50 protein-coding genes (1 of these 50 running past the window's edge) are annotated in these 57,671 nt (G+C 49.4%); 15 read left to right on the top strand and 35 right to left on the bottom strand.

Annotation, left to right across the window (positions count from 1 at the left end):
• The 5 genes from FPG75_RS16450 to FPG75_RS16430 form a co-directional block, all read right to left on the bottom strand.
• Positions 1–228, bottom strand: the 5' portion of a protein-coding gene (locus tag FPG75_RS16450) for a chorismate mutase (protein ID WP_236652814.1). It extends 882 nt beyond the left edge of the window; the window shows 228 of its 1,110 coding nt (coding positions 1–228); the start codon lies at positions 226–228; its stop codon lies off the left edge, out of view.
• A gap of 32 nt (positions 229–260) precedes the next feature.
• Positions 261–1,103: a prephenate dehydrogenase gene (locus FPG75_RS16445; protein ID WP_143307943.1), complete on the bottom strand. Its 843-nt coding sequence runs from the start codon at positions 1,101–1,103 to the stop codon at positions 261–263.
• A gap of 4 nt (positions 1,104–1,107) precedes the next feature.
• The gene (locus FPG75_RS16440) at positions 1,108–2,274 is read right to left on the bottom strand and encodes a pyridoxal phosphate-dependent aminotransferase (protein ID WP_143307942.1); all 1,167 of its coding nucleotides are present in this window, start codon (positions 2,272–2,274) and stop codon (positions 1,108–1,110) included.
• Positions 2,275–2,283: 9 nt separating this feature from the next.
• On the bottom strand, positions 2,284–3,108 hold the full coding sequence (locus FPG75_RS16435) for a prephenate dehydratase (protein ID WP_143307941.1): 825 nt from the start codon (positions 3,106–3,108) through the stop codon (positions 2,284–2,286).
• 561 nt (positions 3,109–3,669) lie between these two features.
• A complete protein-coding gene (locus FPG75_RS16430) occupies positions 3,670–3,912 on the bottom strand; it encodes a hypothetical protein (RefSeq protein ID WP_143307940.1) in 243 nt (80 codons plus the stop codon).
• A 132-nt stretch (positions 3,913–4,044) separates the two neighbouring features.
• On the opposite strand from FPG75_RS16430, the gene FPG75_RS16425 reads away from it, so the two are divergent.
• Positions 4,045–4,620 (top strand): RNA polymerase sigma factor, encoded by a 576-nt coding sequence (locus tag FPG75_RS16425; protein ID WP_143307939.1) that lies wholly within the window; start codon positions 4,045–4,047, stop codon positions 4,618–4,620.
• 9 nt (positions 4,621–4,629) lie between these two features.
• Positions 4,630–5,724 carry a S1C family serine protease gene (locus FPG75_RS16420; protein WP_143307938.1) on the top strand — a complete coding sequence of 365 codons (1,095 nt, stop codon included), beginning with the start codon at positions 4,630–4,632 and terminating at the stop codon, positions 5,722–5,724.
• Between the two features lie 106 nt (positions 5,725–5,830).
• Here FPG75_RS16420 and FPG75_RS16415 read toward each other — a convergent pair whose 3' ends face one another.
• The 7 genes from FPG75_RS16415 to FPG75_RS16385 form a co-directional block, all read right to left on the bottom strand.
• On the bottom strand, positions 5,831–6,550 hold the full coding sequence (locus FPG75_RS16415) for a carboxypeptidase-like regulatory domain-containing protein (protein ID WP_143307937.1): 720 nt from the start codon (positions 6,548–6,550) through the stop codon (positions 5,831–5,833).
• Between the two features lie 97 nt (positions 6,551–6,647).
• Positions 6,648–6,797 (bottom strand): lmo0937 family membrane protein, encoded by a 150-nt coding sequence (locus FPG75_RS16410; RefSeq protein ID WP_143307936.1) that lies wholly within the window; start codon positions 6,795–6,797, stop codon positions 6,648–6,650.
• Between the two features lie 59 nt (positions 6,798–6,856).
• On the bottom strand, positions 6,857–7,807 hold the full coding sequence (locus FPG75_RS16405; protein WP_143307935.1) for an aldose 1-epimerase: 951 nt from the start codon (positions 7,805–7,807) through the stop codon (positions 6,857–6,859).
• Positions 7,808–7,878: 71 nt separating this feature from the next.
• A complete protein-coding gene (gene xylA, locus FPG75_RS16400) occupies positions 7,879–9,207 on the bottom strand; it encodes a xylose isomerase (protein ID WP_143307934.1) in 1,329 nt (442 codons plus the stop codon).
• 39 nt (positions 9,208–9,246) lie between these two features.
• On the bottom strand, positions 9,247–10,725 hold the full coding sequence (locus tag FPG75_RS16395; protein ID WP_143307933.1) for a xylulokinase: 1,479 nt from the start codon (positions 10,723–10,725) through the stop codon (positions 9,247–9,249).
• 15 nt (positions 10,726–10,740) lie between these two features.
• Positions 10,741–12,420: a sodium/sugar symporter gene (locus tag FPG75_RS16390; protein WP_143307932.1), complete on the bottom strand. Its 1,680-nt coding sequence runs from the start codon at positions 12,418–12,420 to the stop codon at positions 10,741–10,743.
• A 189-nt stretch (positions 12,421–12,609) separates the two neighbouring features.
• Positions 12,610–13,746: an NAD(P)/FAD-dependent oxidoreductase gene (locus FPG75_RS16385; protein WP_143307931.1), complete on the bottom strand. Its 1,137-nt coding sequence runs from the start codon at positions 13,744–13,746 to the stop codon at positions 12,610–12,612.
• Positions 13,747–13,852: 106 nt separating this feature from the next.
• On the opposite strand from FPG75_RS16385, the gene FPG75_RS16380 reads away from it, so the two are divergent.
• Complete coding sequence (locus FPG75_RS16380) at positions 13,853–14,902, top strand: NAD(P)-dependent alcohol dehydrogenase (RefSeq protein WP_143307930.1); 1,050 nt, start codon at positions 13,853–13,855, stop codon at positions 14,900–14,902.
• A gap of 211 nt (positions 14,903–15,113) precedes the next feature.
• Entirely contained in the window at positions 15,114–15,407 is a 294-nt protein-coding gene (locus FPG75_RS16375; RefSeq protein ID WP_143307929.1) for a hypothetical protein, read from the top strand.
• Between the two features lie 169 nt (positions 15,408–15,576).
• Here FPG75_RS16375 and ilvA read toward each other — a convergent pair whose 3' ends face one another.
• From ilvA to FPG75_RS16335, 8 genes are all read right to left on the bottom strand, one after another.
• Complete coding sequence (gene ilvA, locus FPG75_RS16370) at positions 15,577–16,836, bottom strand: threonine ammonia-lyase IlvA (protein WP_143307928.1); 1,260 nt, start codon at positions 16,834–16,836, stop codon at positions 15,577–15,579.
• Positions 16,837–16,947: 111 nt separating this feature from the next.
• Positions 16,948–17,991 carry a ketol-acid reductoisomerase gene (ilvC, locus tag FPG75_RS16365; protein ID WP_143307927.1) on the bottom strand — a complete coding sequence of 348 codons (1,044 nt, stop codon included), beginning with the start codon at positions 17,989–17,991 and terminating at the stop codon, positions 16,948–16,950.
• Positions 17,992–18,038: 47 nt separating this feature from the next.
• Positions 18,039–18,578: an acetolactate synthase small subunit gene (gene ilvN / locus FPG75_RS16360; RefSeq protein WP_143307926.1), complete on the bottom strand. Its 540-nt coding sequence runs from the start codon at positions 18,576–18,578 to the stop codon at positions 18,039–18,041.
• A 49-nt stretch (positions 18,579–18,627) separates the two neighbouring features.
• Positions 18,628–20,376, bottom strand: coding sequence for a biosynthetic-type acetolactate synthase large subunit (gene ilvB, locus FPG75_RS16355; RefSeq protein ID WP_317130745.1), 1,749 nt, complete (start codon positions 20,374–20,376; stop codon positions 18,628–18,630).
• Complete coding sequence (gene ilvD, locus FPG75_RS16350; RefSeq protein WP_143307925.1) at positions 20,342–22,021, bottom strand: dihydroxy-acid dehydratase; 1,680 nt, start codon at positions 22,019–22,021, stop codon at positions 20,342–20,344. The genes ilvB and ilvD overlap by 35 nt, the downstream gene beginning before the upstream one ends.
• Positions 22,022–22,263: 242 nt before the next feature.
• Positions 22,264–23,166: a branched-chain amino acid transaminase gene (locus FPG75_RS16345; protein ID WP_143307924.1), complete on the bottom strand. Its 903-nt coding sequence runs from the start codon at positions 23,164–23,166 to the stop codon at positions 22,264–22,266.
• A gap of 582 nt (positions 23,167–23,748) precedes the next feature.
• Positions 23,749–24,831 carry a phosphotransferase enzyme family protein gene (locus tag FPG75_RS16340; RefSeq protein WP_161596825.1) on the bottom strand — a complete coding sequence of 361 codons (1,083 nt, stop codon included), beginning with the start codon at positions 24,829–24,831 and terminating at the stop codon, positions 23,749–23,751.
• Positions 24,831–25,733, bottom strand: coding sequence for a sugar phosphate nucleotidyltransferase (locus FPG75_RS16335; RefSeq protein ID WP_143307922.1), 903 nt, complete (start codon positions 25,731–25,733; stop codon positions 24,831–24,833). Before FPG75_RS16335 ends, FPG75_RS16340 begins: the two co-directional genes overlap by 1 nt.
• 131 nt (positions 25,734–25,864) lie before the next feature.
• Between FPG75_RS16335 and FPG75_RS16330 the strand changes: the two genes are divergently transcribed.
• The 3 genes from FPG75_RS16330 (at position 25,865) to FPG75_RS16320 (ending at position 28,943) form a co-directional block, all read left to right on the top strand.
• A complete protein-coding gene (locus FPG75_RS16330) occupies positions 25,865–27,205 on the top strand; it encodes an alpha-L-fucosidase (RefSeq protein ID WP_143307921.1) in 1,341 nt (446 codons plus the stop codon).
• A 61-nt stretch (positions 27,206–27,266) separates the two neighbouring features.
• On the top strand, positions 27,267–28,154 hold the full coding sequence (locus FPG75_RS16325) for a 1-aminocyclopropane-1-carboxylate deaminase/D-cysteine desulfhydrase (protein WP_201749693.1): 888 nt from the start codon (positions 27,267–27,269) through the stop codon (positions 28,152–28,154).
• Positions 28,155–28,217: 63 nt separating this feature from the next.
• Entirely contained in the window at positions 28,218–28,943 is a 726-nt protein-coding gene (locus tag FPG75_RS16320) for a hypothetical protein (protein ID WP_143307920.1), read from the top strand.
• On the opposite strand, the gene lipB is transcribed toward FPG75_RS16320, so the two are convergent.
• The gene (gene lipB / locus FPG75_RS16315; RefSeq protein ID WP_143307919.1) at positions 28,927–29,628 is read right to left on the bottom strand and encodes a lipoyl(octanoyl) transferase LipB; all 702 of its coding nucleotides are present in this window, start codon (positions 29,626–29,628) and stop codon (positions 28,927–28,929) included. The genes FPG75_RS16320 and lipB overlap by 17 nt on opposite strands.
• Before the next feature lie 40 nt (positions 29,629–29,668).
• Between lipB and FPG75_RS16310 the strand changes: the two genes are divergently transcribed.
• Together FPG75_RS16310 and FPG75_RS16305 are read left to right on the top strand one after the other, a co-directional pair.
• Positions 29,669–30,733, top strand: a complete 1,065-nt coding sequence (locus FPG75_RS16310; protein WP_143307918.1) for an RluA family pseudouridine synthase — start codon at positions 29,669–29,671, stop codon at positions 30,731–30,733.
• A 98-nt stretch (positions 30,734–30,831) separates the two neighbouring features.
• Entirely contained in the window at positions 30,832–32,472 is a 1,641-nt protein-coding gene (locus FPG75_RS16305) for a gliding motility-associated C-terminal domain-containing protein (RefSeq protein ID WP_143307917.1), read from the top strand.
• 216 nt (positions 32,473–32,688) lie between these two features.
• On the opposite strand, the gene FPG75_RS16300 is transcribed toward FPG75_RS16305, so the two are convergent.
• From FPG75_RS16300 to FPG75_RS16255, 10 genes are all read right to left on the bottom strand, one after another.
• On the bottom strand, positions 32,689–33,630 hold the full coding sequence (locus FPG75_RS16300; RefSeq protein ID WP_143307916.1) for a hypothetical protein: 942 nt from the start codon (positions 33,628–33,630) through the stop codon (positions 32,689–32,691).
• 115 nt (positions 33,631–33,745) lie between these two features.
• A complete protein-coding gene (locus FPG75_RS16295) occupies positions 33,746–34,306 on the bottom strand; it encodes an anti-sigma factor (RefSeq protein ID WP_143307915.1) in 561 nt (186 codons plus the stop codon).
• 15 nt (positions 34,307–34,321) lie between these two features.
• Positions 34,322–34,597: a hypothetical protein gene (locus FPG75_RS16290; RefSeq protein WP_143307914.1), complete on the bottom strand. Its 276-nt coding sequence runs from the start codon at positions 34,595–34,597 to the stop codon at positions 34,322–34,324.
• Positions 34,598–34,612: 15 nt separating this feature from the next.
• Complete coding sequence (locus FPG75_RS16285; protein WP_143307913.1) at positions 34,613–35,146, bottom strand: RNA polymerase sigma factor; 534 nt, start codon at positions 35,144–35,146, stop codon at positions 34,613–34,615.
• Positions 35,147–35,370: 224 nt separating this feature from the next.
• Positions 35,371–36,246 carry an anti-sigma factor gene (locus FPG75_RS16280; RefSeq protein WP_143307912.1) on the bottom strand — a complete coding sequence of 292 codons (876 nt, stop codon included), beginning with the start codon at positions 36,244–36,246 and terminating at the stop codon, positions 35,371–35,373.
• Between the two features lie 3 nt (positions 36,247–36,249).
• The gene (locus tag FPG75_RS16275) at positions 36,250–36,723 is read right to left on the bottom strand and encodes an RNA polymerase sigma factor (protein ID WP_236652813.1); all 474 of its coding nucleotides are present in this window, start codon (positions 36,721–36,723) and stop codon (positions 36,250–36,252) included.
• 145 nt (positions 36,724–36,868) lie between these two features.
• Positions 36,869–37,447: a peptide deformylase gene (gene def, locus FPG75_RS16270; RefSeq protein ID WP_143307910.1), complete on the bottom strand. Its 579-nt coding sequence runs from the start codon at positions 37,445–37,447 to the stop codon at positions 36,869–36,871.
• 96 nt (positions 37,448–37,543) lie between these two features.
• Entirely contained in the window at positions 37,544–37,954 is a 411-nt protein-coding gene (gene ruvX / locus FPG75_RS16265) for a Holliday junction resolvase RuvX (RefSeq protein WP_143307909.1), read from the bottom strand.
• 39 nt (positions 37,955–37,993) lie between these two features.
• Positions 37,994–38,860 carry a UbiA-like polyprenyltransferase gene (locus FPG75_RS16260; protein ID WP_143307908.1) on the bottom strand — a complete coding sequence of 289 codons (867 nt, stop codon included), beginning with the start codon at positions 38,858–38,860 and terminating at the stop codon, positions 37,994–37,996.
• Positions 38,861–38,875: 15 nt separating this feature from the next.
• Positions 38,876–39,409 carry an RNA methyltransferase gene (locus FPG75_RS16255; protein WP_236652812.1) on the bottom strand — a complete coding sequence of 178 codons (534 nt, stop codon included), beginning with the start codon at positions 39,407–39,409 and terminating at the stop codon, positions 38,876–38,878.
• 79 nt (positions 39,410–39,488) lie between these two features.
• Between FPG75_RS16255 and mutS the strand changes: the two genes are divergently transcribed.
• Entirely contained in the window at positions 39,489–42,065 is a 2,577-nt protein-coding gene (gene mutS, locus FPG75_RS16250) for a DNA mismatch repair protein MutS (protein ID WP_236652811.1), read from the top strand.
• A gap of 63 nt (positions 42,066–42,128) precedes the next feature.
• Here the strand turns inward: mutS and FPG75_RS16245 are convergent, their stop codons facing one another.
• The 4 genes from FPG75_RS16245 to FPG75_RS16230 form a co-directional block, all read right to left on the bottom strand.
• The gene (locus tag FPG75_RS16245) at positions 42,129–43,829 is read right to left on the bottom strand and encodes a SusD/RagB family nutrient-binding outer membrane lipoprotein (protein ID WP_161596824.1); all 1,701 of its coding nucleotides are present in this window, start codon (positions 43,827–43,829) and stop codon (positions 42,129–42,131) included.
• 31 nt (positions 43,830–43,860) lie between these two features.
• Positions 43,861–47,115, bottom strand: coding sequence for a SusC/RagA family TonB-linked outer membrane protein (locus tag FPG75_RS16240; protein WP_143307905.1), 3,255 nt, complete (start codon positions 47,113–47,115; stop codon positions 43,861–43,863).
• A gap of 469 nt (positions 47,116–47,584) precedes the next feature.
• Positions 47,585–48,100 (bottom strand): hypothetical protein, encoded by a 516-nt coding sequence (locus tag FPG75_RS16235; RefSeq protein ID WP_143307904.1) that lies wholly within the window; start codon positions 48,098–48,100, stop codon positions 47,585–47,587.
• Positions 48,101–48,262: 162 nt separating this feature from the next.
• The gene (locus tag FPG75_RS16230; protein WP_143307903.1) at positions 48,263–49,291 is read right to left on the bottom strand and encodes a LacI family DNA-binding transcriptional regulator; all 1,029 of its coding nucleotides are present in this window, start codon (positions 49,289–49,291) and stop codon (positions 48,263–48,265) included.
• 306 nt (positions 49,292–49,597) lie between these two features.
• Here FPG75_RS16230 and FPG75_RS16225 point away from each other — a divergent pair, with 306 nt between their 5' ends.
• The 5 genes from FPG75_RS16225 to FPG75_RS16205 all read left to right on the top strand — a co-directional run bounded on the left by FPG75_RS16225 (position 49,598) and on the right by FPG75_RS16205 (position 57,299).
• On the top strand, positions 49,598–50,476 hold the full coding sequence (locus FPG75_RS16225; protein ID WP_143307902.1) for an AraC family transcriptional regulator: 879 nt from the start codon (positions 49,598–49,600) through the stop codon (positions 50,474–50,476).
• An 84-nt stretch (positions 50,477–50,560) separates the two neighbouring features.
• Positions 50,561–51,154, top strand: a complete 594-nt coding sequence (locus FPG75_RS16220) for an RNA polymerase sigma factor (protein ID WP_143307901.1) — start codon at positions 50,561–50,563, stop codon at positions 51,152–51,154.
• A gap of 57 nt (positions 51,155–51,211) precedes the next feature.
• Complete coding sequence (locus FPG75_RS16215; RefSeq protein WP_143307900.1) at positions 51,212–52,219, top strand: FecR family protein; 1,008 nt, start codon at positions 51,212–51,214, stop codon at positions 52,217–52,219.
• 5 nt (positions 52,220–52,224) lie between these two features.
• Positions 52,225–55,710 carry a SusC/RagA family TonB-linked outer membrane protein gene (locus FPG75_RS16210; protein WP_143307899.1) on the top strand — a complete coding sequence of 1,162 codons (3,486 nt, stop codon included), beginning with the start codon at positions 52,225–52,227 and terminating at the stop codon, positions 55,708–55,710.
• A gap of 11 nt (positions 55,711–55,721) precedes the next feature.
• Positions 55,722–57,299: a RagB/SusD family nutrient uptake outer membrane protein gene (locus FPG75_RS16205; protein ID WP_143307898.1), complete on the top strand. Its 1,578-nt coding sequence runs from the start codon at positions 55,722–55,724 to the stop codon at positions 57,297–57,299.
• Positions 57,300–57,671: the final 372 nt, after the last annotated feature.

The following is a 57,671-nucleotide window of genomic DNA, read 5'->3' as shown; positions in this document are numbered from 1 at the left end:
TTTGGTACCGATACCTTCGAAAGAACCCGGACGGGTACGGGGTTTCCAGATACCGGCGCGTAATACGTCTACCTTACCTGTTTTCTGTAATGCCAGCGCGGTGGCCAGTACTTGCTCCTCTGTTTCTGCACTGCAGGGACCGGAGATGATCAGCGGCTTCTTATCTGAAGAAGGATCTGAGAATTTTGTGTTTGCAAGAATTTGCTCCATTGTAGTATGCTGTTCCATAGTATTAAGTTAACGAGATTTATCAAGATTGTTTATTTCAGGATCTTCCTGATTTTATTGGATTTTTGAATCAATTTGTAAAAGGTGTCGTAATCTTCTTCTTCCAACAATGTTTTCATCTGTTGTAGCTGGTTGATATGCTCGTCCAATACGTCCAGCACATTGTTGCGGTTGTGTTTGAAGATGGGCACCCACATATCGGGCGAACTTTTTGCCAGGCGCACGGTAGATTCAAAACCACCGCTGGCCAGCTCAAAGATGCGTCCCTGCTCTTTTTCCTTCTTGAGCACGGTGAGCGCCAGCGCGAAGGAGGTAATGTGGGAGATATGAGATACGTAGGCGGTGTGCAGGTCATGCTCTTCTGCATTCATGTACACGGTGCGCATCTGCAATTGGTCTACCACGTTCTCCACCATTTCCAGCGCGTCTTCGTCGCTGTTCTTCACATCGCACAGCACCATGGTTTTGTGGGTGAAGAGATTCCGGATAGCCGCATCGGGGCCGGAATACTCGGTGCCGGCCATCGGGTGGGCGGCCACAAAGCGGCCCCTGTTGGGATGACCGGCAACGAGTTGTAATATTTTTTGTTTGGTAGAACCAACGTCCATGATCACCTGGCCGGGGCGTACCTGATCCATCAGCCGGGGCAGCACTTGTAAAACGGCATCCACAGGGATGGCCAGTATCACAAGGTCGGCACGTTGCATGGCCTCATCGATCGTAGCTGCTTCGTCTATGATATGCAGTTCCAGTGCGCGTTTCAGGTGTTCTTCCTGTTGGTCTACTCCTATCACGCGATCTACTGCGCCTTTCTCTTTCAGGCTGATAGCCATGGATCCGCCGATCAATCCTGTTCCTATGATGGTTGCGATCATCCTGTTATTGATTAATTGATGATTGTATACGGTCTATTGCCTCCTGGAAAACTTTTTCGTCCTGGCAGAGGCTCACCCTGATATAGCCGTTACCGTTACTGCCGAAGATGCCGCCCGGTGTGATGAACACGCGTGCTTTATGCAATACGGCGTCGCTCAGCGTATATCCGTCTGCGTTAGTATCCGGTATTTTCGCCCAAACGAACATGCCTACCTGGTTTTTGTCGTAGTTGCATCCCAGCAGATCAAGCAGCTGGAATACTTTTTCACGGCGGCCTTTGTAGATGTTATTCAGTTGGTCGTACCAGTCTTTACCCAGCTCCAAAGCCTTTACAGCGGCCATTTGCAGGGGCTGGAACATACCGGAGTCCATATTGCTTTTGAAGCGCAACACTTCCGCGATCCATTCTGCTTTGCCGCAGAGCATCCCTATGCGCCAGCCCGCCATATTGGAGGATTTGCTGAGGGAGTTGAGTTCAAGCACCACCTCTTTGGCTCCTTCCACTTGCAGCAGGCTTTCCGGCTGGTCGTTGAGGATGAAGCTGTAAGGATTATCATGGCAGATGAGAATGTTATGTTGTTTCGCGAAAGCGATGAGGTCTTTAGCGAAGGCTTTATTCACTTTAGCGCCGGTAGGCATATGCGGGTAGTTTACCCACATGAGCTTCACGCGGCTCAGGTCTTTTTTGGCCAATGCATCGAGATCGGGCAGCCAGCCATTGGCAGCATGCAGGTCGTAATCCACTACAGTGGCGCCGCTGAGATGTACCGCCGAACGATAGGTAGGGTAGCCCGGGTTCGGGATCAGCGCCTCATCGCCTTGTTGCAGGTAGGTCATGCAGATGTGCATGATACCTTCCTTGGAGCCGATGAGTGGCAGCACTTCTGTATCAGGGTTGAGTGTTACCTGGTAGTAGCGCTCGTACCAGCCGGCGATGGCTTTACGCAATGCCGGGATACCTTTGTAGCCCTGGTACGCATGGGTATTGGGCAGGGAGGCCTGTTCGTTCAGCACCTTCACCACATCGGGATGTGGCGGCAGGTCAGGGCTTCCGATGCCGAGGTTGATCACCCGGGTGCCCTGCTGGTTCATCTCATCTATCTCTCTCAGCTTTTTGGAGAAATAGTATTCTTCTGTGCCTTGTAGTCTGTTAGCAACCTTTATCTGCATAGCTCCTGATTAATGTGTTTTACCTTTTTTATAAATACCCAGCACTTTCAGGTGTTCGGTTAATGGTTCAATTTTCGTGAGCGCTTTCTGGAAATGGTCCAGGTTATCAAATTCCATATCGGCGTGGAAGTAGTAGTTCCATTCTTTCGCCGGGATGGGAAATGATTGCAGTTTCGACAGGTTGATGCCGGCATCTGCAATTTTGGTGAGCACTTTAGCCAGGCTGCCGCGTTCGTGGCTGGTCTGGAAATATACGGAGGCTTTGTTGGCATCAGGCGCGGTGGCAACGCCATTGCGGGATACGGCCAGGAAGCGGGTATAGTTGTTTTTGTTGGTGTGGATATTGGGCGCGATGATATCCAGTTCAAATATTTCAGCGGCGAGCTTACCAGCGATGGCAGCGGTGGATTTGAGTTTCTTCTGTCTTACATGGCGGGCGCTGAGGGCGGTATCTTCTGTTTCCACAAGTTTGATATGCGGGTATTTCTCCAGGAAGTCCATACACTGTAAGAGCGCCATGGGATGGGAATGTACTTCCCGGATATCTTCCATGGTTTGGCCGGGCAGCACCACGAGGTGCTGGTTGATTTGCAGGTATACTTCGCCGGTAACATGCAGGCCGGAGTTCTTGATCAGGCTGTAGTTCGGGAGAATGCTGCCGGCGATGGAGTTTTCTATGGCCATAATACCGGCATCAACATCGGGCTGTTGTTTCACTTTCCTGACCAGCTCGGCGAAGGAGGCACAGGATTCTATTTCGACCTGTTTACCGAAATATTCCCGGGCTGCCACCTGGTGAAAACATCCTTCAAACCCCTGTATCGCAATTTTCATGTGTATGTGATTGATTTTATTTATTTATAGTTGCTGTAGCAACTAGCTACCGGAAACAGAAAGGGCCCCGCCTGCGGGACCCTTTGCTGGAAAAACTTTGATATGTAAAGTTTGATTATTGCAAATGAGTCCCTGGCTTCTCCGCATAGAAGAAGTAGGCGTAGTAATAAAAAAAGTAATTGTTGTGAATGCTGGTCATATGATACATTTCTTGAATCAAAAAGGCCTCCCGTTTTCGCGGGAGGCCTTTTTGAAGTTTCTTTTTATATTTTGTTACTTGCAAACGACCTCCCTATTCCTGGTACCAGAAATAATAAAAGCCAAAAAAACCAAAAGTCGCTTGCGGTATCATGTTTATCTGTTATTGCTTTGAATGTAGAACAAAAATACGGCACGATTTTAATTATCCAATACCCAATATCGAAAAATATACTTTTTTCAATAAATAAGTACTATCGTTGAAAATAATTCAAAAAACAAGCAAAAGCGAGGTGAAGAGACAATAAAAAACCGCCCCGGGGTTGCCGAGGCGGTTATTTATAAATGCTAACGATCTTCTAATTAGTGTTTTACAGCTTTAGCAGCAGCAGAGTCAACTTTCTTAGCAGCTGAATCAACGATAGCTTTAGCAGAGTCAGCAACTTTAGCAACAGCTGAATCAGCTACGTGAGCAGCAGAATCAATGGCAGAAGTAGCAGCAGTAGCAGTAGAGTCAGTAGCAGTTTTGTTTTCACCACCACCGCAAGCAACTGCGAAAATACCGATAGACAGAGCTAAGAAACCGATTTTGATTACGTTCTTCATTGTACAATAATTTAAGGTGTTTTTTGAATGATTTAACCTTTATACCGGGATCACCCAAAAGGTAACCCAATGTTTTAAAAAATATTTTTTTTGGTACTTTGGGTTACCAAATGCCTTATAACCGTATTAAGAGTGAAGCAAAATCAAGACATAACAAGAGACAGGGAATTATTGCTGGGACTGGCAAGAAGTGATGATAAGTCGTTGGAAATCATCTATTCAGAGAATTTTCCGGCTGTGCTCAGGATGATACTACAGCACAACGGATCGGAAGATGATGCCAAAGATGTGTTCCAGGAAGCGATTATCGTGCTGTATGAAAAGGCCTGTGGCGATAATTTTATATTGACCAGCCGGCTGAAAACTTTTCTCTATTCGGTGTGCCGACATTTATGGCTGAAAAAAGTACAGGCCTCTTATGGCCTCCATGCCCTGCCACCGGAAATTGAAGAGATCATACCCGCCACCGAGGCCCTGGACGAACACGACGCTAAAGACGAACAGTTCCGCATCATGGAAAGCGCCATGAGCAATATAGGCCAGCCCTGCAAATCCATCCTGGAAGATTATTATCTCCATAAAAGGACCATGCAGGAAATAGCAGACAAATTCGGCTATACCAACGCCGAAAACGCAAAGAACCAAAAGTATAAATGTCTGATGCGCCTCAAGAAACTTTTTTTCGATCAATACAATACATCATTATAAGCAGCAGCCATGAACGACGACATGATCTTATTACGTGAAATTGAACGCTACCTGGAAGGTGAAATGAACACCCAGGAGAAGGCTGCCTTTGATGAACTGCGCCGTACCAATCCGCAGATCAATAAACAAGTAGAGGAACACCAACTGTTTTTACTGCAATTCCGCCATTATGGCCAACGCCAGGCTTTGCAGGAAAAAATGAACAGTATCCACAAGCAACTCGACCTCCCGCTGATGCGCAAACAAGCCATGGAAGATAACCTCAAAGCAAAGAGGATCTCCATCCGCCGCCGCACCATCACCAACCTGGCTGCCGCTGCCTGTATCGCCCTGGTGACGTCCCTCTCCACCATCGCTGTGATACAAAACGCCGCCCGCAACAAATCCACCGCTCAATACGAAGATGTAAGACGCGTACTGAACAACATTCAACGTTCTCAGAACGCCCTCATCAATGATATCAACAGCAAAAGCAAGCCGCCCGCCAATCCCGGCACCTACGGAGGCACCGGCTTTGCCGTTTCCGGTAACGGTTACATTGTTACCAACCTGCATGTAGTAGCCGGCGCTGATTCTGTATATGTACAAAATAACAAAGGCGAAGCCTTCAAAGCAGTGAGCGTTTTTGAAGATATCTCCAGCGACCTCGCCGTACTGAAAATCGCAGACTCTACTTTCAAAGGACAAGCATTGCCCTACGCCCTCAAACCGCAAAGTGTGAAACTGGGTGAAGAAGTGTTCACCATGGGCTTTCCCCGCGACGAGATCGTTTACGGCAAAGGCTACATCAGCGCTAAAACCGGCTTCGCCGGCGATACAACCGCCTACCAGGTATCTATCCCTGTGAATCCGGGCAATAGCGGCGCGCCGCTGCTGGACAGCAAAGGCGACGTTGTAGGCATCATCACCGGCAAACAAACCACCTCCGATGGTATTGCCTTCGCAGTGAAATCAGCACACCTGAAACGCCTGCTCGATGAAATGCCAAAAGAAAAACAACTGAAAAAAGACTGGCACTATAAAAGCCACCTGGAAGGACTGAACAGAGTGGACCAGATCAAGAAACTGGAAGACTTCGTATATCTCGTTAAAGTCTATAACTGATCTTCTTATAAAATTGTCCGGTGATTGAGTTACCTGCCTATCTTGCACTGTTGACGGCTTTGCACCAGTAACAAGATGGTCAGCTACACCCAATCGCCGGATTTTTTTATTTATTTTGTTTGGACCAGGCCTTGTATCTGTCAGTGATCCAATAGATCAGGTCATTCTGGCCCATTGTCCGCATGGTATTGTAATCGGGGTAATTATCCCGCATGAAATGCTGGAGGGTTTCGCCTTTGAGGCCTGTTACCTGGCTCACGAGCAAAGGAGTGAACCGCGAATCAATATATTTCTCCCGCTCCATCTTATCATAATTCTCTTTAAACTGGCGCTTCTGTTTTTCCCGTTTGGAAAAACGGGTGATCGGACTGAACACGATACCTGCACCGGTAGGCGTGTTATCCCCTACCAGCGGCTTGTTCGGAATATCCAGCAGGTAAGCATATTGATTGCGCCGTTCAATAGAATCCAGCTGGTAAGGCGTATACTGCGAAGAGATATCCACACCTTTCAGGAACTTACCCAGTACAATCATTTTTACATTGATGGTTTGTGTGCCGCTCGACTGTGTTACAAACACGGTATCGGTCCGGTAACCAACAAAGGAAAAAACCAGCCTGTCGTTACGATTGGCGGTAACCCTGTAAAAACCGCCCTGGTCGGACAGAGCATGCTTGCCGGTATTCAGGTTCGTGACTGTGGCATAGGGCAGGACAAGCTTATTCGTATCTGATATCATCCCGGTAACAGTTACCTGAGCTTGTACCAGTTGTGCGGCTCCTCCTAAAATACAGCACAGTACGACAATTCGTGCGAAAAACTTCATAAAGCAAATGGTTTATTCCTACTGCAAGCTACAAATTAAATAAAATAAAAATCCTTCTACCATGCGGCAGAAGGATTGTGCTTCAATTTTAGGTTTATTAAGCTGCTTTCTTGATCACTTGCAGTATTACGGCGATGATCGCCAACACCAGCAGAATGTGTATCAGTCCGCCCAGTGAATATACAAATACTCCAAGTAACCATCCGATAATCAGGATCACGGCGATAAGATAAAGTATTGAACCCATAGCTGTAGCGAGTTGTTTCAACAACGAAACGCCCAAAGACTATGCCAGTACAGCCAGCGTTATACGCTTACCTGTAGCCTGGTTTCAAACGTTTTACTGTCGCCCGCTGCCAGCTGCACCAGTCCCAGGCCGTTGTTAAAGGCATTAGGGGCGCCGCTCAGGTTTTCAACAGCAATGCTGTTCCGGTGAGGCGGAATATACACCTGCAAGATCGGGTAGCTTTGATCCGGGAGGAAGGAAATGCTGATATTCTTCTTCGGATCGTGGAGTGTGGCCAGCGGCTGTGGCTGTGTAAAATCCAGGATGAAAGAGTTATCCAGTTCTACGCCTGCCAGCAGTTTGCCTTTTACAAACTCCGTATAGGGGAGCACGTTACCTGTCGGGATCAGGGCGGCATTGAACTCCACGATCTCTTTGGAGGCGAAGGTTAGTTCCAGCTCATCCACCGGGGTGCCGGTGCTGAAATAAGGATGCCAGCCATCCATCAGCGGAATGGTGGTGTTGCTGCGGTTCGTGATGGTAGTGGTCACTTTCAGTTCGTTGCCAGGCAGCAGCGTGTAGGTGGCTGTGCAATCGTAAGTGAAAGGATAGCCCGGATCTTCCTGTTGATAAGTGCAGGACAGTGTGATGGAGGCGCTGTCATCTCCGGCATGCTGGCTGCTCAACTGGAAGGCGGCATTGTATAACAGGCCATGGATGGCATTTCCGGGGGCGATCGTTTTTTCGAGCGTGTAGGATTGTCCGGCCCAGTTGTATTGCGCATCTTTGATGCGGCAGGCATAGGGACTGAGTTTTACGTTCTTGAAGCTGTTACGCAAATCTTTTTCGAGATCAGACAAGCTGGTGTAGCTGTCGATCAGGTTCATTGTTTCACTGTTGCGCTGCACCTTGAACGCATGCAGCAATGCGCCATGCGCGGGAATGATCTCTACCTGTGTACCACTTTTTTCATCGGTCAATGCTACTATATCAAATCCTGCGTCATGGAAGGTTTTAATATCAAAAGCCATGATGTGTTATTTTGAAAGAACAAAATAGAAAAAATAAGCAATAAAATTTCTCCCCGCCAGGGGGAGAAATTTTAAATACAATTGTTGATCAGATTTTCCAGCCATTCCTGCCTGCCGCTGATCTGGTGCGGTTCGCCATTGGCGATGGCGAAAGTGCGGAGGTCTTCGAGGCTCAGCTGTCCGTTCTCAAATTCTTTGCCTTTGCCAGTATCAAAAGAAGCATAGCGTTCGTTCCTGAATTTTTTATATGGCGTGGTAGTGAGTACTTTTTCTGCTACCACTGCGGCGCGCGCGAAAGTATCGATACCGCCGATGTGCGCGTAGAAAATATCTTCAAGGTCGGTGGAGTTGCGGCGCGTTTTGGCATCGAAGTTAACGCCGCCACTGCCGAAGCCGCCGGCTTCGAGAATGATGAGCATACTTTCGATCAGCTCATTGAGGCTGGTGGGAAACTGGTCGGTATCCCATCCGTTCTGGGCGTCGCCGCGGTTGGCATCGATGCTGCCGAGCATGCCGGCATCGACGGCCACCTGCAATTCATGCTGGAAGGTGTGACCCGCCAGGGTAGCATGGTTTACCTCGATGTTCAATTTAAAATCCTTATCAAGGCCGTAGTGACGGAGGAAGCCGATCACAGTGGCGCTATCGTAATCATACTGGTGTTTGGTAGGCTCGCAAGGTTTCGGCTCAATGAAGAAAGTACCTTTGAAACCCTGTTTGCGCGCATAATCGCGGGCCATGGCGAGGAAGCGTGCAAGATGTTCCTGCTCCCGTTTCATATTGGTGTTGAGCAGGGTCATATAACCTTCGCGTCCGCCCCAGAACACATAGTTTTCGCCATTGAGCGCGATCGTGGCGTCGAGGGAATTTTTCACCTGTGTGCCTGCGTAGGCCAGTACGGAGAAATCGGGATTGGTGGAAGCGCCGTTCATATAGCGCGGATTGCTGAAAACATTGGCAGTGCCCCAGAGGAGTTTCACGCCGCTGGCTTGCTGTTTCTGTTTTGCATATGCCACAATATTTTGCATGCGGCTTTCATATTCCGCGATGGAAGCGCCTTCATCTACCAGGTCTATATCGTGAAAACAATAATAGGGCAAGCCCATTTTTGTGATGAACTCAAAAGCGGCGTCCATCTTGTCTTTTGCACGTTGTTCATCATTGGCGGCGCCGAGCCATGGGAATTGTTTGGTACCGGGGCCGAAAGGATCGCCGCCGACGCCGCAGAACGTATGCCAATAGGCCACTGCAAAGCGGAAAAGTTCTTTCATGGTTTTGCCGGCGATGACGCGGTTCTCATCATACCACTTGTAAGCCAGTGGATTGTCTGAGTGCGGCCCTTCGTAGCTGATCTTTCCGATCCCTTTGAAATACTCGTGGTTTCCTAATGTAATACTCATAACTTATGTGGATTTTAAAATAACGTATAGTGATGACCGTTATTGCAGCCGCGCTTGCAGGCTTTGCAGCCATTGCCCATAGCAATCGCGGTACTGGCGCTGTAGCGCCGGTTCTGGTTCTATGACGGCCAGGCGTTCCATTCCCTGGAAGGCGGTAGCCGGCGTATAGCATCCGGCGCCTGTTGCAGCGCCGCGGGCAGCGCCTTGCGCGCCGTCGGTATCATATAATTCTATGACTACGCCGGTAGTGTTGGCGAAGGCTTCGCGGAAGAGCGGGCTGAGGAACATATTGGCATTGCCTGCGCGCACGCGGTGGATGCGGAGGTCCATTTCCTTCATGATGTCCATGCCGTAGCTTAGGCCGAACACGATGCCCTCCTGTACCGCGCGGAGCATATGTTCACGGCCGTGGATATTGAAATCCAGGTTACTAACGGTAGCGCCTATACGCTGATTGTTCAGGATACGTTCGGCGCCATTGCCGAATGGAAACACCTGTAAGCCGGCGGCGCCCGGAGGGGCTGCGGCGGCCAGGGCATTCATTTCCGGATAAGTGATATTACCGATCAGGTTTTTCAGCCAGCTGTTGGCGATGCCTGTGCCGTTGAGGCACATAAGCACACCGTTGCGGATGCCTTCGTCTCCGTTATTCACATGCACGAAAGTGTTTACGCGGCTCTGTCGGTCGTAGGCATTTTTGTCGTGCACAGCATATACCACTCCCGAGGTGCCCGCTGTGGTGGCGGCTTCGCCGGGTTGCAGCACATTCAATGAAAACGCGTTGTTGGGTTGATCACCGGCGCGATAGGTGACCGGCGTACCTGCCGCCAGGCCAAGCGTGGCAGCGGCCTGGGTCGTGAGCGCGCCCTGGTGGCCGAATACAGGCACTACGCTGGCAAGCAAGGCCGCGTCGATCTGGTAATGTTGCAGCAGTTCGGTGGCCACTGTTTTACGTTCAAAGTCCCAGAAAGTTCCTTCGGAGAGACCGGTAACCGTGGTAGCGATTTCCCCGGTGAGGCGCATAGCGATGTAATCGCCGGGCAGCATCACTTTGTGGATACGTTCGTATACATGAGGTTCGTGCTGTTGTACCCAGCGCAGTTTGGAGGCGGTGAAATTGCCTGGTGAGTTCAGCAGATGCGAGAGGCAGTATTCCTGGCCGAGTGCATGGAAGGCTTCCTGGCCGGTTTCCACGGCGCGACTGTCGCACCAGATGATCGCGGGGCGCAGCACCTGTTGTTGCTGGTCCACACAAACGAGGCCGTGCATCTGGTAAGCGATGCCGATGCCTTTCACCTGTTGCGGATCAAAAGTATATTGTTGCCGGAGCAGTTGTGTAGCGTTGATCACTTCTTTCCACCAGCTTTCGGGGTCTTGCTCTGCCCAGCCCGGATGCGGCGCCTGCATGGGCATTTCACGGGAGGGGCTGGTGGCAGACGCGATACATCTGCCACTGGCCGCATCCAGCAAGGCCGCCTTGATAGAGGAAGAACCGATATCGTAGCCTATGAAATACATTGTTATTATACCTGTTTACCAGAACACTGTATATAACGCCATCAGCACACCACAAATCAGCAAGGCGCCCACAGTAAAGCCCAGAGAGGGTTTGAACATCGCGCCATCAATGGCAAGACCTTTCGGATTGTTGGCGCTCTTCGGATCGGCAAGGGTGATGATCACCATACCCATCACACAGATGAGGAATACAAAGCCCATACGGTCGATGAAAGGCATTTCGTAGAGATGACTATCCGGGTTGAGGGCCGACAATCCTACTGCGTGCAGCGGCTGCAAGTCTACCCAGGCAGGCATGAACTTGAACAAGAACGACAACAGCAAACCGCCGATCATCGCGAACAGCGCGGCATTGGAGGTAGTGCGTTTCCAGAAGAAGCCCATGATGAACATGGCGAAAACGCCAGGAGATACAAAGCCCGTATATTCCTGGATAAACTGGAAACCGCCCTTCTTATCGATGCCGAGGAAATTGGAGATCACGATGGCGATGATCATCGTCACGATCACCACAGTGCGTCCCACTCCCACTACCTTCTTCTCATCTGCCTCTTTATTATAAATCTTCTTATAAATATCTAAAGAAAAAATGGTGGAGATGCTGTTGGCCTTACCTGCCAGCGAGGCTACCACTGCGGCGGTGAGCGCGGCGAATGCCAGGCCTTTCAGGCCGGTGGGCAGGAGGTTGAGCAATACCGGGTAAGCGTTATCTGCGTTGAGCGCGCCATCTTTCAACATGGCTTGCTGGAACATGCCTTCCTGATACAGCACATATGCAGCAATACCAGGCAATACTACGATGATGGGCATTAGCAGTTTCAGGAAGCCGGCAAACAGCAGGCCGTTGCGGGCGGTCTTCAAATCCGCTCCCAGCGCGCGTTGCGTGATATATTGGTTACAGCCCCAGTAGTTGAGGTTCACGATCCACATACCGCCGATCAATACGCTCAGGCCGGGGAGATCAAGATACTTTGGATTTTCTTTATGCAGGATCATATGGAAATGATCGCTGGCATGTTCGGTCATCAGTTTGAAACCTTTGAGCACACCGTTGGTACCGAAGTGTGAGGACACCAGTTCCAGCGCGAGGTAAGTAGTAGCCAGACCGCCGAGGATCAGGAAAAATACCTGTATCACATCTGTATAACCGATCACTTTCATCCCTCCCAATGTGATGATGATGGCGAAAGCCGCAAGCATTATCATACAAACATAGAAGTTGATACCAGAGATGGTGGTAATGGCCAGTGCGCCCAGATACAGGATAGACGTGAGGTTCACGATTACGTACAGGAGCAGCCAGAACACCGCCATGATCGTACTTACCGTTTGGTTGTACCTGCGTTCCAGGAACTGCGGCATGGTGTAGATCTTGTTCTTGAGATAGATGGGCAGGAAGAAAACGGCTACCACTATCAAGGTTGCTGCCGCCATCCATTCATAGGTGGAGATGGCCAGCCCGATGTTGAAACCGTTGCCGGACATACCGATAAACTGTTCTGCCGAAATGTTGGAAGCGATCAGCGATGCGCCAATAGCCCACCAGGTAAGGGAACCTTCCGCCAGGAAGAAGTCTTTGGTATCAGTAGTCGATTTCTTCTTCCTGTTATAAATGTAAAATCCGTATCCGGCCACAATTACAAAATACACCAGGAATACCAGGTAGTCGACATAGTGAAGTGAGTTTGGTTGCATAATGTTCAAACGTGGTTATAAAATATTTAGCGGACCAATATAATAAATAAATGTAAAAAATACGCTTACATTTTCCTTAAACTAAAAACCGCGACTGGCGCCGCGGTTCTTCATTGCACCAAAACTATACATTTTAATTATTTATCAAAGGGTATTAACAAAAAAAGAAACATTTGATACCCTTATTATTTACATTTCCAGCGCGAGGGCGGCGACCTGCTCTCCTATCTTTGAGCCGATGGCTACGCCCATGCCGCCCATACGTACGGCGAGGGTGATGTTTTTCGTATAGGCGCGCACGATAGGTTGCTTGGTTTTACCGAAAGCCATGATGCCGGTCCAGCGGTCGGCGATGGTAAAGGACCTTCCGGGCAGGATACGGGTGCGCAGCAATGTTTCCAGTTCGTGCTGGATACGGTCATTATAATGAAATTCGGTGGATGTTTCGCCGGAGAAATCGAGCTGGCGGCCGCCACCAAAAAGTACACAACCGTTAAGTTCCCGGAAATAATAATAGCCTTCTTCAAAATGGAAGATGCCTTTGAAAGGCAGGCCGGCTATGGGATGTGTGATGAGCACTTGCCCGCGGCCGGGCGTCACATCTTCACCGGGCAGTAGTTGTTGCGTAAAGGCATTGGTGCAGATGACCAGTTTGCGGGCGGAGAAAACGATCTCCTCTTTCAGCAGGTGATGGGGTACGATCACGTTAACGGCTGTATGAAGATCTTCCACTGCTTTCACAGTGCAACCGGTTTTTATTTCTATCCCTTTGGCGATGGCGAGATCGATGAGGCGGCGCATCATCCGGCCGGTGTGGAGCTCTCCTTCCAGGCGGTTGCGGATCACGGCTTTGATATGACTGCGGTTGAAGCCGAAGGCATCCAGCTGGTCGGTGGCGATGGAATAGGCGGGCTGTCCGAAGACGTCGCTCATTTTACGATTTACTTCATCAAGATGATGCAGCGCCCATTCTTCGTGTGTGCTGATCAGCTCATAGCTGCCGTTTTCCTGGTAGCCGATGTTGTCGTCACCGAGGCGGTGTCGCAGCAGGCGCAGGCCTTCGTAGCGTAGTGCCACCAGTTGCATTACCACTTCTTCCGGCATCGTCTGGAGGTCGGCAAGTATTTCGGTAAGACTGCCGATGCAGGCGAAGCCGGCATTTTTGGTGCTGGCGCCGGTAGGCAGTATCTCGCGCTCCAGCACGAGCACGCGGGCGCCGGGCGCTTCCTCCTTCAGGCTGATGGCGGTAGACAGCCCCACGATGCCGCTGCCGATGATGATGTAATCATATTGCAACAGGCTTTGTTTTTCCCAATAACTAAGCATATAGCAATATACAAGATTTATAAGTAGCCGGGAACGCCTGCCCGGCGGGCAGGCGTTCCCGGCTACTTATGATAAATTCCGTAGCTTCGGTGCAAAATCTTTCCCAATGATTGCAACTAAAGCATATGCAGTTCAGGATGCCGCTTCACCTTTAGGCCCCTGGAACTTTGAGCGGCGGGAAGTAGGCCCGCACGATGTTCAGATTGAGATATTGTATTGCGGTGTATGTCACTCTGATATTCACCAGGTACGTAATGAATGGGGGAACTCCATCTACCCGATGGTACCGGGCCATGAGATTGTAGGCCGTGTAATAAAAGTAGGCGATCAGGTGACTTCCTTCAAACCCGGCGACCTGGCGGGTATTGGCTGTATGGTAGACTCCTGCCGGGTTTGCGACCCTTGCAAAAAAGGCGAGGAACAATATTGTGTTACCGGTGGCGCTTCTACGTATAATGGTTATGAGATGGACCGGCAAACGCCTACCTATGGCGGCTATTCCACTACCATTGTAGCCGATGAAAAATATACGCTGCATATTTCCGACAAGCTGCCGCTGGAAGGTGTGGCGCCCTTGCTTTGCGCCGGTATCACCACCTATTCGCCGCTGCGGCACTGGAAAGTAGGCAAAGGCCATAAGCTGGCGGTACTTGGCCTCGGCGGATTAGGGCATATGGCGGTGAAGCTCGCCTCTTCCATGGGCGCGGAAGTGACCATGCTCAGCACCTCGCCATCTAAAGAAGCCGATGCCAAAAAACTGGGCGCCCATCACTTTGCGCTGATCAACGACAAAGACCAGATGAAAGCGCTGCGCGGTCATTTTGATTTTATCATCAACACAGTATCTGCACCGCATGATTACAATCAGTTCCTCAATTTGCTGAACCTTGATGGCACCATGATATGCCTGGGCGTACCGCCAGAACCTTCTGCTGTACCAGCTTTCAACCTCATCATGGGCCGCAGGAGCATCGCCGGATCGCTGATAGGCGGCATCCGCGAAACACAGGAAATGCTCGACTACTGCGCGGAACACAACATCACTTCAGATGTGGAAGTGATCGATATCAAAGACATCAACACGGCCTATGAGCGCATGCTGAAAGGAGACGTGAAATACCGTTTCGTAATCGATATAGCCAGTTTAAAAAATTGATTATTTTGTTATTTGGTTATTTTGATATTTAGGTTCAAGGAAATACTCCTCTGAACCTAAATATCAAAATAACCAAATAACAAAATAATCAAATCTTTAAACTGCTCCTCACCTCGCTTATTCCTGATCAGGATTCCTTATATTTATGATACCATATTATTGATGTATCAGTCGATTTGTCTTCTTTAGCCCTTCCCATTTAATCCTCAATATGAGCCGGAAACTGGAATTTACAAAAGCTTTGTATTTGCTGGATGCGCAGCGTTCCGAGGAGGCGGTGATCCTGTTAAATACCATATTGGCGGAGAGTAAGGAGGAAGATGACCTGGTGTATGTGGTGCGTACGAGCACCGTTTTAGGTGAACATTATTTTAATACAGGAGATATCGCTGCGGCGCGGCAATGCCTGGAAATGGCTACCAGTGCGGAGGTAGATGAGGATGAAGCGGATATCCTGGATGAAGAGATCAGCCGGGCAAAAACGTTGTTAAAAAATATAGTATAGGCCAGAAAGCAGGGTATCACTATCCTGCTTTTTGCAGACCGTGCACGTGCCCTCATAGTTACATCCTATGGCGAGAAAGACAAGGCAGCTGCTCACGCAGCTGCTTTTTTATTGATGGCTCATGAAAAAGCCTCGCGGATGCGAGGCCTTTTGTTTACTTATTTGCTCCTTATACCAGGTAGCCAAACAAATTATCGTCTTTATTCAGCTCGGTATAATGGAAATTATACTTGCGGAAATTGTCGATCAGTTTGTCGTAGTCTTCCCTGGATTTCAGCTCCACACCTACAAGTGCGGGGCCGGTTTCTTTATTATGTTTCTGTATAAATTCAAATCGCGTGATATCGTCGGTAGGGCCGAGAATATGATTTACAAATTCTTTCAGCGCGCCGGGCCGTTGTGCGAAGCGTACAATAAAATAATGTTTGAGGCCTTCATACAGGAGTGATCTTTCTTTGATCTCCTGCATGCGGTCGATATCATTGTTGCTGCCGCTGATCACGCACACTACTTTTTTGCCGCGGATCTCTTCGGCGAAATCGTCGAGAACAGCGATGGAGAGGGCGCCGGCGGGTTCTACCACGATGGCGTCTTCGTTATATAATTTGAGGATGGTGGAGCATACTTTGCCTTCGGGTACGAGGTGCATTTTCTCCAGCACTTCCTTGCAGATATCGTAGTTAAGGGCGCCTACACGCTTTACGGCAGCGCCGTCAACAAAGCGTTCAATTTCATCCAGTGTAAGGGGGCCGCCGTTTTCGAAGGCGCGTAGCATGGAGGGAGCGCCTTCGGGTTCCACGCCGATGATGCGTGTTTTAGGGCTGTAAGTTTTGAAGTAGGTGCCTACGCCGGCAGCGAGGCCGCCGCCGCCAACCGGCACGAAGAGGAAATCGATCTGTTGTTGATCTTCCAGTATCTCTACGGCTACGGTTCCCTGGCCTTCAATAATTTTTTCGTTATCAAACGGTGGGATGAAAGTCATGCCGTTGGCCTTGGTAAAGGCCTGTGCTTCGGCGGAGCAATCGTCGAAGGTATCGCCGATCAGTCTGATCTCGATATTCTCGCCACCGAACATATTCACCTGGTTCACCTTTTGTTTGGGGGTGATGATGGGCATGAACACTACGCCTTTGATGTTCATGGCTTTGCAGGCATAGGCAAAGCCTTGTGCATGGTTGCCGGCGCTGGCGCAGGTAACGCCTTTGGCCAGTACGTCGGCAGGCAGGCTGCTGATCAGGTTGTAGGCGCCACGGAGTTTGTAGGAGCGTACAATCTGCATATCCTCTCTTTTCAGATATACGTCACAGTTATAGCGGCGCGAGAGCGTAGCGCTATAAGTAAGCGGCGTGCGGGTGATCACGGGTTTGAGCTTCACCGCCGCATCGAGGATGTTTAAAGGGCTGACGCCCGTACTGAGATGAGTGGACATAAAAAGGATTTGTGAATTTCTTGATTTCTGAATTTGGGGATTTGTTTTTCCGGAACACTTCGGAAAAACAAATCCCTAAATTCAAAAATCAAGAAATCCGAAAATATTTAACTATGCGTTCGGGCGCAGCTTGCGAACGGCTGCACCGGCTTGCCACATTTCGCTTTCGCGGAGTTCTCTGAGTTCTTCGTTCAGGCGCTCGCGGTAGTCGGGAGTGCTGTTGGAAGCAATAGAGCGGGCAGCTTCTTTACCGGCGGCAACGCTGGCGTACAGCTCATCGAATACAGGCTGGGTAGCGTCTTTGAATTTCTTCCACCAGTCGAGCGCGCCGCGCTGTGCAGTGGTAGAGCAGTTAGCATACATCCAGTCCATACCGTTTTCAGCTACCAGTGGCATGAGCGACTGCGTCAGTTCTTCTACGGTTTCGTTGAATGCTTCAGAAGGCGAGTGACCATTTCTGCGCAGTGTTTCGTATTGTGCAGCGAAGATACCCTGGATACAACCCATCAGGGAACCACGTTCGCCGGTGAGGTCGGAGAATACTTCTTTTTTGAAATCTGTTTCGAACAGGTAGCCGGAGCCTACGCCGATACCGAGTGCTACTACACGCTCTTTTGCGCGGCCGGTAGCATCCTGGAAGATAGCGTAGCTGGAGTTCAGGCCCTGACCTGCGAGGAACAGGCGGCGCAGGGATGTACCGGAACCTTTAGGCGCTACCAGGATCACATCTACATCTGCCGGAGGCACGATGCCTGTCTGATCTTTATAGGTGATACCAAAGCCATGGGAGAAATACAGTGCTTTACCTGGCGTCAGGTGCTGTTTTAAAGTAGGCCAGAGGGAGATCTGTCCGGCATCAGAGAGAAGGAACTGAATGATCGTACCTTTGGTTGCTGCTTCTTCGATATCGAACAGCGTTTCACCAGGTACCCAGCCGTCAGCAACAGCTTTATCCCAGGTTTTGGAATTTTTACGCTGACCAACGATCACGTTGAAGCCATTGTCTTTCAGGTTCAGCGCCTGGCCCGGGCCTTGTACGCCGTAACCGATCACTGCAATCACTTCGTTCTTCAGCACTTCCCTGGCTTTTTCCATTGGGAATTCTTCTCTGGTTACTACTTCTTCGAGTACCCCGCCAAAATTGATGGTTGCCATGTTTTGATAGTGTTTGTTTTTTTTAAAAAGATGATGTTGTTTTTTTATTAACTAAGATTATCAGATTCCACACCGGAGAGCTCTTTGAGATGCTCGTGGAAGCGGCGGCTCCATTTCACGATGGCTACGCGGCCACTCTTGGAGTATTCGATCAGCCCGTAGGGTTCCAGCTTCTTGATGAAATCTGTCAGCTCCTGCTGGTGGCCCGTTTTCTCTATCACGAAATAATCTGCCGTGATCGTGAGTATCCGCGCATTGTTATCACGGATCAAACGTTCTATATCTCCGGTATGTAATGACTTGGTGGATATCTTGTATAAAGCCAGTTCCTGGTATACCACTTCTTCTTCTTCATGTACAAATGCACGGTGTATCTCTATCAGCCTTTCGATCTGGCCGACCACCTTATCCAGCTTTTCACGTGTAGACATCACCGTTATGATGAACTTGTACACGCCGGGGATCTCTGTTTCAGCAGTGGTAAGACTGGTGATATTGATGCCCCTGCGGGTGAAGATGATGGTGATACGATTGGTGATACCGATACGATCCTCCGTATATACCGTTACTGTATATTCTTTTTGCATATACCTGTTGTGAATTTCAAATGATCAAATGATTGTCGCTGTAAGCCTGCTACTCCAGCCTGATGGAAGCAACGGGAGCGCCGGCCGGCACCATCGGGAATACGTTGTCTTCTTTTTCCACCACCACTTCCAGCAGGTAAGCGCCTTTGTGGGCCAGCATTTCATCGATTGCGGCGGAAATATTTTCCCTGGCATTGACTTTTTGACCCGGTATATAAAAACCTTTGGCGATCTGAACGAAATCCGGGTTGATCATTTCGGTAGATGAATAGCGTTTGTCGAAGAACAGTTGCTGCCATTGTCTTACCATGCCGAGGAAGTTGTTGTTGAGGATCACAATCTTCACTCCAATCTGGGATTGATAGATGGTGCCCAGTTCCTGCAAGGTCATCTGGAAGCAACCGTCGCCAATGATAGCGATCACTTCTTTTTCGGGCGTGCCCATTTTAGCGCCCATGGCGGCTGGCAGCGAAAAGCCCATCGTACCCATACCACCGGAGGTGATGTTGGTATTTGGATTTTTAAAACCATAATAGCGGGAGGCTATCATCTGGTGTTGCCCTACATCTGTTACCAGCACTGCTTCTCCTTTTGTTTTTTCGGAGATGAGGCGGATCACTTCTGCCATCTTCAGTTCGCCGCTTTCCGGGAACAGTTCTTTATGCTGTACCTTATCGTATTCTTTCTGGTGTGCCGCTTTAAATTCTTCCAGCCATTCATCGTGTCGGGCGGGCTGTATATGCTGCAACAGCGCTTCCAGCGCGGTTCTTGCGTCGGCGTGTACGGCTACATCTGCCTTGATGATCTTGTTGATCTCTGCGGCATCGATCTCGATGTGGATCACTTTTGCTTTGTTGGCATAGGTGTTCACGTCGCCGGTTACACGATCATCGAAGCGCATACCTACGGCGATGAGCACATCACATTCGCCGGTGAGCACGTTGGGGCCGTAGTTACCGTGCATACCCAGCATACCGGTGTACAGCGGGTGTTGTACGGGTACGGCGGAAAGGCCCAGCAATGTGGAAGCTACCGGTATCTGCGCTTTTTCAGCCACTGCCAGCAATGCTTTTTCAGCGCCTGCGAGGAGTACGCCATGACCGCAAAGAATGAAGGGCTTTTTCGCGCCGTTGATCAGCGCAGCCGCATCAACAATAGCTTCCTGCCTGAGCACAGGCACTGGTTGGTAACTGCGGATATGTTCACATTTCTTGTACTCGAACTCGAAGGTACCTACCTGCGCATTTTTGGTGATGTCCACCAAAACCGGGCCTGGACGGCCACTGCGGGCGATATAGAATGCTTTGGCAATGGCGCCGGGAATATCTTCCTGGCGGGTGACCTGTATGTTCCATTTGGTGATAGGCATGGTGATGCCGATCACGTCTGTTTCCTGGAAAGCGTCGGTACCGAGCAGCGAGGCTGCTACCTGGCCGGTAATACATACCATGGGCGTGCTGTCCATATAAGCGTCTGCCAGGCCGGTAACGAGGTTGGTAGCGCCGGGGCCGGAGGTAGCGAAGGCTACGCCTACTTTACCGGAGCTTCTTGCATAACCTTGTGCAGCATGCGTGGCGCCCTGTTCATGCCGCACGAGGATATGATGTACCTGGTCCTGAAAATCGTACAGGGCATCATAAATAGGCATGATCGCACCACCGGGGTAACCGAAAATCGTTTCCACTCCTTCTGCGATGAGCGAGCGGATCACGGCTTCGGAGCCGGTGATAACAGGTTTAGCGGCTAGCCGTTTATCGGCTGGTTCAGCCTTCATCGGTAACACATCCTTCTGTTGCATTTTTTACAAGTTTTGCGTACTTAAATAAGATTCCATTGGATACTTTCAATGCAGGCTGTACCCATTTTGCACGGCGTGCTGCCAGCTCTTCATCGCTCACTTCCACATTGATCGAGTTGTTCACTGCATCTATTTCGATGATATCGTTGTCTTGTACCAGTGCGATGGTGCCGCCTTCGAATGCTTCCGGTGTGATATGGCCTACCACGAAACCGTGCGTGCCACCGGAGAAGCGGCCATCGGTGATGAGCGCTACGCTCTTGCCCAGGCCTACGCCCATGATGGCGCTGGTGGGCTTCAGCATTTCAGGCATGCCGGGTGCGCCTTTGGGGCCTACCTGGCGGATCACTACTACGTCGCCTTTTTGTACGCGGCCGGATTGAATACCGGCGATGAGTTCAAACTCACCGTCGAACACGCGGGCAGGGCCTTTGAATCGTTCGCCTTCCTTACCGGTTATTTTGGCAACAGAGCCTTGTTCGGCGAGGTTACCGTATAATATCTGGATATGACCATTTGCTTTCAATGGTTTTTCCAGTGGAACGATAATGTCCTGTTGGCTGAAATCTATGTCAGCAACGGATTCCAGGTTCTCTGCGATGGTTTTGCCGGTAACGGTGATGCAATGGCCATGCAGGCGTCCTTGTTTGAGTAAGTATTTCATTACCAGCGGCACACCGCCGATGTTGTGGAGGTCTTCCATCAGGTATTTGCCGCTGGGCTTCAGATCGGCGATGAGCGGCGTGTTGTCGCTGATGCGTTGAAAATCTTCCAGCGTCACTTTCACGCCTACGGATTTCGCGATGGCGATCAGGTGGAGAACGGCGTTGGTGCTGCCTCCCAGCGCGATGATGACGGTGATGGCATTTTCGAATGCTTCTTTGGTCATGATATCGCGGGGTTTGATATCTTTTTCCAGGAGCAGGCGGATGTATTTGCCGGCAGCGGCGCATTCATCGCGTTTTTCCTTGCTCAGGGCGGGGTTGGATGAGCTGTAGGGCAGGCTCATACCGAGTGCTTCTGCGGCAGAAGACATGGTATTGGCGGTGTACATCCCGCCACAGGCGCCGGCGCCGGGGCAGGCATTGTGCACGATGCCTTTGAAATCTTCTTCATTCAGCTGGCCGGCCATTTTCTGACCGAGCGCTTCAAATGCGGAGATGATGTTGAGGTCCTGACCTTTGTATTTACCGGGTGCGATCGTACCGCCGTATACCATGATAGCAGGGCGGTTGAGGCGGCCCATGGCCATCAGGGAGCCGGGCATGTTCTTATCGCAGCCAGGCACGGTGATGAGGCCATCATAGTATTGCGCACCGCATACGGTTTCAATGGAATCTGCAATCAGATCGCGGCTCACGAGCGAATAGCGCATACCTTCGGTACCATTGCTGATACCATCGCTGACGCCGATAGTATGGAAATTCAGGCCTACCAGTCCGTTTGCCCACACGCCTTTTTTGACGTCGTTGGCGAGGTCGTTCAGGTGCATATTACAGGTGTTGCCATCATATCCCATGCTCACAACGCCTACCTGTGCTTTCTTCAGATCTTCGTCTGTTAATCCGATCCCGTGCAACATAGCCTGTGCAGCGGGTTGTGTAGGATCCTGCGTGATCGTTTTGCTGTATTTGTTTAATTCCATTGCTTGATGATTTCTCCCGTGTTGCAGGGAATGGGTGATCGTCCTTTTTCTAAAAGTTTCACCAAATTACCCGGTAGTGTGTTTAAATTCAAACCAACAATTGCGTGATTACCGGTCTTCAAATTCGGCTTGATCTCTTCAAAACCCTTGGTGGTAGTGGATTTTGACTTTTTCGTTTTACATTGTTCAAAGAATTTTGTGGATCGGTATATCGCCGGTGTGATATACCGATCCATCCTGTTTTATGCTAATTGCGCCTGGCGTTCGAAAGTTTTTTCGAGCACTCTTGCTTTGTAGGCTTGCTGGAGCACTTTACCGAGGGATTCTGCCCATGGTTTGGCAAATGCTTGTCCGTCGAGGGATTCGAGGCCGATCACCTCTGCGGCGGTACCGCAGAAGAAGGCGGCATCCGCTTGTTTCAGTTCATCGATGGTGAATAATTTTTCTTCGAGGGGGATGCCGAGTTCCTGGCAAAGTTCTATAACGGTGGCGCGGGTGATGCCGGCGAGGATGTTGCCGAGGGGTGGGGTGAAGATTTTACCGTCTTTTTCAAAGAATACGTTGGCGCCGGGGCCTTCTGCTACGTAACCATTCATATCGAGTAATAATGCTTCGTCGTAGCCCTTATCTTTTGCTTCCTGCGAGGCGAGTATCGAGTTTACGTACAGGCCGGCCGATTTCGATTCTATCTTGAATGCCTTGGGATTCGGTCGTTCAAAGGAGGAGGTCATTACCCGCAGCAGTTTCTCCCCGAGATAGGCGCCCCATTCCCATGCGCATATGAGGATATAGGCCTCGGATGCGGCTTTCAGGGTCATATTGGGCGGACAGAACACCAGCGGCCTGATGTAGGCTTCTTCCATATTGTTCAGCTCCAGCACCTTGTAACAGGCGGCGATGAGCTCCTCGTTATTGAATTTGTACGGGATGTGTATCAGCTCGCAGGAGCGCTGCAAACGGTCGAAGTGTTCTTTGGCCTTGAAGATCTTCACTTCTCCGCTGGCAGTTTTGTAGGCGCGGATACCTTCAAATACGGCATAGCCGTAGTGTAATGACTGCCCAAACAGATCAGCGCTGGCAGTGGTGGCTTTACGGAATTCTCCGTTGAGGTAAAGAATGGTGTTGTCGTTGTAATAGCTATACATAAAATTGAATTATTAGCAGTAAAAAGTGATCAAAAAAAAAGCCTTCCTCTTGGCGGAGGAAGGCGTTATATCATTTTGTGAATATGCACGTGTACCTATCCTCCATGGTGGTGGCTAATAATGACAACGACGATAATCACGACCTTCGTGATAGCCCAGTTGAGCTGGGGTACGATGTGATTAAGTTTTATGTTGTCTTTATTGATCCACATAATGGAGAATTTTCGAATTTCCGGATTTTCGATTTTTGAATTTTGAATTTTTGATTTCCGGATTTTTTGATTGATTTGGAGGTTGCGCTCCATATCGATACAAAAGTATCTGTGAAAAAAATAAAAAACAATACAGGGTGGAATATTTCGTGAAAAATTAATCTCTTTAAGAGATTTTGAAAATATTCAAAAAAACCTTTTGAATGTTAGCCTATTTCTAAATAAAATACAAAACATTTAGCCATTTTCCCAAATCAAAAAATCCTCAAATCCCCAAATTCCTAAATCCCTAAATCCGCAAATCCGCAAATAAAAAACCCGGCGCCTGTGCGCCGGGTTTTGAAATGTTTTCATTTCGTTTGTTCACGTTCTAAACCTGTTCGCTTACCTGCAGGCATTTGTTGATGATCTCCTGCAATGCGTCTTGTTTTTCGATGAGGCGCTGTAACAGCACGAGCTGGTTCATGGCGCGGTCGTAATTGTGTGTTGGATACTTGATCGGGTAATACACATCACCATTGAGATAATCGGTGAGGAACCGTATTCCCTGCATGTAGATCATGAACTTTCCTGCGAAGAACAGTTGTTCTTTTTCCACTTTTGTTAAAGTGCCGCCGATCTCTTCGAGGTACCCCTGCATGAGGGCTTCGAAATATTCGTCGCGGATGGTGATCTGGCTGAAGTCGCGCTCCTCTTCAGATACAGGGCAAACATAGGTGCGTACCATATCGCCCAGATCGGAGATGATCTTTCCTGGCATCAGGGTATCGAGATCGCAGACACAAATACCTTCAAACGAATCTTTGTTGAGCAACACGTTGTTGATCTTGGTATCGTGATGCATGAGATGATCTCTGAATTCAGGATTTGTTTTCAGTTGTTCATACGTCACCGCGATGTCTGAGTAGCGGAGGAATTCTTCAATCATCTCTTCTGCTGCCTCCTTCCTGTCATCTTTCGCGTGGCGGATCGCTTCCTGGAAAGCGGCATAGCGAAGGGTGAGGTTGTGGAAGTTCGGAATAGAAGCTTTGAACGGCTTCAGATCAATACCCGAAAGGTAACTGGCCAGGCGGCCGAATTGTTTGGCCGCTTCATATGCCTGCTTTGGGTTGTCGGCCTGATCTACCGTAACGGAATTAGCAATGAAAGGAATCATGCGCCAGTATTCGTTGTCCAGCACATAGAGCTCTTCCCCTTCTATTGTGGGGATGGGCGTGATGAACAGATAGCCGGGATGATGAGCAGCCAGATAGTCTGCAGCCATGCGTTGATTCGCAGCAATGATACCTGGTTCCTTAAATACGTTCACATTGATCTTTTGTAATACATATTTACTGCCATCCTGTTTCTTTTCGAGCAGAAAAGTGTTGTTGATATGTCCTGATCCGAATCGTCGGACATTCAATCCTTCAGGCTCCAGTCCGAAAGCCTGAAGGATGAGTGTGTTGGGCATTATTTCCATAAATTGTCGGGATATGCACCTTGTTGAACCAGGGCCGACAGGGAAGCCTGCACGCCTGGCGCATCTTCCTTGTAAGTAACGCCAAACCATTGAGAGCTGGTAGGCAATACCTTTACCTGACCTTTGCCACGACGGATAAATTCGTCGGCAACGATCGGAATAAAGAACTCTGATTTCGGATTGCCGATATTTTTATCGAGGAACTCGTTGAACAGTTCCTGGCTCAGCGTGAACACGCTGGGGTCAAAACCCCAGAAGTTCATGGATACCGGAGTAGTGGCTGGCAGCGGGTGTTTGCTGCCATCGGCCTCTTCGTAAACGATCTGGCCATTATCTGTATAGATCTTTGTACGTTCGTTGATCGCAGAGAGGTTACCGCTGGCATCTACTGCGCATACGCCGCGGGAAACGGAACCATGTTCACTGATCGTTTTTCCCAGCTCATAACCTACCACGCTGTAGATATCGGATTTGCACTCTCCATTGAGGAAGGCTGCCATCTTCACAAAAGCATCTGCGCCGTAGAAATCATCCGCGTTAATCACCGCAAATGGCTCGTTGATGGCGTTCTTGGCGCATAACACTGCATGTGCAGTCCCCCAGGGCTTGGTCCTGTCGGCCGGAACGGCATGTCCGCCCACAAATGCATTCATTTCCTGGTATACATAATCCGTTGCCACACGGCCTTTCAGCTTGGGTTCAAAAATTTCTTTGAACTCGGCTGCAAAATTTTCGCGGATAATAAATACTATTTTCCCGAAACCGGCGCGGATGGCATCGTAGATAGAATAATCAATGATTGTTTCTCCACTGGGGCCAAATTGCTGGATTTGCTTCAAACTGCCGTATCGACTGGCCATTCCGGCCGCCAGAATCAATAAAGTCGGTTGCATCTTTTTGATATTAGTTTTATAATTTTCAACTATTTACCTAAAATATTGGCGATAAATTTAAACGATTAAAACTATTTTCACACTTTCTTTTTGTGAAGAACACTTATTTTAAATACGTTTTAATCGGGACAATGAAAAGATTATTAGTGCTGGGAGCCTGTGCCATGCAGCTTTTCTCAAGCGCCAGGGCGCAACAGAAAACCAATCCGCAAGACATTCAATCGAAAATGCAGTGGTTTGCCGATGCCAAGCTGGGCATCTTTATCCACTGGGGCATCTACTCCGTTAACGGAATCGATGAATCCTGGTCTTTCCACAACAAAAAAATCGCTTACCCTGATTACATGAAGCAGCTCAAAGGCTTTACCGCGGCCAATTACAACCCGCAAGCCTGGGCCGACCTTATCAAAGAATCAGGCGCCCGCTATGCAGTCATGACCACCAAACACCATGATGGCGTGGCCCTGTGGGACAGCAAATTCGGTAAGCTCAATGTAGCCAGCGGCACGCCCGCCAAAAGAGATGTGCTCACGCCCCTCTACGCCGCATTGCGCCGCGATAGTATCAAATGTGGTGCCTACTTTTCCCTGATCGACTGGAGCTATCCGGATTATCCGCAGTTCCTGAAAGACAGCAACCGGTATGAAATCAAGAACGACCCGGCCCGCTGGCAGCGCTTCCTCAAATTCTATGAAGGACAAATGGCAGAAGTGATGAACCGCTTCAACCCCGACCTGTGGTGGTTTGACGGCGATTGGGAACACTCCGCCGATGAATGGGAAGCCGCCAAAATGCGCAACATGCTCACCACCCATAACCCGAATACCATTATCAATGGCCGTTTACAGGGCTATGGCGATTACGATACGCCAGAACAGAACTTCCCCGTTACGCGCCCGCATTATCACTGGTGGGAGCTGTGCATGACCATCAACAACAACTGGGGCTGGCAGCCACAGGATACCAACTGGAAAACGCCTTACGAGATCATCACCATCTTCGTTGATGCCGTGAGCAATGGCGGTAACCTCCTGCTGGATATAGGCCCCAGGGCCGATGGCAGCATCCCGGCAGAGCAAGTGCATGTGCTGAAAGAACTCGGCGCCTGGAATAAAAAGAATGGAGAAGCGATCTTCAACACTATCGGCGGCATCCCGCAAGGCCACTTCTATGGCCCTACTACCCTGTCGAAAGATTCCAGCACCCTGTATCTCTTCCTCCCCGGCAAAACCAGTGGCCAGGTAGTGATCAAAGGGCTCAATAACGCTATCAAAGATATCAGTGTAGTAGGCAATGGTACCAAGCTAACGCACAAAGTAGTAGGCAAGATATCCTGGAGCCCTGTACCAGGGCTGGTTTACATCGATGTACCGGAAAACGTACAGGACAAATACGTTACCGTTTTAAAAGTACAACTGGATAAACCTGTGAAGTTATACCGTGGTAAAGGCGGATTTCTGACCAACGAATAAACAGATTGAGGATGGCCGGCCGCGAAACGGGGCGGCCATCTCCTTATTAGTATTTCATCTTATGTTTTCTTACAGCAACATCACCCTGCAATCATTTCGCAGCTGGATGCCGGCCTCCATCAGCGCTGCCATGCTGCGTCTGGACCTGCTGCACCCCGAGATATCCGGTAACAAATGGTTCAAGCTGAAACATAATCTGGAAGCGGCAAAGGCGGCAGGAAAAGATACGATCGTCACTTTTGGCGGTGCCTATTCCAATCATATTGCCGCTACTGCTGTAGCTTGTAATATTGCAGGATTGAAAAGCGTAGGGATCATACGCGGGGAACGCGCTCCGGTGCTGAGTCATACCCTTATACAGGCACAGGAAAATGGCATGCACCTGATCTTTGTTCCCAGAACTGACTATCACTCCAAAGCCGATACCACGCGCATCACCGGCCTTACCGATAACTATTATGTGATCCCTGAAGGCGGCCACAATGCCCTTGGGGCGCTCGGTTGCGAAGAAATCCTCTCCCTCTTCCCTACCGGCGATTTCACGCATATCCTTTGTGCAACAGGCACCGGCACTACCCTTGCAGGGCTGATTAACAGCGCATTGCCACAGCAACACGTGATGGGCGTAGCCGTGCTCAAAGGCGCCCAATACCTTGAAAAAGAAATCACCGATCTGCTCAAACCCACTGCCAGCGCCACTTGGGAGCTATTGCACGACTATCACGGCGGCGGCTATGCAAAAATCAGCCCCGGCCTCATCGATTTCATGAACCATCTTTATGCTGAAACCGCTATCCCTACCGATATTATCTATACCGGTAAATTGGTGATGGCTTTCCGGGAAATGCTCCAGCAGCAAGCGTTTCCGGCCGGCAGCAAGGTATTGCTGATCCATACCGGAGGCCTTCAGGGCAATCTTTCACAAACTCCCGGCGTTTTATCCTTTTAAAAACTGTTCGTTATATTTGAACGGTTTGTATTTTTGCCAACTTTAAGAGATACGGATTTTTGTATGAAGCAAGCAGTGAGATTTTTTATTGCTATCGGATTGTTATTATTGACAGCATTTGCCACGAAGGCACAGGAGCAAACGGCGCCAGTACTGCCACAGTTTTCCGCCGTTATCAAGACGGGCAAGATCCAGCTGGACTGGATATCCGGCTTTCGCGACGTTAAAGAGATCGGCATCCAGCGGTCGCTCGACAGTGTCCTGAACTTCAATACCATTGGCTATGCCGTGGCGCCCAACAACCTGCGCAACGCTTACCTCGATAATAAACCATTGCCAGGCACCAACTATTACCGCCTCTTCATCCTGTTCAACAATGGCCGTTTCCTCTTTAGTAAAACCATGCTGGCCGTAACCGACAGCCTTTTCCGCGCCGACCAGAAATTGCAATACGCCGATATCAAAGACGCCGCCAGAGGCATGCGCGGCAAAGAACAAGAAAATAAAGAGGCTGAAAGGATTGTATGGCACCCGTCGAACTTCATCTACACTACCGCCGACGGTAACGTAAACATCAAGCTGCCAGAGGCTTTGCAGAAAAGGTACTCTGTGAAGTTCTTCGAATCCAACGGCACTTACCTGTTTGATATAGAGCATGTGAAAGCCACCTCCCTCATCCTGGAAAAAGCTATCTTCCTGCATGCCGGATGGTTCAATTTCGAACTGTATGAAGATGGTAAACTGAAAGAGAAATGGAATTTCTTTATTCCGCTCAATTACCGGATGTAATCATCTCCGCTTCGAACACTTCTCCGAAATGCTTTACCAGCTTGCTTTTCACCTCAGCTATGTTCACATCGTGGCCTAGCTCGCGGTTGAGTGCAGCTACCTGTTTGCCGCTGATACCACAGGGAATGATATTATCGAAGTAAGTAAGCGGAGTATTTGCATTCAATGCAAAGCCGTGCATGGTAACCCAGCGGCTGCAACGTACGCCCATGGCGCATATCTTACGGGCGAGCGGTAAATGCTGAGGGTCCAGCCACACGCCGGTTTCTCCCGCGGAGCGATCGCCCTTCACGCCATATTCTGCCAATGTGCGGATCACGACCTCTTCCAAATTGCGCAAATATTTACCTAGATCGCGGTAAAACAGCTCCAGGTCGAGGATGGGATAAGCTACGATTTGTCCGGGCCCATGAAACGTAATATCGCCGCCACGGTTGGTATTAAAAAAGCCGATACCTTTTTCTGCCAGCTGCGCTTCGTTGAGCAGCAAGTGTTCGATATGACCGCTTTTACCTATCGTATATACGGGAGGATGTTCGCAGAAGAGCAGGTAATGAGAGGTGGGAGCGCCTCCAGGCTGCATCTTGCGTTGTACATTATCTTTCAACAACTGCTCCTGGTAATCCCAGGCTTCCTGGTAACCGATAATGCCGAGTTCTCTTACTACAATCTGTTGTTTACTCATTAGCCCGCAAAGATACGTACCTTTGCAAAAATTTATATTAATGGCGGAAGAATTGCTGGAACTGGAAGACGAGCTGGAAAACGGCGATGGCAGTGAAGAACTGTATGAGAAGATCAATATGGTGGTAGACAAAGGCCAGGAGCCTGTCCGTATTGACAAATTCCTCACTAACCGTATCGAAGGCGCCACCCGCAATAAAATACAACAAGCCCTCGATAGCGAAATGGTGCTCGTCAACGACAAACCCGTTAAGTCTAACTACAAGATAAGACCGCTGGACAGGATCATCGTGTACTCCAACAAAAACCCGGAGAGCACCGAAGTGCTGCCGGAAGAATTGCCTTTGAATATTGTGTATGAAGATGAGGATGTGATGATCATCGACAAACCCGCCGGCATGGTAGTACACCCGGGATGCGGCAACTATACCGGCACGCTGGTCAATGGCCTCTCCTGGTACCTTGGTGATAAAACACAAGCTACAGAGCCGGTGATACCGCGTTTCGGCCTCGTACACCGTATCGATAAAAACACCAGCGGCTTGCTGGTAGTAGCCAAATCAGAAAAGGCGATGAGTGATCTCGCCAAACAATTCTTTGACCACACCGTTCATCGCAGGTATATTGCGCTGGTATGGGGAGATTTTGAAGAAGAAGAAGGAACGGTGATCGCCCACGTAGGCCGCCACCAGCGCCTGCGCAAGATCATGGACGCCTACCCCGATGGCGAACATGGCAAAGAAGCCATCACCCATTACCGCGTACTGGAACGCTACAACTATGTATCGCTGATCGAATGCCGCCTCGAAACCGGCCGCACGCACCAGATCCGTGTGCATATGCAACATATCGGACATTCTCTCTTCAACGATGATACCTATGGCGGCAACCGCATTGTAAAAGGTACCATCTTCGCGAAATACAAACAGTTTGTGGAAAACTGTTTCGAGATCATGCCGCGCCATGCCCTGCATGCACAGCAGCTCGGGTTCATACATCCACGCACGCGCCAGGAGATGCGCTTTGAAAGCCAGCTGCCCACCGACTTCACCACAGTATTGGAAAAGTGGAAACGCTACACTACGGCCAGGCCACTGGAAGAATAGCCTTGTACACGATACCGGCCTGGTATCGCGTACACAAAAATTTCACATAATCACATTATATTTTTCCATAATTTAGTACTTCTATACCATGTCGATACATGCGAAGCCTATCCATACTTTTACTGTTACTTATGCTGGCATTGCCCAGGCATGCCGCCGCACAGCAAACGCCGTTCAACACTTCCTCTACCTGTGTAAATGATACTGTTTATTTCGGCATCAGGAACAGCGCAGGCATCGACTCTGTAAAATGGTTCTTTGGCGATCCCGCCTCCGGTGTGGCGGACTCCTCCCGGAAAAAAAATCCCTGGCATGTTTATCATACCACAGGTACCTACAATGATACACTCATCGCGTGGCGCAAAGGCGTGGCTGATACCACTGTCCAGCCCATCACCATTGTAACGCCGATCGCCTGGAAGCTAGGCCCACAGGACACTACGCTGTGCCAGGGTAACAAAATCATCTTACAGGCCCCCGTGATACCCGGTGCGCAATACCTCTGGCAAGACAGCTCCACCAATGCTTCTATCGTGGCCGATACTTCCATCACCTACAAAGTGAAAGTGAATGGATGTCTCATTCCTGATTCTGTCAATGTATTCTTCACACCCATACCAAAGATCGATCTTGGCCCCGACCTCGTGCTGTGCACCGGCCAGCACATTGCGCTGGACGCCACCGCACAGAACTGCACCTATCTATGGAATACCGGCAACACCCAGCCCACGCAGGATGTAAACAGCTCCGGCACCTACCGCGTACGGGTATTCCCGAAAGGATGCGCAGAAATTGATGCACAGGCGACCATCACCTTCAACGGTCCGCCTTATCCGTTTTCATTAGGCCCTGATACTTTATTATGCCCGGGCGAAAGCATTACACTGGCGCCCAACGTACCGCAGGCCACCGCCTGGAAATGGAGCACCGGCGCCACTACGCCAGCTATCACGGTGAGCAATGAAGGCAATGTTTGGGCACTGGTAGAGATCAATCATATCTGCAATGTAATAGATACCGTCTTCATCAACTATAACCGCCTGCACAAGATCCACCTGGGCAATGATACCACCATCTGCAGAGGCAATTTCCTCGTGCTCAACGCCAATTTCGGCAATGGGCAATACCTTTGGCAGGACGGCTCCGACCAGGCCACCTATTACGTGACCAAGCCCGGCAACTACTGGGTGCATGCACAGATCGGGCGATGCGAATCCACCGATACCATCCATGTGAGCTACGATGACACCCTGCACGTTAATCTGGGCCGCGATACCATCCTGTGTAACGGTGAGCCCTATACGCTGTATCCCGCAGGCGCCGGCGGCAACTACAAATGGCAGGACAGCACCACCGTACCTTTCTATCCCATCACCAAAGCAGGCCTGTATGCCATCGTAGCCTACAACACCTGCGGTAAAACTACCGACTCCGTGATGGTGAACTTCCGTGACTGCGCCTGCAACGTTTACTTCCCCAACGCCTTCACGCCCAATGGCGACGGGCGCAACGATATCTTCCGGCCCATCTTCCGCTGCCCGATGAACCAATACACATTGAGCATCTACAACCGTTGGGGCAACCGTCTCTTCTTCACCACCGATCCGCAATTCGCTTGGACCGGCACCTACCAAGGCCGCCCCGTCGATATCGGCACGTATGTATGGATACTTGATTACACAGATGGCAACACCAACCAGCGGGTACACAAAACGGGCATGGTGACGGTGTTGTACTGATTATCGCGAAGGTTGTCTGGCTCAGGATTTAAGGATTGAAAGGATTACCAGGATTTTCGAATTTATTGATTTTCGGATTTATTGATTTAATCGAAGCGGAGATGAACAACCTTATCTCCGCTTCGATTAAATCAATAAATCCGAAAATCAATAAATTCGAAAATCCTGGTAATCCTTTCAATCCTTAAATCCTGAGCCAGACAACCTTCGCGATAATCACTTGCTAAAATCATAAAACTTCGCGATGAACGAGGCGGTTTCGCGCTTTTTGAAAGCCACGTTCCAGGTGCCGCTATAGGTAACGAGGGCGGGGATGAGCAGGCCGAATTGTTTGGTCATTTGCACGTTCATTTTCACGTTGAAATCGAAGAGCATTGTTTTGTAGGAGAGCGCGTATTTTCTGCCTACGATCTCGAAATTTTCTTTGTTGAACCAGGTCACGAGTTCGTCGATCACTACGTCGGCCCGATCGATGCGGCTGAGGCCTGGCTTGGCTTTGGCGGTAAAAACGTAGCAGGGGGTGCCGTCGATATAGTTTTGTGCGGAGATGGAGAAATCGTAGAAGCGGATCACTTCATCGCTGAAGATGGCCACTTTGGTACCTACGATCGGTACGCCCCTGATGGGTTTGCCGGGATTGAAGATGAGTTGCTTGAGTTGTGATTTATGCCGCGCGAGGCTGCCGCTGGAGCGTTCGGTGGATTCACCGTTATCATCTACGCAGGCGGTGCCTTTGGTAAAAAAGAGGTTGCCATATAGTTCGGCTGTGTAGTAGTTATATCGGCCTTTGCGGTCGTAGAAGTCGCCGGTCACTTTTTCATCAAGTACCTGCATGGTGCGGCAGCGGCCCTGCATCTGTTGATGGGTCTGACTTTTGAGGGAGGCCTGCACCTGCCCTGCCTTGTCGAATATGCGGATATCGTTATCGGAATTGAATCCTACGATGTGCAGGTTTTTAAACGCGCGGTAAAAGGTGGTATCTTCTTCCACCCTTTTTATAAAGCTGTTAACGTCGAAGCCTATACGTTTAGCGGCAACGATAAATTCATCCAGGTTCACTGTCATGCCTTTGTAGCGGGCGGTATCCTGTGCCTGTACGGGCCTTACGGACAGCAGTATGATAACGGTAGCGGCTATACTTTTCCAAACATGTGACATACTGCAAGTTAAGGATAAAGGGGAAAGCAGAAAGCAGAAAGCTGGCAAAAGCGGAAAATTATCCGCTCTTGTCAGCTTTCTGTTATGGCAGGCAGCTATACGCTACCGGCGTTTGTTATCCGGGGATTTTTCCGGCAACATACATCTGATCCATTGTTGGCGCAACAGCACCGCCTTTCTTCTCGAGTGTGACCGCAAACATTTGTGCTTTGCCGGTGGTCTTCATCTTCTGTAATACTTTGGCGGTATCGCCCATTTCGAACACGCCCATATCCACTGGTTTGCCATCTACGATAGCCCACAGTTGATATTGCTTGTCGGCCGCAGGTTCCGGCAGGTTGTTCACCTTGAGGTATACCTGTTGGCTGCTCTGGTTCCAGAATACGGTGGCTACCGCTTCAGGGAATGGTTTGGTACCAGGCATTTTCACTTTCAATACAGCAGGATCTTCCATCACTTCTATAGAGGATTCCAGCTGTTCCATACGTGTCTTATACAGATTGCTCTTTGACAGTATGGAGTTTTGAGATACTAGCAGCGACTGATATTTGTCTTTGTATTCCCGGAACTCTTTGTACCGGTTAAAGAATACATAGTTGAGGATCAGGCTGCCCAGTAGCAGCACGGCGGCGACTACGGCGATCAATTTCCAGGATAGGCGTTTTTGTTCTTCCATGGGTAGTGCATTTGGTTATTGCTGCGGGGACTGGTCAGCCGGAGCGGTGTGACCCCGCGAAGCGATTTCATTATTGATTTGGTTAAATAAACGTGTTTTAACGTCGTTTCCCGGTATCAATCCATGCAAAAGCACATATTCTTCCATATCACGCTGGCACCTGTCTACTTCAGCGGCAAGCTCGGGGAACTGGCGGATAGCGGCTTCCAGCTCTTTCACATCATGCTCGGTGGCCATACCGGTCACATATAGTTCTATCAATCCGGATGATATGGTTTGTTGTGCGTCCAAGATATGAGTGATGTTCTATTTTCTGATGATATTCCTCAGTTGGATGATGGCATTTCTCATCCTGGTTTTCACGGTGCCGAGGGGAATCTCCAATATTTTTGCTATCTCTTCCTGGGTACAGCCTTTGTAGTACGCCAGGTCGATGAGTGTTCGTTGTTCTTTGTTCAGTTTTTCCAGCACTTTGGCGAATCCGACGTGGTCTACGGCGGGGTTTACGGTCAGCGCGGTGTCTTCTGTAATGGGTTGCACTCTTTCTTCCAGCTTGTGCGCGCGGGAACGCAGCACGTCGATAGCCGTATTCCTGGCGATGTTCAGCATCCAGGTGAAGAGGCGTCCTTTGCTTTCATCATAATGGTCGAAGTTGCGCCATATCTTCAGGTAGATCTCTTGCAAGGTATCTCCTGCCGCTCCCTGATCATTCAGCACTTTCACTACTACGCCGTACAATGCCGGTGAGTATTTGTCATAAACATAACTAAATACTTTCTGGTCGCGGTTACGTAAACCCTGTACCAGTTCAGCTTCTGTATATGTAATAGCAGATTCCAACAAACAGTATTAAGATCGTTAGTGTCTTTAATTTACATTCATAACATGAGAAACAATCAATGCCTCGGCACGGGTGTTTCAAATTGGTTGTCCGAATGATTTAGCGCTCAAAAAAATGGTTAAACCGGGGTGATATATAGCAAGATACTATTTTCCTGATGAAATGTTGTTTTCAGCCATGCGTTTTCTCTGTCATATACAGCTGATCCATGCTGGGTTTGGCGCTACCGCCTTTTTTTTTCCAATGTAACGGCAAAAGCATCTGCAACATCCACTGCTTTCATCAATTGTATTTTTCCGGATACGGCGGCGCCGCTTTCGAAGATGCCGGCATCGATCATTTTCTTATTGACGATGGCCCAGAGCTGGAACTGCTTGCCTGGCGGCGGTACTGGCAGCAGCTTTGCAATGAGGTATACCACATGTGTATGTGGATTCCAGGATACATTCACGGCATGACCGGCAAATGGCCCGCTGCCTTTCATATTCACATGGATGAAGGAAGTATCTTTCTCCAAAGTCAGTATATCTTCTTCTTCATGAAGACTGGTACTATGGCTATGGTCGGCCTGTTCTTTCTGTTCTTCGCTCAGTTTTTCCCTGGCGGCGATCAATGATTGATAACGGCTTTTATAGTCGGTGGATTTCTGGAAGAAAAAGAAATTCATGATCACGCTGCCGATGAGCAATGCGATGAAAGCGGCAGCGAGGTATTTCCAGACGCGGTCAGTGCCGGCGTTCTTTTTAATATGGTTGATGGGCTTGCTATGGCCGTTGGTGGCGGCGGGCGTTGTTTTCAGCATCACAGGCGCGGCAGGCACGGTGTCGGCTATACGTAATTCTTCCGGCAGTTTACCATTCCCCTCTGCCGTACTCTCATAGCGGATAATATCCATCAAACGGTCTTTGATGGCGGTAGGAGGAGTGGTGGAATAGAGTTTTACAAAACGTTCTTTGTCGTGCTGTAAAGCATTTACTGCGGCCTGCACTTCGGGGTAATGTAATGCTATGCTTTCAACTTCTCCATTTTCTTCTTCTGGAAGGAGACCGAATACATAGCTCTCTAAAATACCGGATGATATGTAACGATTAACATCCACGTTTTACAACTGTTTAAGCAATATCCTCAATTGTATGATAGCATTGCGCATACGGGTTTTCACGGTGCCCAGCGGTATATCCAAGACTTTGGCTATTTCTTCCTGTGTACATCCTTTGAAATAGGCAAGATCGATAATAATTCGTTGTTCTTTGTTGAGACTTTCTATCACCTTGGTGAGGCCGAGGTGATCTACTGACTGGTGTACGGCCAGCTGGGGCTCGTACATCAGCGCGCCGCTGGTAACATCCGTTACGCGTTGTTCCAGCTTGTACGCTTTGGACCGCAAACTATCGATGGCGGTGTTGCGGGCGATGTTTAACATCCAGGTAAAGAGGCGGCCCTTCGAAGGATCATAGCGTTCAATACTGCGCCAGATCTTTACAAACACCTCCTGCAAAACGTCGCCTGCGGAAGATTCGTCTGTAAGTACTTTCAGGGCCACTCCATATAATGCGGGGGAATAATGGTCGTACAAATAACTAAAAACTTTTTCATCCCTGGCTTTAAGACCCTGAACAAGTTCGGCTTCAGTATATGTTAAGGTAGCTCCCAAGAGGATATGGATGTTAATCTTTGTTAGACCAAAATAACAGCTTTTCTTTACATTACAAAATTTTTTCCTATTTCGGGAAAGACATTTTGTAATCCACTCTTACCTTGCCTTTGCTGATATCATCGAGTTTGCTTTTCAACATTCTCCGCTTTAGTGGCTTGAGATGATCGATGAACAGTTTACCATCAATATGATCGTATTCGTGCAGGATCACGCGGGCTGTTACGCCGGTAAATGTTTTCTCCTGCGGCTCGAAATTTTCATTTACATACCGGAGTGTTACGGTTTCAGGACGTTCCACATCTTCCCTGATCTTGGGAATGCTCAGGCAGCCTTCGTTATAGGGCCAGTCTTCACCGCCTGTGCTAACAATATGCGCGTTGATAAATACTTCCTTCACGCCCGCGTCGCCGGGATAGGCATCTTTCTCATCATCTTCCAGGTTATCGATGATCTGCTTACTATCTACAACAAAAAGGCGGATCGCTTTGTTCACCTGCGGTGCGGCAATACCCACGCCACTGGAGCCATACATCGTTTCCCACATGTTGGCGATCAGTTCTTTCAGGCCGGGATAATCGGGGGTAATATCTTCGGCCACCTTTCTAAGTACCGGATGCCCGTATGCTACTATTGGCAATATCATATGCTTAAATTCTTTATTCAAACAACAAAAATAAACAAAATAAGCATTGCGGCTCCACCGCCCTATGGCAGTGGAGCCGCAATGCTGTTACATTATTTACCTGGATTGGAGGTATTCCTGTAAAATGATCGTGGCGCTGATCTCGTCTACCAGGCCTTTGTTCTGGCGGTCCTTCTTTTTCAGGCCGCTGTCGATCATGCTCTGGAAGGCCATCCTGGAGGTGAAGCGTTCGTCTATTTTGACGATGCGGATAGCCGGGAAATTTTTGCCGATGATACGGATACATTCCGTTACCAGCGCAGTAGCGTCTGTGGCGCTGCCATCAAGGTTTTTAGGCTCTCCTATCACGATGGTTTCCACCGGCTCGGCGGCAAAATATTTTTTCAGGAAAGGGATCAGCTCATGCGTAGGTACCGTGGTAAGGCCGCTTGCGATCAGCTGCAGGGGGTCGGTCACCGCCAGGCCTGTTCTCTTTTTCCCGTAGTCTATCGCCATTATTCGCGCCATGATTTATTTGAGGATTTATGGATTTACGGATTTATGGATTTATTGGAAGATGAGCATATCGGCGATGGCAAATACGGCAAATACCACGCTGGCAATGCCGTTGGTGGTCATGAACATAATATTGATCCTGCTGAGGTCAGCCGGTTTTACCAGTAAATGCTGTGATACCAGCATGCTCACAAATACGGCCGCCCCGATCCAATATACCCAATGGAAATGCCCGGAGATACCGATCGTGATCACCAGCGCCGCCGTGATCACATGCAGCAGCTCGGAGAAGCGCAAAGCGCCGCTCAGGCCCAGCCAGGCCGGAATGGAATTCAGCTGTTGCGATTTATCAAAATCCTCATCCTGCAAGGAATAGATGATATCGAAGCCCGATACCCAGCAGAGCACCAGCATGCTCACCAGCACCGGCAGCGTGGCAAATTGCCCCGTCACCGCCAGGTAAGCCCCGATTGGCGCGAGCGACAGGCCCACCCCCAGCACCAGGTGGCAGAGCGCCGTAAAACGCTTGGTATAGCTATATCCCAGCACCACGAACAATGCGATGGGCGAGAGATAAAAACAGATACGGTTGATGAAGTAAGTGGCCGCCATGAACAGCACCACATTACCGATAATGAAATACATCGCATTCCTGCGGGAGATAATACCCGCGGGGATCTCCCTTTTTGCAGTGCGCGGATTGAGCTTGTCGATATCCACGTCCAACCAGCGATTGAAGGCCATGGCCGCACTGCGGGCAAACACCATGCAGAGGATCACCAGGCCAAAGAGCTGCCAGCTGAAGGCGCCGCCGCCACGGGTGATCGCCATAAAAAAACCGATGAGGGCAAAGGGCATGGCGAAGATCGTATGTGCGAACTTCACCAGGGAAAGATATTTATTGATCGTGCTAATCATAGAATAAGAAGCGCTTTATGCCTTTTTCAATTTTACAAAGATATCCCAAACCACGATACCCGTGCTCACAGAAATATTCAGGGAATGTTTCATGCCTTGTTGCGGAATTTCGATACAGCCATCCACCACTTTCATCACTTCGGTATCCACGCCCGTGACCTCATTGCCGAAAACCAGCGCCAGTGGCTGATCTGCCGGCGGCGTGAAATGATCGAGCAGCTGGCTGTTCACCGCCTGTTCAATCGCCAGCACCCGGTAACCAGCCGCCTGCAATTCCTTCACCGCCTCCAGGGTAGTGGGAAAGTACTGCCATTCCACCGTATCAGTGGCTCCCAGCGCCGTTTTGTGGATATCACGATGCGGCGGCACCGGCGTATAGCCACAAAGGATAATACCCTGTACCAGGAAAGCATCGGCCGTGCGGAACACGGAACCTACGTTGTGCATGCTGCGTATATTGTCCAGCACCAATACCAGCGGCGTTTTATCCGCCGCCTTGAACTCGGCTACCGTTTTGCGGCCCAGTTCATCCATGCTTAATTTTCTCATCACCTGCAAAGATAACGGGATGGGATGAGTTTTATATATTTGCGCCATGGCAAAAAACAAATCAGAAGAAACCCCGCTTATGCAACAGCATAAGGCCATCAAGGAGCGATACCCGGATGCCGTACTGCTGTTCCGTGTAGGTGATTTTTATGAAACGTTCAATGAAGACGCTGTCATCGCCGCCCAGGTGCTGGGCATCGTGTTGACAAAAAGAGCTAACGGATCGGCCTCTTATGTTGACCTTGCAGGATTCCCGCACCATGCGCTGGATACCTACCTGCACAAACTGGTGAAAGCCGGCCATCGTGTGGCCGTATGCGACCAGCTGGAAGACCCCAAAATGGTGAAAGGCATCGTGAAACGCGGCGTCACCGAAATGGTGACACCCGGTGTTGCCATCAACGACAAGCTCCTGGAAAACGCCAGCAATAACTTCCTCGCCGCCGTGCATTTCGCAGGAGATACCACCGGCGTATCTTTCCTCGATATCTCCACCGGCGAATTTTTCGTGGCGGAAGGCAGCATAGAATATGTAGATAAACTGCTGCAAAGCTTCCGTCCCGCAGAAGTGGTGTTTGCCAAACAACAGCAGAAAAATTTCAAGGCTACCTTCGGTACCCGCTTCTACACCTATACGCTCGATGAATGGATCTTCACCACCACCTATGCAGAAGATATCCTGCTGAAACATTTCCAGACCCACTCCCTCAAAGGCTTTGGCGTGGAAGGTTTGCCGGCAGCCATCATCGCGGCAGGCGCCACCATGCACTACCTCAAGGATACCGAACATCCGAATTTACAGCATATCACGCGCATGCAGCGCATCGACCAGGATGATTTCCTGTGGATGGACCGCTTCACTGTTCGTAACCTCGAGCTGCTCAACAGCAGCGTGGAGAACGGTCATACCCTGCTGAAAGTGCTGGACAATACCGTTACGCCCATGGGCGCCCGCCTGCTCAAACGCTGGCTGGTATTCCCTTTGCGCAATGAAAAGCCCATCAACGAACGCCTCGACACTGTTGAATATTTCATCAAGGAAACGGACCTCTCCCGCTCCCTGCATCATCACCTCAAACAAACCGGCGATCTTGAAAGACTGGTATCCAAGATACCGCTGCGCAAGATCAACCCGCGCGAGGTGATGCAGCTGGCCCGCGCCCTGCAACAGGTACAGGCTGTGCAGGCACTGCTTATAGACACCAGCAGCGACTACCTGAAACGGCTAAACGAAAAACTGGATGCCTGTACTCCTATCCTCGACCGCATCCTTCATGAAGTGATGGAGAACCCCGCCGTGCTGATCAGCAAAGGCGGCGTGATCCGCGATGGCGTGAATGCCGAGCTCGACGAACTGCGCGGCATTGCCACCAAAGGCAAAGATTATCTCCTGCAAATACAGCAGAAAGAATCCGAAGCCACCGGCATCCCCTCGCTGAAGATCGCTTTCAACAACGTTTTCGGCTACTATCTCGAAGTGACCAACACCCACAAGAACAAAGTACCCGATACCTGGATACGCAAACAAACACTGGCTAACGCAGAACGGTATATCACGCCCGAACTGAAAGAATACGAAGAGAAGATCGTAGGGGCGGAAGATAAAATACTGGCGCTGGAAGCGCGCCTGTTCGACGAGCTGCTGGCGGCCCTGCAACCGTATATCCAACCCATACAGCAGGATGCACAGCTGTTTGCCCGGATCGACTGTCTCCTCTGTTTTGCGCACAATGCCGTGCAATACAAGTACCGCCGCCCGGTGATCACCGACGGCTATGCCCTGCATATCAAAGAAGGGCGCCACCCCGTGATCGAAAGAGGCCTGCCGCCCGGCGAAGCCTATGTAGCCAATGATATCACACTGGGTGAAGACGAACAACAGATCATCATCCTTACCGGTCCTAACATGAGCGGTAAATCGGCGCTGCTGCGCCAAACGGCCCTCATCACCCTGATGGCGCACATGGGCAGCTTTGTGCCCGCCGCCAGCGCAGAGATCGGGCTTACAGACAAAATATTCACCCGCGTAGGCGCTTCCGATAACCTCAGCGGCGGCGAATCTACCTTTATGGTGGAGATGAATGAAACCGCCAGCATCATCAACAGCATCACGCCCCGCAGCCTGGTGATACTCGACGAAATCGGCCGTGGCACCAGCACCTACGATGGCATCTCCATCGCCTGGAGCATCGTGGAATATCTCCACGACATGACGCCGCATCGCCCTAAAACACTGTTCGCCACGCACTATCATGAGTTGAATGAACTGGAGAACAAACATGCCCGCGTGAAAAACTATCATATCACCAACATGGAATCCGGCAACAAGATCATCTTCCTGCGCAAGCTCGCACGCGGCGGAAGTCGCCACAGCTTTGGTATCCACGTAGCGCGCATGGCTGGCATGCCACCGGAACTGATCAACAGGGCCAATGAGGTATTATCCCATCTCGAAGAAAAACATATCGATGCACCATTGCAGCAAAACATCAAAAATATCGCTACGCCTACCCAACAGCTGCAACTGAATATCTTTGATGCGCACAGCGATACCTTTAAACAGATACGTGAAAAACTGGAAATTGTGGATATTAACCGGCTTACGCCGGTAGAGGCTTTGCTGAAGCTGAATGAAATAAAACAGTTGTTGGGGTAGTTATTGAATAAAAAAGAGATGGCCCGCGGTATACACCGCGGGCCATCTCTTTTTATCTGATTACTATTTTTTATCCCACCATACACGGCCGGTATAATCATTAGGATCATTACCGTATTCGCCGGTTTTCTGCATATCGCTGATAGCGCTGCGATAGTTGGCGATGTTTTCGTTGGTAGTAGGCTGAGGCAGGGCCCAACGGCGTGGCACCTGTACGTTCTGACCCAGTGAAACGAATGGCTCGAAAGCAAGGATACCACCTACTTTAGGTACATCCGCTCTTTTCCATGCGCCCCATGCTTCCCAAGGGGATTTGTAATGGTTCAGGAAGTTCTGGATGTTGATCTTTTCGAGCAGCACATCAGTGCTACCGGTGAAAGCTACATTTGGCATAGCGATGTAAGCCTGAACAGCAGCGGCATCTAGCGGTTTGTAATCCTGGATGGCAGCCAGCTGACCCATTCTGTCGTAAGCGCTCACAGAAGCAGTGATACCTTTTTCGTACCATGATTTTGCATCTTCAGAGAGGATACCACGAACAGACAGCTCGGAGATCATGAAGCACATTTCCGCATACGTGAGGATGGGCTGTGTATAACGTCCGGGCGTATTACCTTCCTGGTTCAGGTCGAACAGGCGTTTCTGGATATTGGAAACGGTATCATAGTTTTTCACTACGGTAGTACCGTTGAAGTTCAGGTTGTAAGTCTTCTTCTTGAACAGCTCGGCATAGGCCGGATTCTTGCGCTGGTCAGGGCTTGCAGGCAGACCCACATAACGTACACCATTATACGTAGCGCTGGCAGACAAAGCACCGCCGGCTTTCAGGCTGTCGAAGGCAGCCTGTGTGAAGCTGTTCTTTTCAAAGAACAGGGGCAGACGTGGGTCATTGTTAGCATTCATGTAATCTACCATGTTCTTGGCAGCTACGATCGGGCTGTTATCCATTGACCAGTTGCCACCGCGGGCGAAGTTGGTTTCAGCAGATACAAATTTCCATTCATCGTCGATGCTGGTGAAGAGGCCTGCAGCGCTGGTCATCACTTCTTTAGCAATAGGCGCAACTTTTTCAGGCGCTCTTTTCAGCAGGCGCATGGCCAGTTTCAGACGGAGCACGTTACCGGCTTTGGCCCAGTTGGCAGAAACGCCGTTATAGAAGATATCGCCTGCACCGAAGCTCACCTGGCCTTGCTGTTTCTTGATCAGCACATCCAGCGCGGCTTTCAGCTCAGCATCCCAGGTAGCGAACAATGTTTCCTGGTTGTCGTAAGCAGGCGTAAAGGTGCCGCCATAGCGGGAAGCCCAGGCATCTTTGTAAGCGATGCTGCCATTCGCGTCGGATACTCTCCAGGAAGCATATACTTTGATGATCTTGGCGATCGCCACGATTTCGGCATATTTTGCCTGCTGGTCCTGTGGCATTTTTTTTACCATCTGCTCGATCTCTACCAGGTTAGGACCGATGTTTTTATACAGGGCATTGTAGAAATCGTTGGTGTTGGTAGGGCTGAAAAGGCCGCCCACAGAAGAAGTAGGCGCAGCTGTTACAAACTGCATCCACTGCATTTCATACTGGTAGCAATCGTAGAACCAGTCGAAATCACGGTCTACGATGCTTTTCACCGATTGGGTGATCAGCAGTTCCGGATTTGTTTTATCGCTAATAACAGGACTCTTGTTAAGATCCTCAAAACCTTTGGTACATGAGCTAAGTGCCAGACCGGCGAGTACAGCTCCTATCCCCCATTTATTAATAGCTTTCATTTTCATTTCTTTTTGTTGTTAAACAGCATGATTAGAATCCAACGTTCACAGTGATACCCATGTTACGGATGAACGGTACCGCGCCGTATTCAGAGAATGCGGAGGTAGCGTTGTTACGTACTGCTTCAGGATTGATATGATCCGGCAGGTTGTTGAACAGGTAGCAGAGGTTGCGGCCTACGAGCGAAACACGGAGGCTGTTGAGTTTCCAGCGTTGTACCAGTTCGGTTGGCAGTGAGTAGCCCAGTGAAACTTCGCGCAGGGATACATAAGATGCATCGAATACAGAAGCTTCGCGGATACCGATACCCCAGTCGCCGATCATGCTGTAATATTGATAAGGAGTGAGCGGAGATACATAACCTTTGTCGTATGCTTCTCTGTAAGTCAGGCCATCAAGTACGATGTCTTTACCATCTTTATTGATAGTTGTTCCTTTCTGGAACACGCCATCCGGCAGCATGCCATCGTCGCGTTTAGCGCCGGAAGCATCAGTGTAGGTGATACCACCATGAGCGGCATCGCGGCCAAACTCGGTGTTGGCGGTAGTACCACGACCGGTACCGTATTGGTGGGAAGCAGAGAAGAAGTCGCCACCGATACGTGCCTGTACCAGTACGCCCAGTGTCCAGTTTTTGTACGTGAAGTTGTTAGCCAGGCCGAGGTTGAAGTCGGGTTGGATATTACCTACTACTGAATAGCCACGTACATATTTATAAGGTTGATCGGAACCGTTCAGTGTGATCATGGGACGGCCTTGTGCATCGCGGGTATAGCCGTAGTCGGTAACGAGGTCGCCATAAGCGCCGCCTACGTTAGCCACTGCACGTACGCCCTGATCTTCACTCAGCTGGTATTGGCTAACACCTGGAGCGAGCGCCAGGATTTTATTTCTGTTGCGACTGCCATTCAACGTTACATCCCAGGTGAAATTCTTCTTCTGGATTGGTGTACCATTGATCGCGATCTCTATACCTCTGTTCATCATCTTACCCGCGTTGATCATGCGCATAGATACACCTGTTTCAGGAGTGGTTTTCAATGAAATGATCTGGTCGTTGATAACAGTGCGATACCAGGCAAAGTCAAGGCCAAGGCGGTTATTGAAGAATCGCAGGTTAGTCCCGAATTCCCAGCTACCAGAAAGGGAAGGTACCAACTGGAGATTGGGTAAGATAGTCGGATTATAGAAGTTGATCAGTGGCAGGTTGTTATTGGTAGAGGCACCTCTGAAATAATCGGAGGTATAATAACCTGTATTGATGCTGTAAGGATCAGTATCACCACCAACAATTGCCCAGGAAGCGCGGAGTTTACCGTAACTCAGCCAGGAAGGTATTGACTCTTTCAGTGTCTGGGTGAATTCCCAGGCAGCACTCACAGAAGGATAAAAATAAGAGTTGGTAGTATGTCCTACGCCGGAACTGGGATAGGTAAGTGCAGATGACCAGTCGTTACGGCCGGTAACATCCAGGAACAGTTCATTGTTGTAAGCCAGGCTGGCAGCGAAGAACAGGGAGTTGATACGTTTGCGCAGCAGCGGATCGTTACTCACCCTTGCGGCGTTAATACTGTTGCTGATATCATACAGGAAAGGCATGCGTAAGCCGCCATCTGTATAGTTGTTGTATTGTTTACCGATTCCGCTGTTCCATGTTTCCGCGCCGAGTACGAGGTTACCATCGAATTTCTTACCGAGCTTCGGAGTGATGGTAGCCAAACCAGTGAAGGTGTATTGTGTTTTGTTTACACCTGCCTGTGAGTAGAAACCGTTGCTGCCGCCGAAGTTGGCGTCTGTGCCGGCTTCTTTGCGTTCGTCTGCGCTCTGCTCATTGCTGAAGTTAGCTTTCATGGTCAGGCGCAGCCAGTCGGTAGCGCTGGCGTTGATAGCGAAGTTACCCATGATGAGCGACTCCCTGCGCGTCCAGCTGTTATAAGCATTCTGGAAGAAATAATCTGCACCGGGGTGTGTGCTGAGGTTAGCACGGCCACCATTGACAGGATCAGTATAGTTTTCCGGACGGTTCCAGTAAGAAGGATCGTAGTTACGAGGGAATACATACACCCATTTACGGCCGATGTTGTAGCTGGTGTAGTCGCCGCCCTGACGGTCGGGGTTCAGTGTTTTACTGGTGGAGTAAGTAACACCTGCATCTGCGCTCAGCACTTTAGAGATCACAGAGGAACCGCGGAATGAGAAGGTGTTCCTGCCGAAGCTATTGTTCGGAGAAACGCTGTTGTTGTCGAGGTGGGAGTAAGACAAACGGAAAGTTCCTTTGTCGGAACCGCCTTCCACAGCAACGTTGGTATTGAAATATTTACCGGTTTGATACAGGTCGGTCACGTTGTTAGGACGTGGAACGAACTTGGCTTTGGAGCCATTTGCCAGTGTTACTTCGCGGCCATCCATTTTGGGACCGAAGCTGTAACCGCCGGCGGTGTTATCGTAGGTACCGTCAACGCCTTGTCCGTAGCTGTTCTGCATGGCTATCGGAGAGCGATATACCTGTTCGATTTGCGCGGTCTGACTAACGGTAACGCCTAAACCTTTTCTGGAAGTACCTTTTTTGGTGGTGATGAGGATGGCGCCGTTGATAGCGCGGGAGCCGTACAATGCAGTAGCGGCGGCGCCTTTCAGCACAGATACTGATTCGTAGTCATCCGGGTTGAAGTTCTTCAGTACGTTACCGAAGTTAACATCATTTGCTGTCACATCATTTTCGAAGATCACCCCGTCGATTACGAAGATGGGCTGGTCTTTACCGGTGAGTGATTTGGCGCCGCGGAGAATGATACGTGGAGCGGCCTGCGGACCACCGGCTGCGCCGGAGATATCCACGCCGGGCACCTTACCTTGCAAGGCAGCTACCGGGTTGATGGAGTTGGTTTTGGCTACTTCAGCACCTTTCAGTTCAGTAACGGCATATCCCAGTTTACGCTGTTCGCGTTTCATACCGAGTGCAGTTACCACTACTTCGTTCAGTTTCTGGTTATCTTCTTTCAAAACAATAGATAAAGTGCTCTGTCCATTTACGGGTACTTCCTGAACGGCGTATCCTATGTAAGACAGTACCAGTGTGGCATTGGGAGCTACCTGGATTTTGAAGGAACCATCGGCTACGGTCATGGCTCCATTGGTTGTTCCTTTTTCTTTCACTGTTACGCCTGGTAACAGCGTTCCTTTTTCATCTTTTACGGTTCCCGTAACAGCTTTCTTATCCTGCGCCCATGCAGTAATACAGCAGCATAAGAAAAGCAACGTGGTGAGAAGAAGTGATCTTCGCATAGCTTCCTTTTGGTTTAAATTATAACGAGTGAATCAGTCACATAAGTAAATAAACTCACGGTCAGCGCCTACCGGTGTATACTGAGTGTTGGCAGCAATACAGGTTAAGTTTGCGTGGTTTCCGTATCCTTAAAAAGCGTGCATGGAATTACTCCAATTGGCATATCTCATTTCATCTTTCGCTACAATACCAGTAGTAAAACGTTTTAGCAGACTACTAATAAAAAAAACCTGTATATCCCAAACTTCACTTTTTTTCATCTTCACGTACAAGTTTGCTCTTGATGTAAAAAATTATGGTCTCAAACTTAGGCATAATTGTTATACGGACAAAAAAGAATTAACATTTTTTTTATAATTGGTTAACACTTCGTTAATCGCGTTAAAATAATACGAAGGAAGAATAAAATAGTATAAGAAAGGGGCTGTGTGTACGTACACACAGCCCCTTTCTTATGTTATAGCAAAACTATTTTCCGTTTGCTGCACGTATAACGCCTGCCGCCACCACTTCATCAAATCCATGTTCATACCCTGCTACATCCCGCAGGTATTGCTGCACAGCGGCAGTTGCCCGGGCGTCCTTGTCCAGCGCGGACATAAAGGCTTTTTTCTTCAACGATATTTTAGTAGCAGTTCCATTCTCCACCAAGTAATAAGTACTCTCTTTCTTGTACTCATCGTAATTTTTGCCGGTCTGTATCATTCCTCTGTTCTCAAAATTGGCGTGCTCAAAAACTACTTTCACATCTTCTACCAGGGTGTATTTACCACCTGCCAACTGCTCATAAAATTTCTTTTGTCCATTGATCGTTATGTTCACAAATGCTTTTTCCACCTCACCCTGTTTCATGTGGAAAGCCTGGATATTGTTAGATTCCGGCGTATATGCCTTGCCATCTCCTCCTTCTATGATCAGCATATTTTTCTCCTGGTCGAGGTTAGCCCTGTAAACTACAGAACGTTTCACTGGCTTGTTCTCCATAGAATCTAGCTACATGTATCCCCATGATGAATACAGATAAGGGCTGCCCACCGTATTCTCTTTCGGAAGAAAAGTGGTGAGGGATTTACGGATTTGTGGATTTACGGATTTGTGGCCACAAATCCGTAAATCCACAAATCCGTAAATCCGTAAATAACCAAATCACTTGTTTTCTTTCGCAAAAGAAGAATCTCGCAGGATGAGTTGCAGCGGCAATACTACCTGCTGCAGGGCGTTTTGCGGATGGTTCAGTTCTTTCATCAATACAGAAACGATGTGCTGGCCGATATCCTGTACAGGCTGCGCTACGCAGGTGATAGCGGGGCTGTGCAGGCGGAAGATATCGTGGTCGTCGAAGCTCACCACGCCGATCGTTTTCCCGATCTCCATACCCATTGCACGGATGCTTTCAATGCCATAGATGCCGAGGTAGTTGGTGGCAAACAGTACAGCGTCTACATCTTTCACTGTACGGAGGAATTTTTTTATTTCTTCGTTGAAGCCTTGTCTGTCGAGGTCGAAGGGCAAGCGTTTCACCAATGTTTTACCGGTGGGCAGGTGATGATCTTTGAGGGCTTTGGTATAGCCTTCGAGGCGATCTTTCATCTGTACCTGGTCGGAGGTGGTAGTGATGTATACAATTTTCTTGTAGCCTTGCCGTGCGAGATGGTCGGTGGCATCGTAGGCGCCTTTGTAGTTATCCACCACTACATAGTTGGAAGGCACATGCGGAAAATAGCGGTCCATCAATACGATGGGCTTACCAGCGCTTTTGAGCAGCTCGATCTCTTTATCGAGATTTTTGGTAGGCGTGATGATGTAGCCATCTACCTGCCGGTATTTGAGTACTTCGAGCAGGCCACGGGCCTTTTCGGTATTGTCTTCCGTGCTGCCATAGAGTACTTTGTAACCGTATTTATCGGCCTCGTCTTCCACTACTTTGGCGAGGGTGGCGAAGAAGTTGTTGGCGATATCTTCCACGATAAGGCCGATGGTCTTGGTTTTTCCGGTACGCAGCCCGCGGGCGAGCTGGTTAGGTTTATATTTCAGCTTGCCGGCTATCTTCTGAATTTTCTTGCTTACCTGGTCGCTGATCCTTTTTTCCTTCGCTTTACCATTGAGTACAAAAGATACGGTTGTAGGAGATACTCCTGCCTGTTTTGCGATATCTTTGATAGAGATCCCTTTCATAGAAGTTATTGCTATATCGATTTAGCCCAGCGTAATTTACAAAATGAAAATTGAAATTTACATCAATTATTCCAAAACATCCTGCCGACTTACACATGAGGATCGTTTTTAATCCTTATGACCTTTTAATGTCATTTTCCCAGGAATGATATTTTTTTAACCAATTTTTAATAATTTGGCAACATTCATAGGGCTATTTGAGGATTTATGGATTTACGGATTTACGGATTTGTGGCCACAAATCCGTAAATCCGTAAATCCATAAATCCTCAAATAATCAGACAGTAGTTTTAAATTAATACATGAATGAAACCCATTCTTATTAAAGTTGGGGCTTTTGCCGATAACCAGATCACGATTATCGAAAGATGTGATCCGTATTTCAATACGCCGTTTCACTTCCATCCGGAGTGCGAGCTGGTTTATGTGACGGAAAGCCACGGGAAAAGGATTGTGGGAGATAGCATCGAGAGCTTTGAAGAAGGCGACATGGTGTTTCTGGGTCCGCACATACCGCATGTGTGGTATAATGATGAAGACTATTACAAGGGCGATGAACAACTGAAAGCCCGCTCTGTAGTTATTTATTTTCCGAAAGATATTTTCGGGGAGAAATTTTACGGGCTGCCGGAAACCAAAGCGCTCATTGACCTCTTCCATCGCGCACAGCGCGGCATGAAGATCACCGGCGCCACCTACGACAAACTCAAGCCGGAAATCCTCTCCCTCCCCCGCAAGGAAGGACTGGATCGCATCATCTCCCTGCTCAATATCCTCAAAACATTATCTGAAACGCGCGACTGCTACTACCTGGCAAGCACCGGCTATTCACATGCCTACAATGTAAAAGACAACCACAAGATCGATGAAGTGTTCAAATATGTGATGAACAACTTCTCAAAAGAGATCTCCCTGCAGGATGTAGCCAGCATCACTAATCTGTCGCCGCAGTCGTTCTGCCGCTTCTTTAAGAACCGCACCAAAAAATCATTTGTGCAGTTCCTCAACGAAGTACGCATCGGGCATGCCTGCAAGCGCCTCACCGAAGAAGATTGGTCGATCGCTGAAATCGCCTATTCATGCGGCTTTAAAAACCTCTCCAATTTTAACCGCTTTTTTAAAGAGATCGTTGGAAAGACGCCTAAAGAGTATAAGAACGAGTTACGCCTGAAAGAAGCAAACTAAGATAATTCTTAATTCAAAAATATTTCCTACTTTCATCATTGGTAATTTTATCAACCAAACCCATTTATACTCCTGTAATTTTCGATGTACAGCAGTTATTCAGATAACGAGTTAGTATCGCTGCTCAAAAGCGATAACAACGCTGCCTTCAATGCCATCTATGACCGGTACAGCAAAATGTTGTATTTATTCATCTACAGTAAACTGGATGCCGGAGAGATCAGCAAAGATGTGTTGCAAGACCTTTTCATCTCCCTCTGGGAAAAGCGTCATTCGCTTGTACTGAAAGAATCGTTGAAATCATACTTGTACCAGGCCGCCCGGCACAAGATCATCGATATCTACCGGAAAAATGCCACCTACCGCAAATACCTGCAACAGCTCATCGAACACTTTGATGCCCAGCCGCATTCCATTTCGGAAACGGTGGACTACAAAGCCCGCACCCAGGACCTGTTTGCAGCGATCAACCACCTGCCGGAACGCATGAAAGAAATATTCGTGCTCAGCAGATTCGAGAACCTCAGCGTAGAACAGATCGCTACCCACCTGGGGCTCTCACAACAAACCGTCAAAAACCAGATCACCAAAGCCTTGAAGATACTCAGAGCCAACTATGCACAAACGGATATGATATTGCTCGTAATATCCCTTATCCTCACTGCCGGAAAATTTTAAGCGTAAATAGTACTTTTTCCACGTTATCACGACTTATATCATCTAAAACGCTAACAGGTGGACACAGAACAGATTAAAATATTACTGGAGAAATACAACCAGGGAACCTGCTCAGCGGAAGAGGCGGAGATCATCGAGCAATGGTTTGAACGTATCAACCGCCACCAGTCTGTCATTGCAGACAATGCTGCCATCGACCGGCAGCTGGCCGACGTAAAACAACAACTCAACGAATATATTTCACCAGCCAGGCCCGCCAGGAACCTGCGCCCCTGGTATTATGCCGCTGCAGCAGCTATCGTACTGTTGGCAGCTGGCATCTTCTGGTTTAACAGATCATCTGATCATGCCGCTGCCAACAAACAGGTAGCGCAAGCCAGGATCAATCAAAGCAGCCGCATCATCCGCAACGGATTCCTGGAGATCACCACCGCCAGAGGCGCTACCGATACCATCACCCTGGCCGATGGCAGCTTCATCATGATCAACTCCGCCAGCAAGCTGCGCGTCCCGCAAACATTCAGCGGCAGCTCCCGCGATGTGTACCTGGATGAAGGCGAAGCCTTCTTCAACGCCGCACCCGACCCGGCCAATCGATTCACCGCACATAGCGGCGCACTCGCCACCACCGCGCTCGGCACCGCATTCAACGTACGCGCCTATGCCCACGAAAAAAGAATCACCGTGGCGCTCGTAAGCGGTAAAGTGAAGATCGATGAAGCCGGCCACCAGGAACAATCCATGATCCTCATGCCCAGTGAACAGCTCAGCTATGACCTGTCCTCGCTCGCCATGATCAAATCTACCTTCCACCAGGCCGACGATGTAAGCGGCTGGCGAAAAGGATATATTATATTCAAAGACGCACCCTACAGTGAAATTGTAACTGAACTCGAAAATCGTTTTGGCGTTACCGTTATCAACCAAAGCAATAAAAAGGAATGGCACTACAACGGATCTTTCAAAGATGAAAACCTGCAAGACATCCTGGACGTCATCAGCATTGCAAAATCACTATCCTACACCATTAAAAACGATACTATTTATCTGCAAAATAAAAATTAGGTCATATGAGGGTAAAGCCATGTCCCGTGAAATGGTTTGTATCCATGGGACTGATGCTGACGCTGTTGTTGGCCGGGAGCCTGAATACCATGACCAGCGCGATTACGCAAAGGCAGGACCCACCCGGGAACATCGTCGTCAGTATCCAGGTCAAAGACAAATACCTGGAAGATGTAATGACGGAAATTTCAGTGAAAACAGGGCTGAACTTTCACTACGACAAAACAGACCTGAACCTGAAGAAGAAAGTAACACTGAATTGTAACAAGACACCCATTGATGATGTATTAGCGTTATTAGAAGAACAGACCGGATTAAAGTTTACCCGAAAGAACAACAAGATCATTGTAGGAGTGGAAGATGATACCGGTACATCTATCTCCGTCGCGTTAGAAAAACATGTTTCACTAGAAAGAGATATCACAGGCACGGTACGCGATAGCAAAGGCACGCCGCTTCCGGGAGTTACCATACAGATCAAGAACAGCAACAAAGGCACGCAATCAGATGCTGACGCGAATTTCACAATAAAAGCAGGTCCAAGCGATGTTCTCCTATTCAGCTCAGTAGGGTTCCTGACCCGTGAGGTGACCGTTGGTTCCGGCAACGATCTCAATATCGTATTGCAGGAAAATATCCGCGCATTGAGCGAACTGGTGGTGACTGCACTGGGCATCCAGAAAAAATCCAGGGAACTGCCTTATGCCACACAACAGCTTAGCGGCGATGATATGTCGCTCGTAAAAGATGCCAATGCGATCAACAGTCTTAGCGGCAAAACAGCCGGCGTCACCATTACCCGCAGCGCCTCCGGCATTGGCGGCTCCGTGAGGGTAGTGTTGCGCGGCAACAAATCTACCCGCGAAAACCAACCGCTCTATATTGTGGATGGCGTGCCCTATGCCAACTTCACACCGGCACAACCGACCGATGTATGGGGACAGTCTAACAACATCATCGGCGCCGGCGGCCGCGATGGCGGCGATGGCATCGCCAATATCAACCCCGATGATATCGAAAGCATCAGCATCCTCAAAGGCGCTTCCGCCGCCGCTTTGTACGGCAGCCAGGCCGCCAATGGCGTCATCCTCATCACCACCAAAAAAGGAAAACCCGGCAGAAGTAAAATTGATGTATCATCAGATTTTACCATTGAAAAACCAGCGCTCCTCCCCGCCCTTCAATACCGCTACGCACAAACCGATACTCCGGGCGTAGACAGGGTAGGCACCCCGCAACCCGGATCACTCGGCAGCTGGGGCCGACCTATCCACGCACCCGATCACGTAAAAGACTTCTACAATACCGGCTCCACCTGGACCAACACCATCTCCTTCAGCGGCGGCACCGAAACCGCACAGAGTTATTTATCATACGCCAATACAACAAATAAAGGAATTTTGCCTACCAACCGCTTCGACAGGCATGCTATCAATTTCCGCGAAACGCTCAAGCTGCTGAACGATAAACTGGTGATGGACGCCAACGTGTCTTTCCTTGCGCAACAAACACATAACCGCCTCTCCTCCGGCCTTTACTACAGCCCCATTTCAGGGCTGTATGTATTTCCGCGGGGACAGAATTTCCGTGATTACGAAGATAATTTCGAGTATCTCGACAAAGACCGCAACCTCTATCTGCAAAACTGGTGGAACATCCGCAATGATAAAAACTGGATCGGGCAGGATGACCAGCAAAATCCCATGTGGGCGCTGCAACGCAATCTCCGCCTGGATTCCCGCTATCGTGGTATGGCTACCATCGCGCTGAACTGGCAGCTCAACAGCTGGCTGTCGCTCCAGGGCCGCGGCAGTTTTGACAAGTCGCTCGATCAATACGAGCTCGAAGCCTATGCCGGCACACAGGTGGTGCTCGCCGCTGCCAACGGCCGCTACACCCTCGAGAAAGAATTTAATACCCAGCTATATGGCGACCTGATGGTGAATGCTACCCGCAAGATCGGCGACTGGCTGCACATTGCAGGCAACATCGGCACCAGCATCACCGATGTGAAAGCGCATGACCGCACTTTCAATGGCGCCAATCCCAACGCCAGTCCGGGTTTGGCTTATCCCAACAAGTTCTCGGTATCCAATATCCTGAGCACTTCCATGGATGCCCAGCATTCGATAGACCAGAAACAATTACAGGCCCTCTTCGCCAATGCGCAACTGGGCTTCAGGAATTATCTCTTTCTCGATCTTACCGGTCGTAACGACTGGTCCAGCACTTTTGCATTCACACCCACGCTACATAAAGGCTACTTCTATTATTCGGCGGGCCTTTCCGCAATATGGAGCGATATCTTTAAAATGCCGCAACAGATAGACCTGTTGCGCACCCGCATCTCTTACGCCAAAGTGGGCAATGATATCGCGAGCTACTCTTCGCGGCCATCAGCCTTTACCATGCAAACCATTGCGGGCGTAACGCGCGTAGTGCTGAACCTGCGCACACCATATCCCGGCGTATTCCTGGCGCCGGAAGATAACCGCTCCTTTGAAGCCGGCATCGAAGCCCGGTTGTTGAAAAACCGCATCAGCGCGGATATTACTTTCTATAAAAACAACAACTACAAACAATACATGGAAGTGCCCGCCCCGCCTGGCTCTGGTTATCTCACCTATTATCTCAACATGGGAAATATACAGAATGCCGGATGGGAAGTAGTATTAACGCTAACGCCTATACGTAATAAAACGCTTAGCTGGAACAGTACCATCAATTATGCCAGCAACCGTAACAAGGTGATCAAGCTGAGTAATAACAACATCCCCGGCGCTGATGATACCAACACTTTTGTGCTCACCGAATTTGGCGTGAACATGTTCGGCTCCTTCATACAGGAGGGCGGTTCCTGGGGAGATATTTATTCCAACAAAGAACTGGTGACGAATGCCAAGGGGCAATATATCGTGGACGAGAACGGCAAACCCATGACCCGCAGCGCTTTCAAGAAAGTGGGCAATCCCAATCCCGACTTTACCCTTGGCTGGAACAACGGTATCGACTATCATAATTTTTCGCTCAACTTCCTCATCGATGGCCGTTTCGGCGGCAAGGTGATGAGCGTAACACAGGCCGTGCTCGACTGGTATGGCGTGAGCGAAAATACCGCCCGTGCCCGCGATGAAGGCGGCGTGAACATCAATGCAGTTTACAGCAACGGTACGCCTTTCAATAAAAAGATGGACGCCAAAACCTACTACACCACCATTGGCGGCAGGGCCGGTATTGGCGAGATGTATATGTACGACGCCACCAATATCCGCCTGCGGGAGCTGAGCCTCAGTTACCGCATCCCGCTGAAATGGAAATGGCTGCGCACCATGCGTGTAGGCGTGATCGGCAGGAACCTGTTTTTCTTCCACCTCCAGGCGCCTTTCGATCCGGAAGTATCGATGGGCACCGGCAACGGCCTGCAAGGCGTGGATGTATTCGGGCTGCCACCCGTGCGCAGCATGGGCCTTAACCTTAAACTCGGATTTTAAAATATTCACCCATGAAAAAGTGGAAACATGCATCGTTGTTATTAGTCGGGGCCGCTTTGCTGGGAAGCAGTTGTACCAAGCGTTTCGATGAGATCAACAAAAATCCGTATGATTTTGACGAAGAAGAGCTGAGAGCAGATTACCGCTTGATGGGAGAGCCGCTGTCGCAGGCGCAGCTCAACATCATCGTCTATAATTATCCGCCTACGGCGCAGTTACAACAGAACCTGAATGCAGATATCTTTTCGGGATATATGATGTCGCCCACACCTTTTGAAGGCAATATCAACAATACCAACTACGGCCTGCTCTACTACTGGAACGACAAACCCTGGACCATGGCCTATACCGGCCCGATGAAGTCCTGCGATTTCGCGATGCAGAAAGCTAAAGACAAATATCCGGATTTCTATGCGCTGGCACAGATCATCCGTGTAGAGGCCATGCACCGCGTCAGCGATATCTACGGTCCGATCATCTACACACATTATGGACAGGTCAATGAAGATAAAAGCATCGATTATGATACACAGCAGGAAGCGTATTACGCCTTCTTCAAAGACCTGGACCAGGCTATCAAGGTATTGACAGACTCCATTAAGAGCGGCGCCACGCAACGTTTTGCCGCCTTCGACCTCGTATACAAAGGCGATTACACCCAATGGGTGAAGTTCGCCAACACGCTGCGTTTGCGGCTGGCGATCCGTATTTCCGGCGTAGATCCGCAGAAAGCAAAGATGGAAGGAGAGGCGGCGCTCAATCATCCGCTGGGATTGTTGCAAACGCCGGATGATAATTTCGCGGTGAACATTTCTCCCGTTACCCATCCGCTCAACATCATGTGTTATACCTGGGCAGATATACGCATGAGCGCCCCGATGGAGTCCATCCTCACCGGTTATAGAGATCCGCGCCTGCAACGTTATTTTGTGCCCACCGATGAAGGGCCAGGCATCTATCATGGCATCCGCAATGGTATCAACATTCCGGCGAAAGAACAATATTCCGGTTTTTCCATGCTCACCCGTTTCGACAGCAAGATATTATTTATGGCTGCCGCAGAAGCCTGGTTTCTGAAGGCCGAAGCGGCGCTCAATGGCTGGAAAGGCGCCGGCGATGCCAGAAGTAATTACGAACAAGGTATCGCTACTTCCTTCAAACAATATAACCTCACTAACGCAGACGCCTATACGAATGACAATACCAGCAAACCCAATGCTTACGTAGACCCTACCAATCCGCAAAATAATGTGCCGCCCGGCGATCCGCATCTGAGCACCATCACCATCCAGTGGAATGATGCCGACCCGCTGCCACGCAAGCTGGAAAGGATCATCACACAAAAATGGATTGCCATGTTCCCCGACGGTCAGGAAGCCTGGAGCGAATTCCGGCGCACCGGCTATCCCAAATTATTTCCGGTGGTGATCAACAACAGTGGCGGTACCATTTCCACCGAAAAATTTATCCGGCGGCTGCCCTTCCCGCAAGCCGAACAAATCACCAACCCCAAAGCTGTGGCGCGCGCCCGGCAATGGCTCAAAGGCGATGATAATGGCGGCACACCGCTGTGGTGGGACCAACGCTAAGGATTGGCGGATTTTTTGATTTACGGATTTTTTGATTTGATTGGAGCGGAGATAAGCTCTTCTCCCTTTCAACAAGGATTTGCGGATTTTTTGATTTACGAATTTTTTGATTTGATTGAAGCGGAGATAAGCTCTTCTCCCTTTCAACTAAATTCATAAATCCGAAAATCAAAAAATCCGAAAATTTTTTTTCTCCCGATAGTACTTCTTCTCTCCTCACCCGACTACTTACCCGGAACAATTTCATGTAATGAGAAAACTATAAAGCCGGGATTCAAATACAGCAGCCGCAAACATCATGCAACCCGATAAGGGCCTCAAAAGGCCCAGGGGCAGGCTTTGACCTATGCTGACCAATTTAACGTGACGAAT

Origin of the sequence: Chitinophaga vietnamensis, assembly GCF_902167635.1 — a bacterium.
GTDB lineage: Bacteria > Bacteroidota > Bacteroidia > Chitinophagales > Chitinophagaceae > Chitinophaga > Chitinophaga vietnamensis.
This window is presented reverse-complemented; position numbering and strand designations above follow the sequence as displayed.

Excerpts from the sequence above, each read along its gene's own strand:
- FPG75_RS16255 (WP_236652812.1), bottom strand. The coding sequence starts at position 39,409 with ATGAGAAAATTAAGCATGGATGAACTGGGCCGCAAAACGGTAGCCGAG.
- FPG75_RS16260 (WP_143307908.1), bottom strand. The coding sequence starts at position 38,860 with ATGATTAGCACGATCAATAAATATCTTTCCCTGGTGAAGTTCGCACAT.
- FPG75_RS16335 (WP_143307922.1), bottom strand. The coding sequence starts at position 25,733 with ATGCAACCGACTTTATTGATTCTGGCGGCCGGAATGGCCAGTCGATAC.
- FPG75_RS16345 (WP_143307924.1), bottom strand. The coding sequence starts at position 23,166 with ATGTATAGCTATTACAACGACAACACCATTCTTTACCTCAACGGAGAA.
- FPG75_RS16385 (WP_143307931.1), bottom strand. The coding sequence starts at position 13,746 with ATGCTTAGTTATTGGGAAAAACAAAGCCTGTTGCAATATGATTACATC.
- FPG75_RS16235 (WP_143307904.1), bottom strand. The coding sequence starts at position 48,100 with ATGGAGAACAAGCCAGTGAAACGTTCTGTAGTTTACAGGGCTAACCTC.
- FPG75_RS16440 (WP_143307942.1), bottom strand. The coding sequence starts at position 2,274 with ATGCAGATAAAGGTTGCTAACAGACTACAAGGCACAGAAGAATACTAT.
- FPG75_RS16295 (WP_143307915.1), bottom strand. The coding sequence starts at position 34,306 with ATGGAAGAACAAAAACGCCTATCCTGGAAATTGATCGCCGTAGTCGCC.
- FPG75_RS16410 (WP_143307936.1), bottom strand. The coding sequence starts at position 6,797 with ATGGGTTCAATACTTTATCTTATCGCCGTGATCCTGATTATCGGATGG.
- FPG75_RS16210 (WP_143307899.1), top strand. The coding sequence starts at position 52,225 with ATGAGGGTAAAGCCATGTCCCGTGAAATGGTTTGTATCCATGGGACTG.
- FPG75_RS16375 (WP_143307929.1), top strand. The coding sequence starts at position 15,114 with ATGAGCCGGAAACTGGAATTTACAAAAGCTTTGTATTTGCTGGATGCG.
- FPG75_RS16395 (WP_143307933.1), bottom strand. The coding sequence starts at position 10,725 with ATGTATTTCATAGGCTACGATATCGGTTCTTCCTCTATCAAGGCGGCC.
- FPG75_RS16420 (WP_143307938.1), top strand. The coding sequence starts at position 4,630 with ATGAACGACGACATGATCTTATTACGTGAAATTGAACGCTACCTGGAA.
- FPG75_RS16415 (WP_143307937.1), bottom strand. The coding sequence starts at position 6,550 with ATGAAGTTTTTCGCACGAATTGTCGTACTGTGCTGTATTTTAGGAGGA.
- FPG75_RS16230 (WP_143307903.1), bottom strand. The coding sequence starts at position 49,291 with ATGAAAGGGATCTCTATCAAAGATATCGCAAAACAGGCAGGAGTATCT.
- FPG75_RS16330 (WP_143307921.1), top strand. The coding sequence starts at position 25,865 with ATGAAAAGATTATTAGTGCTGGGAGCCTGTGCCATGCAGCTTTTCTCA.
- FPG75_RS16390 (WP_143307932.1), bottom strand. The coding sequence starts at position 12,420 with ATGCAACCAAACTCACTTCACTATGTCGACTACCTGGTATTCCTGGTG.
- FPG75_RS16205 (WP_143307898.1), top strand. The coding sequence starts at position 55,722 with ATGAAAAAGTGGAAACATGCATCGTTGTTATTAGTCGGGGCCGCTTTG.
- FPG75_RS16430 (WP_143307940.1), bottom strand. The coding sequence starts at position 3,912 with ATGAAGAACGTAATCAAAATCGGTTTCTTAGCTCTGTCTATCGGTATT.
- ilvN (WP_143307926.1), bottom strand. The coding sequence starts at position 18,578 with ATGCAAAAAGAATATACAGTAACGGTATATACGGAGGATCGTATCGGT.
- ilvD (WP_143307925.1), bottom strand. The coding sequence starts at position 22,021 with ATGGAATTAAACAAATACAGCAAAACGATCACGCAGGATCCTACACAA.
- FPG75_RS16220 (WP_143307901.1), top strand. The coding sequence starts at position 50,561 with ATGTACAGCAGTTATTCAGATAACGAGTTAGTATCGCTGCTCAAAAGC.
- FPG75_RS16310 (WP_143307918.1), top strand. The coding sequence starts at position 29,669 with ATGGCGGAAGAATTGCTGGAACTGGAAGACGAGCTGGAAAACGGCGAT.
- ilvA (WP_143307928.1), bottom strand. The coding sequence starts at position 16,836 with ATGTCCACTCATCTCAGTACGGGCGTCAGCCCTTTAAACATCCTCGAT.
- mutS (WP_236652811.1), top strand. The coding sequence starts at position 39,489 with ATGCAACAGCATAAGGCCATCAAGGAGCGATACCCGGATGCCGTACTG.
- FPG75_RS16300 (WP_143307916.1), bottom strand. The coding sequence starts at position 33,630 with ATGTCACATGTTTGGAAAAGTATAGCCGCTACCGTTATCATACTGCTG.
- FPG75_RS16325 (WP_201749693.1), top strand. The coding sequence starts at position 27,267 with ATGTTTTCTTACAGCAACATCACCCTGCAATCATTTCGCAGCTGGATG.
- FPG75_RS16405 (WP_143307935.1), bottom strand. The coding sequence starts at position 7,807 with ATGGCTTTTGATATTAAAACCTTCCATGACGCAGGATTTGATATAGTA.
- FPG75_RS16445 (WP_143307943.1), bottom strand. The coding sequence starts at position 1,103 with ATGATCGCAACCATCATAGGAACAGGATTGATCGGCGGATCCATGGCT.
- FPG75_RS16305 (WP_143307917.1), top strand. The coding sequence starts at position 30,832 with ATGCGAAGCCTATCCATACTTTTACTGTTACTTATGCTGGCATTGCCC.
- FPG75_RS16435 (WP_143307941.1), bottom strand. The coding sequence starts at position 3,108 with ATGAAAATTGCGATACAGGGGTTTGAAGGATGTTTTCACCAGGTGGCA.
- ilvC (WP_143307927.1), bottom strand. The coding sequence starts at position 17,991 with ATGGCAACCATCAATTTTGGCGGGGTACTCGAAGAAGTAGTAACCAGA.
- def (WP_143307910.1), bottom strand. The coding sequence starts at position 37,447 with ATGATATTGCCAATAGTAGCATACGGGCATCCGGTACTTAGAAAGGTG.
- FPG75_RS16240 (WP_143307905.1), bottom strand. The coding sequence starts at position 47,115 with ATGCGAAGATCACTTCTTCTCACCACGTTGCTTTTCTTATGCTGCTGT.
- lipB (WP_143307919.1), bottom strand. The coding sequence starts at position 29,628 with ATGAGTAAACAACAGATTGTAGTAAGAGAACTCGGCATTATCGGTTAC.
- FPG75_RS16245 (WP_161596824.1), bottom strand. The coding sequence starts at position 43,829 with ATGAAAGCTATTAATAAATGGGGGATAGGAGCTGTACTCGCCGGTCTG.
- FPG75_RS16320 (WP_143307920.1), top strand. The coding sequence starts at position 28,218 with ATGAAGCAAGCAGTGAGATTTTTTATTGCTATCGGATTGTTATTATTG.
- xylA (WP_143307934.1), bottom strand. The coding sequence starts at position 9,207 with ATGAGTATTACATTAGGAAACCACGAGTATTTCAAAGGGATCGGAAAG.
- ruvX (WP_143307909.1), bottom strand. The coding sequence starts at position 37,954 with ATGGCGCGAATAATGGCGATAGACTACGGGAAAAAGAGAACAGGCCTG.
- FPG75_RS16380 (WP_143307930.1), top strand. The coding sequence starts at position 13,853 with ATGATTGCAACTAAAGCATATGCAGTTCAGGATGCCGCTTCACCTTTA.
- FPG75_RS16340 (WP_161596825.1), bottom strand. The coding sequence starts at position 24,831 with ATGCCCAACACACTCATCCTTCAGGCTTTCGGACTGGAGCCTGAAGGA.
- ilvB (WP_317130745.1), bottom strand. The coding sequence starts at position 20,376 with ATGCAACAGAAGGATGTGTTACCGATGAAGGCTGAACCAGCCGATAAA.
- FPG75_RS16225 (WP_143307902.1), top strand. The coding sequence starts at position 49,598 with ATGAAACCCATTCTTATTAAAGTTGGGGCTTTTGCCGATAACCAGATC.